Origin of the sequence: Pseudomonas sp. CHM02, from assembly GCF_000612585.1 — a bacterium.
Lineage (GTDB): Bacteria > Pseudomonadota > Gammaproteobacteria > Pseudomonadales > Pseudomonadaceae > Aquipseudomonas.
The window spans coordinates 57,293-104,298 of the sequence record NZ_JFCA01000025.1 but is presented as its reverse complement, the minus strand read 5'-3'; the positions used below and the strand labels follow the sequence as shown (position 1 = coordinate 104,298).

At 60.6% G+C, this 47,006-nt stretch carries 46 protein-coding genes and 1 pseudogene (1 of these 47 cut by a window edge); 21 read left to right on the top strand and 26 right to left on the bottom strand.

Annotated elements, in window-relative coordinates; genetic code table 11:
• Positions 1-116: pseudogene (locus tag BM70_RS33640) on the top strand (IS110 family transposase); the annotation flags it as partial.
• Between the two features lie 428 nt (positions 117-544).
• Positions 545-778 (top strand): hypothetical protein, encoded by a 234-nt coding sequence (locus tag BM70_RS0116245; RefSeq protein WP_010212068.1) that lies wholly within the window; start codon positions 545-547, stop codon positions 776-778.
• A 332-nt stretch (positions 779-1,110) separates the two neighbouring features.
• Here BM70_RS0116245 and sulA read toward each other — a convergent pair whose 3' ends face one another.
• Positions 1,111-1,584 carry an SOS-induced cell division inhibitor SulA gene (sulA, locus tag BM70_RS0116240; protein ID WP_025856991.1) on the bottom strand — a complete coding sequence of 158 codons (474 nt, stop codon included), beginning with the start codon at positions 1,582-1,584 and terminating at the stop codon, positions 1,111-1,113.
• Between the two features lie 10 nt (positions 1,585-1,594).
• On the bottom strand, positions 1,595-2,203 hold the full coding sequence (gene lexA / locus BM70_RS0116235) for a transcriptional repressor LexA (RefSeq protein WP_003172575.1): 609 nt from the start codon (positions 2,201-2,203) through the stop codon (positions 1,595-1,597).
• A gap of 263 nt (positions 2,204-2,466) precedes the next feature.
• Here lexA and BM70_RS0116230 point away from each other — a divergent pair, with 263 nt between their 5' ends.
• On the top strand, positions 2,467-3,174 hold the full coding sequence (locus BM70_RS0116230) for a TetR/AcrR family transcriptional regulator (RefSeq protein ID WP_025856990.1): 708 nt from the start codon (positions 2,467-2,469) through the stop codon (positions 3,172-3,174).
• 134 nt (positions 3,175-3,308) lie between these two features.
• Positions 3,309-4,319 (top strand): beta-N-acetylhexosaminidase, encoded by a 1,011-nt coding sequence (gene nagZ, locus BM70_RS0116225; protein WP_025856989.1) that lies wholly within the window; start codon positions 3,309-3,311, stop codon positions 4,317-4,319.
• A 111-nt stretch (positions 4,320-4,430) separates the two neighbouring features.
• Here nagZ and BM70_RS0116220 read toward each other — a convergent pair whose 3' ends face one another.
• Genes BM70_RS0116220 through mfd form a run of 3 tightly spaced genes read right to left on the bottom strand, consistent with a single transcriptional unit; the run spans position 4,431 to position 11,161 of the window.
• Positions 4,431-7,124 (bottom strand): DEAD/DEAH box helicase, encoded by a 2,694-nt coding sequence (locus BM70_RS0116220; protein ID WP_025856988.1) that lies wholly within the window; start codon positions 7,122-7,124, stop codon positions 4,431-4,433.
• 9 nt (positions 7,125-7,133) lie between these two features.
• A complete protein-coding gene (locus tag BM70_RS0116215; protein ID WP_025856987.1) occupies positions 7,134-7,700 on the bottom strand; it encodes a CsiV family protein in 567 nt (188 codons plus the stop codon).
• A gap of 11 nt (positions 7,701-7,711) precedes the next feature.
• Complete coding sequence (gene mfd / locus BM70_RS0116210) at positions 7,712-11,161, bottom strand: transcription-repair coupling factor (protein ID WP_025856986.1); 3,450 nt, start codon at positions 11,159-11,161, stop codon at positions 7,712-7,714.
• Positions 11,162-11,501: 340 nt separating this feature from the next.
• Between mfd and BM70_RS0116205 the strand changes: the two genes are divergently transcribed.
• Complete coding sequence (locus BM70_RS0116205) at positions 11,502-12,965, top strand: glyceraldehyde-3-phosphate dehydrogenase (protein WP_025856985.1); 1,464 nt, start codon at positions 11,502-11,504, stop codon at positions 12,963-12,965.
• A gap of 155 nt (positions 12,966-13,120) precedes the next feature.
• Here BM70_RS0116205 and BM70_RS0116200 read toward each other — a convergent pair whose 3' ends face one another.
• On the bottom strand, positions 13,121-13,654 hold the full coding sequence (locus BM70_RS0116200) for a chalcone isomerase family protein (RefSeq protein WP_025856984.1): 534 nt from the start codon (positions 13,652-13,654) through the stop codon (positions 13,121-13,123).
• Between the two features lie 260 nt (positions 13,655-13,914).
• Between BM70_RS0116200 and sthA the strand changes: the two genes are divergently transcribed.
• Positions 13,915-15,309 carry a Si-specific NAD(P)(+) transhydrogenase gene (gene sthA, locus BM70_RS0116195; protein ID WP_010212052.1) on the top strand — a complete coding sequence of 465 codons (1,395 nt, stop codon included), beginning with the start codon at positions 13,915-13,917 and terminating at the stop codon, positions 15,307-15,309.
• A 42-nt stretch (positions 15,310-15,351) separates the two neighbouring features.
• Here the strand turns inward: sthA and BM70_RS0116190 are convergent, their stop codons facing one another.
• The gene (locus tag BM70_RS0116190; protein ID WP_025856983.1) at positions 15,352-16,074 is read right to left on the bottom strand and encodes a glycerophosphodiester phosphodiesterase; all 723 of its coding nucleotides are present in this window, start codon (positions 16,072-16,074) and stop codon (positions 15,352-15,354) included.
• Positions 16,075-16,118: 44 nt separating this feature from the next.
• Entirely contained in the window at positions 16,119-16,703 is a 585-nt protein-coding gene (locus BM70_RS0116185; protein ID WP_025856982.1) for a PilZ domain-containing protein, read from the bottom strand.
• Between the two features lie 94 nt (positions 16,704-16,797).
• Between BM70_RS0116185 and BM70_RS0116180 the strand changes: the two genes are divergently transcribed.
• The 3 genes from BM70_RS0116180 to BM70_RS0116170 all read left to right on the top strand — a co-directional run bounded on the left by BM70_RS0116180 (position 16,798) and on the right by BM70_RS0116170 (position 20,045).
• Positions 16,798-18,048 (top strand): lipoprotein-releasing ABC transporter permease subunit, encoded by a 1,251-nt coding sequence (locus BM70_RS0116180; RefSeq protein ID WP_025856981.1) that lies wholly within the window; start codon positions 16,798-16,800, stop codon positions 18,046-18,048.
• A 7-nt stretch (positions 18,049-18,055) separates the two neighbouring features.
• Entirely contained in the window at positions 18,056-18,739 is a 684-nt protein-coding gene (lolD, locus tag BM70_RS0116175; protein ID WP_003218941.1) for a lipoprotein-releasing ABC transporter ATP-binding protein LolD, read from the top strand.
• Positions 18,740-18,800: 61 nt separating this feature from the next.
• Positions 18,801-20,045 (top strand): lipoprotein-releasing ABC transporter permease subunit, encoded by a 1,245-nt coding sequence (locus tag BM70_RS0116170; RefSeq protein ID WP_025856980.1) that lies wholly within the window; start codon positions 18,801-18,803, stop codon positions 20,043-20,045.
• A gap of 106 nt (positions 20,046-20,151) precedes the next feature.
• On the opposite strand, the gene BM70_RS0116165 is transcribed toward BM70_RS0116170, so the two are convergent.
• Both BM70_RS0116165 and BM70_RS0116160 read right to left on the bottom strand, forming a co-directional pair.
• A complete protein-coding gene (locus BM70_RS0116165; RefSeq protein ID WP_025856979.1) occupies positions 20,152-21,498 on the bottom strand; it encodes a heavy metal sensor histidine kinase in 1,347 nt (448 codons plus the stop codon).
• A complete protein-coding gene (locus tag BM70_RS0116160) occupies positions 21,495-22,175 on the bottom strand; it encodes a heavy metal response regulator transcription factor (RefSeq protein ID WP_025856978.1) in 681 nt (226 codons plus the stop codon). Before BM70_RS0116160 ends, BM70_RS0116165 begins: the two co-directional genes overlap by 4 nt.
• Positions 22,176-22,331: 156 nt before the next feature.
• On the opposite strand from BM70_RS0116160, the gene BM70_RS0116155 reads away from it, so the two are divergent.
• Complete coding sequence (locus BM70_RS0116155; protein WP_025856977.1) at positions 22,332-22,844, top strand: plastocyanin/azurin family copper-binding protein; 513 nt, start codon at positions 22,332-22,334, stop codon at positions 22,842-22,844.
• A gap of 69 nt (positions 22,845-22,913) precedes the next feature.
• Positions 22,914-23,744, top strand: a complete 831-nt coding sequence (gene queF / locus BM70_RS0116150) for an NADPH-dependent 7-cyano-7-deazaguanine reductase QueF (protein WP_025856976.1) — start codon at positions 22,914-22,916, stop codon at positions 23,742-23,744.
• Between the two features lie 143 nt (positions 23,745-23,887).
• Here the strand turns inward: queF and BM70_RS0116145 are convergent, their stop codons facing one another.
• A complete protein-coding gene (locus tag BM70_RS0116145; RefSeq protein WP_025856975.1) occupies positions 23,888-24,154 on the bottom strand; it encodes a DUF4404 family protein in 267 nt (88 codons plus the stop codon).
• A gap of 110 nt (positions 24,155-24,264) precedes the next feature.
• Entirely contained in the window at positions 24,265-24,873 is a 609-nt protein-coding gene (locus BM70_RS0116140) for a hypothetical protein (protein WP_025856974.1), read from the bottom strand.
• A 195-nt stretch (positions 24,874-25,068) separates the two neighbouring features.
• On the opposite strand from BM70_RS0116140, the gene BM70_RS0116135 reads away from it, so the two are divergent.
• Entirely contained in the window at positions 25,069-25,758 is a 690-nt protein-coding gene (locus BM70_RS0116135) for a VacJ family lipoprotein (RefSeq protein ID WP_025856973.1), read from the top strand.
• A gap of 62 nt (positions 25,759-25,820) precedes the next feature.
• On the opposite strand, the gene BM70_RS0116130 is transcribed toward BM70_RS0116135, so the two are convergent.
• The gene (locus BM70_RS0116130) at positions 25,821-26,117 is read right to left on the bottom strand and encodes a PilZ domain-containing protein (RefSeq protein WP_025856972.1); all 297 of its coding nucleotides are present in this window, start codon (positions 26,115-26,117) and stop codon (positions 25,821-25,823) included.
• A gap of 276 nt (positions 26,118-26,393) precedes the next feature.
• On the opposite strand from BM70_RS0116130, the gene rssB reads away from it, so the two are divergent.
• Both rssB and rssC read left to right on the top strand, forming a co-directional pair.
• Positions 26,394-27,575, top strand: a complete 1,182-nt coding sequence (rssB, locus tag BM70_RS0116125) for a two-component system response regulator RssB (protein WP_025856971.1) — start codon at positions 26,394-26,396, stop codon at positions 27,573-27,575.
• The gene (gene rssC, locus BM70_RS0116120) at positions 27,575-28,057 is read left to right on the top strand and encodes an anti-sigma factor antagonist RssC (RefSeq protein WP_003172602.1); all 483 of its coding nucleotides are present in this window, start codon (positions 27,575-27,577) and stop codon (positions 28,055-28,057) included. Before rssB ends, rssC begins: the two co-directional genes overlap by 1 nt.
• A 111-nt stretch (positions 28,058-28,168) precedes the next feature.
• Here rssC and tal read toward each other — a convergent pair whose 3' ends face one another.
• The 4 genes from tal to BM70_RS0116100 all read right to left on the bottom strand — a co-directional run bounded on the left by tal (position 28,169) and on the right by BM70_RS0116100 (position 32,852).
• Entirely contained in the window at positions 28,169-29,095 is a 927-nt protein-coding gene (gene tal / locus BM70_RS0116115) for a transaldolase (RefSeq protein WP_025856970.1), read from the bottom strand.
• A gap of 378 nt (positions 29,096-29,473) precedes the next feature.
• Positions 29,474-30,469: a tRNA dihydrouridine(20/20a) synthase DusA gene (gene dusA, locus BM70_RS0116110; protein WP_025856969.1), complete on the bottom strand. Its 996-nt coding sequence runs from the start codon at positions 30,467-30,469 to the stop codon at positions 29,474-29,476.
• A 335-nt stretch (positions 30,470-30,804) separates the two neighbouring features.
• Positions 30,805-31,467 (bottom strand): Wzz/FepE/Etk N-terminal domain-containing protein, encoded by a 663-nt coding sequence (locus BM70_RS0116105; RefSeq protein WP_025856968.1) that lies wholly within the window; start codon positions 31,465-31,467, stop codon positions 30,805-30,807.
• 197 nt (positions 31,468-31,664) lie between these two features.
• The gene (locus BM70_RS0116100) at positions 31,665-32,852 is read right to left on the bottom strand and encodes an MFS transporter (protein WP_025856967.1); all 1,188 of its coding nucleotides are present in this window, start codon (positions 32,850-32,852) and stop codon (positions 31,665-31,667) included.
• A 482-nt stretch (positions 32,853-33,334) separates the two neighbouring features.
• On the opposite strand from BM70_RS0116100, the gene mqo reads away from it, so the two are divergent.
• Positions 33,335-34,981 (top strand): malate dehydrogenase (quinone), encoded by a 1,647-nt coding sequence (gene mqo, locus BM70_RS0116095; protein ID WP_025856966.1) that lies wholly within the window; start codon positions 33,335-33,337, stop codon positions 34,979-34,981.
• Positions 34,982-35,051: 70 nt separating this feature from the next.
• Here the strand turns inward: mqo and BM70_RS0116090 are convergent, their stop codons facing one another.
• The gene (locus tag BM70_RS0116090; RefSeq protein WP_025856965.1) at positions 35,052-35,723 is read right to left on the bottom strand and encodes an NADPH-dependent F420 reductase; all 672 of its coding nucleotides are present in this window, start codon (positions 35,721-35,723) and stop codon (positions 35,052-35,054) included.
• Between the two features lie 120 nt (positions 35,724-35,843).
• Between BM70_RS0116090 and BM70_RS0116085 the strand changes: the two genes are divergently transcribed.
• The gene (locus BM70_RS0116085; RefSeq protein ID WP_025856964.1) at positions 35,844-36,719 is read left to right on the top strand and encodes a LysR family transcriptional regulator; all 876 of its coding nucleotides are present in this window, start codon (positions 35,844-35,846) and stop codon (positions 36,717-36,719) included.
• 4 nt (positions 36,720-36,723) lie between these two features.
• Here the strand turns inward: BM70_RS0116085 and BM70_RS0116080 are convergent, their stop codons facing one another.
• On the bottom strand, positions 36,724-37,572 hold the full coding sequence (locus BM70_RS0116080) for a LysR substrate-binding domain-containing protein (RefSeq protein ID WP_025856963.1): 849 nt from the start codon (positions 37,570-37,572) through the stop codon (positions 36,724-36,726).
• A gap of 99 nt (positions 37,573-37,671) precedes the next feature.
• On the opposite strand from BM70_RS0116080, the gene BM70_RS0116075 reads away from it, so the two are divergent.
• Positions 37,672-38,571, top strand: coding sequence for a DMT family transporter (locus BM70_RS0116075; protein ID WP_025856962.1), 900 nt, complete (start codon positions 37,672-37,674; stop codon positions 38,569-38,571).
• A 129-nt stretch (positions 38,572-38,700) separates the two neighbouring features.
• Entirely contained in the window at positions 38,701-39,030 is a 330-nt protein-coding gene (locus tag BM70_RS0116070) for a YXWGXW repeat-containing protein (protein WP_043274284.1), read from the top strand.
• 46 nt (positions 39,031-39,076) lie between these two features.
• Here BM70_RS0116070 and BM70_RS0116065 read toward each other — a convergent pair whose 3' ends face one another.
• From BM70_RS0116065 to BM70_RS0116055, 3 genes are all read right to left on the bottom strand, one after another.
• On the bottom strand, positions 39,077-39,445 hold the full coding sequence (locus BM70_RS0116065; RefSeq protein WP_051556770.1) for a hypothetical protein: 369 nt from the start codon (positions 39,443-39,445) through the stop codon (positions 39,077-39,079).
• A gap of 80 nt (positions 39,446-39,525) precedes the next feature.
• On the bottom strand, positions 39,526-39,921 hold the full coding sequence (locus BM70_RS0116060; protein ID WP_025856959.1) for a PIN domain-containing protein: 396 nt from the start codon (positions 39,919-39,921) through the stop codon (positions 39,526-39,528).
• On the bottom strand, positions 39,918-40,175 hold the full coding sequence (locus BM70_RS0116055) for an AbrB/MazE/SpoVT family DNA-binding domain-containing protein (protein ID WP_025856958.1): 258 nt from the start codon (positions 40,173-40,175) through the stop codon (positions 39,918-39,920). Before BM70_RS0116055 ends, BM70_RS0116060 begins: the two co-directional genes overlap by 4 nt.
• A 145-nt stretch (positions 40,176-40,320) precedes the next feature.
• Between BM70_RS0116055 and BM70_RS0116050 the strand changes: the two genes are divergently transcribed.
• On the top strand, positions 40,321-40,713 hold the full coding sequence (locus tag BM70_RS0116050; protein WP_025856957.1) for a RidA family protein: 393 nt from the start codon (positions 40,321-40,323) through the stop codon (positions 40,711-40,713).
• 1 nt (position 40,714) lies between these two features.
• Here the strand turns inward: BM70_RS0116050 and ppnN are convergent, their stop codons facing one another.
• Together ppnN and BM70_RS0116040 are read right to left on the bottom strand one after the other, a co-directional pair.
• Positions 40,715-42,088 (bottom strand): nucleotide 5'-monophosphate nucleosidase PpnN, encoded by a 1,374-nt coding sequence (gene ppnN / locus BM70_RS0116045; RefSeq protein ID WP_025856956.1) that lies wholly within the window; start codon positions 42,086-42,088, stop codon positions 40,715-40,717.
• A 150-nt stretch (positions 42,089-42,238) separates the two neighbouring features.
• Positions 42,239-43,063, bottom strand: a complete 825-nt coding sequence (locus tag BM70_RS0116040; RefSeq protein WP_025856955.1) for an aspartyl/asparaginyl beta-hydroxylase domain-containing protein — start codon at positions 43,061-43,063, stop codon at positions 42,239-42,241.
• Positions 43,064-43,373: 310 nt separating this feature from the next.
• Between BM70_RS0116040 and fabV the strand changes: the two genes are divergently transcribed.
• Entirely contained in the window at positions 43,374-44,567 is a 1,194-nt protein-coding gene (fabV, locus tag BM70_RS0116035; RefSeq protein ID WP_025856954.1) for an enoyl-ACP reductase FabV, read from the top strand.
• 68 nt (positions 44,568-44,635) lie between these two features.
• Here the strand turns inward: fabV and BM70_RS0116030 are convergent, their stop codons facing one another.
• Entirely contained in the window at positions 44,636-45,541 is a 906-nt protein-coding gene (locus BM70_RS0116030) for a LysR family transcriptional regulator (RefSeq protein WP_025856953.1), read from the bottom strand.
• A 102-nt stretch (positions 45,542-45,643) separates the two neighbouring features.
• Between BM70_RS0116030 and BM70_RS0116025 the strand changes: the two genes are divergently transcribed.
• Entirely contained in the window at positions 45,644-46,813 is a 1,170-nt protein-coding gene (locus tag BM70_RS0116025) for an aspartate aminotransferase family protein (protein WP_025856952.1), read from the top strand.
• Positions 46,814-46,933: 120 nt separating this feature from the next.
• Here BM70_RS0116025 and punR read toward each other — a convergent pair whose 3' ends face one another.
• Positions 46,934-47,006 carry the 3' end of a DNA-binding transcriptional activator PunR gene (punR, locus tag BM70_RS0116020; protein ID WP_025856951.1) on the bottom strand. It continues 842 nt past the right edge of the window, so the window shows 73 of its 915 coding nt (coding positions 843-915); its start codon lies off the right edge, out of view; its stop codon occupies positions 46,934-46,936.

The following is a 47,006-nucleotide window of genomic DNA, read 5'->3' as shown; positions in this document are numbered from 1 at the left end:
AGGCGGCGGTGAGATTGGCCAACCGCAACCTGCGTATCCTCTGGGTACTCCTACAAAACGATCAGGTTTATCGTCGCCAGTCGGGCAAGAGCCAAGAGGCAATGATGAGTTACTGAGCTAAAGCGTTCTGCCATCGGGGCGTAAAACCGCTCCAACCCATGCTAAAGAACATTGACCCCAGGTCAGACCGTCGCGGATAGATGCCTTGGCTCCTACCGGCCCTCGAGGCCTTACTGTAATAGGCATACCGCGAGCTTACCCAATGTTGGCCAGAAGCCGCCCAGGCTTCCTCGAATAGGCCTGATACATAGATGCAACCGGGTAGCAGTGTTCAAAAGCGGGTTGACAGTGGGGGCGAGTCCATACATAGGAGCCGGTTTGCCGGCTTGGAGTGTCAGGTACACCGTGTTGATGCCATCGCCGGCAAGCCGGCTCCTGCAGACCGGCGACCATTCATCAAGCTGTCAACAAACCAGGCCAGATCCTCAGCGAAACGTAGCGGATGACTGATATAATCCCGGCCTTTCGTGGAGAACAGACTTTTATGCCGACGTCCTTTCTGGAAATTGTTGAGTTGCCTGACGGCCGAATCGAGCTGCGCCGGGCTGAGGACGAGGGTTCTCTGGTCATTCTGGATTTTTCCGAGGACGCCAAAGTCTTCCTGCAGGGCCAGCACGTGGAAGTGGCTAAAGCCATGTTGAGCGTGGGTGTGCAGATGGCAGGTCGTCTGGCCGAAGGCGAGCCGGAGAAAGAAGACGGACCGCGGGTTCTTCACTGAGTTCTGCGAGAAGCGTACAGGTTGTGGTCAGCGGACTTGTTTATGCTCACCGGGCTTGTTTTGGTGAGCTGGGCTGTTGTGGTGAGCGGGCTTGTGTGGTGAGCGGGCTTGCCCCGCGCTGGGCTGCGAAGCGGCCCCTGAACCAAGCACCGTGGAATACCTGACATACCGCATTAAATCGATTTAGGGCTGCTTCGCAGCCCAGCGCGGGGCAAGCCCGCTCACCACACAAGCCCGCTCACCACACAAGCCTGTTCACCACAACAGCCCGCTCACCACAACAAGCCCGTTTAGTACGACAAGCCTGCTCATCCCACAAGCCCGGTCAGCACTTATCCCAATCGAATATTCAAGCTCTGGGCATCGCCCGTACGCGCGGCGCTGATCAGTTGCTGCTTGGCCGTAGCATTCAGCGGGTTCAACCAACTCACCACGGTATGGCTACGGCCAAGGCGCAGCGCTTCGCAGGTCAACTGCTGGGCACTTTGCGCGCCACGCGGTTGCAGTAACAGGATGCGCTCGCGGTTGAGGCCGGCGTCCCGTAGCCAGGCCTGGGTCAGGCTGGCGGGCGGGGCGATCAGCGTCAGCCAGCGGGCGTCCTGCTCTTCGCTCAATTCGCGAAGGATCGGCGCCAGCAGGCTCAGGCAGCTCCCAGCTGCACCGCGCAACGACAATTCACTGAACGCCTCAGGCTCGGCGCTCCAGGGCGCTTCGATCGTTTCCTTGAGAATGGGCGCAAGGGGTTGGGCCATGAAGGCCTCGAACAGCGACAGTTGTGTGTGTTGTGGGGTGTGCACGAGCTGCATGATGCCTCCTTTAGCGGCGAATGACGCCGACGCTCAAGCCTTCGATCACCAGGTCCTGATCTTTCAGGTTCACTTCAATCGGGGCGAACTCAGGGTTCTCGGCCAGGAGCCAGACCTTGCTGCCTTCGCGCTTGAAGCGTTTGACGGTGACTTCGTCGCCGATACGGGCAACGACGATCTGGCCATTACGGGCTTCGCGGGTGGTGTGGACGGCCAGCAGGTCGCCGTCGAAGATGCCCACGTCCTTCATGCTCATGCCATGGACCCGCAACAGGTAGTCGGCGCGAGGATGGAAGAAGGTCGGGTTGATGTTGCAGGATTCCTCGACGTGCTGCTGCGCCAGGATCGGCGCACCGGCGGCGACGCGGCCGATGATCGGCAGGGTCGATTCGTCGGCCTTGGCTTCGAAGCCAGGGATGCGAATACCGCGCGAGGCACCGGGGGTCATCTCGATCGCGCCTTTGCGAGCGAGGGCCTTGAGGTGTTCTTCGGCGGCGTTGGGGGACTTGAACCCCAGTTCCAGCGCAATTTCCGCCCGTGTCGGCGGGTAGCCGTTGTCATCGAGGCAGCGCTTGATAAAAGCCAGAATCTCAGCTTGGCGTGGCGTCAGTTTTAGCATGTTGATCGCTCTGTCTTTTTATACAGTGACTGGGATTATATACAGTGAACTGCGCTTGGCAATCATCCTTTTCTACCGCTCCGCTGGACGGTCATCCGACCTGCTTCCCACGAGGCCGAGATAGCGCTGCCTACAGACCGGCAAGGATGTGATTAAATAGCGATGAAATACATGACTGCCCGGCCGGAAAGCGAACCCGCAGGCTTGACAAGACACAACCTGAAACGTATGTTTCAAACAAGTGTTTGTCAGGCGGAGTAGCCATGGCCCAGTCGGAAACCGTTGAACGCATTCTCGATGCTGCCGAGCAGTTGTTCGCGGAAAAAGGATTTGCTGAAACTTCACTGCGGCTGATCACCAGCAAGGCTGGCGTCAACCTGGCCGCGGTGAACTACCATTTCGGTTCGAAAAAAGCCCTCATCCAGGCCGTGTTCTCGCGCTTCCTGGGGCCGTTCTGCGCCAGCCTCGATCGCGAACTCGAGCGTCGCCAGGCCAAGGCCGACCACAAGCCGACTCTGGAAGACCTGCTGGAAATCCTTGTTGAACAGGCTTTGGTGGTTCAACCCCGCAGCGGCAACGACCTGTCGATCTTCATGCGCCTTTTGGGCCTGGCGTTCAGCCAGAGCCAGGGCCACCTGCGGCGTTACCTGGAAGACATGTACGGCAAGGTATTCCGCCGCTACATGTTGCTGGTCAATGAGGCCGCCCCGCGTATTCCGCCGATCGAGCTGTTCTGGCGTGTGCACTTCATGCTCGGTGCCGCGGCGTTCAGCATGTCGGGGATCAAGGCATTGCGGGCGATTGCCGAAACCGATTTCGGTGTGAATACCTCCATCGAGCAGGTGATGCGCCTGATGGTGCCGTTCCTCGCCGCCGGCATGCGTGCCGAAACCGGCGTGACCGACCCGGCCATGGCCGCCGCTCAATTGCGCCCACGCAGTAAATCCGCGCCAGCCCCCGCCAAGGTTTGACCTCCGGGTGTGCGCAGCCGCTTGCATCCGCTAAGCTAGCGGCCCATGCCGAATTCAGCTATTTACTCACAACCCGTTGTTCTCACTGTGCCTGGTGAGAGCAACGGGTTGTGTGCGTTATTTAAGGAAGGTTTATGACTGCTGCCCTGCAAGGTTCTTTGATGGTTGACGTTGCCGGTACCTGGCTGACGGCCGAGGATCGTCATCTGTTGCGCCAGCCTGAAGTGGGCGGCCTGATCATTTTTGCGCGCAATATCGAGCATCCTCGGCAGGTGCGGGAGTTGAGTGCGGCAATTCGTGCCGTGCGCCCAGACCTGCTGTTGGCGGTCGATCAAGAGGGCGGTCGTGTACAGCGCCTGCGCCAGGGCTTTGTACGCCTGCCGGCCATGCGTGCGTTGGCGGATAACCCCAACGCCGAATATCTGGCCGAGCAGTGCGGTTGGATCATGGCGACTGAAGTGCTGGCCGTGGGGCTGGACCTGAGCTTCGCCCCGGTGCTGGACCTGGACTACCAGCGCAGTGCCGTGGTCGGCACCCGTTCCTTCGAAGGTGATCCCGAGCGCGCCGCCGTGCTCGCTGGCGCGTTCATCCGCGGCATGAACAGCGCGGGCATGGCGGCTACCGGTAAACACTTCCCGGGCCATGGTTGGGCCGAGGCGGATTCCCACGTCGCGATTCCCAATGACGAGCGTAGCCTGGAACAGATTCGCGCCAATGACCTGGTGCCTTTCGCACGCCTGAGCCGGCAGTTGGCGGCAGTCATGCCGGCCCACGTCATCTACCCGCAAGTCGACGCCCAGCCTGCCGGCTTCTCGCGCCGCTGGTTGCAGGACATCCTGCGCGGCGAGTTGCAGTTCGATGGGGTGATTTTCAGCGATGACCTGTCCATGGCAGGGGCTCATGTGGTCGGTGATGCGGCCAGCCGTATCGAGGCCGCGCTGACGGCGGGTTGTGACATGGGCCTGGTGTGCAATGATCGCGCGGCGGCTGAGTTGGCGTTGAGTGCGGCGCAGCGGATGAAGGTCACACCGTCGGCGCGCATCGCGCGGATGCGTGGGCGGGCGATGGCTTCGACGGAATACAAGCAGGATCCGCGTTGGTTGGCGGCGCTGACGGCGTTGCGGGATGCTCAACTGATTGGCTGAAAACCGCGGCGTGGCCTTCGCGAGCAAGCCCGCTCCCACATTCGACCGAGTTCCAACTTTGGAATGCAGTCAAATGTGTGTGCGGGCTTGCTCGCGAAAGCGGTCTGGAAGTCAGCGCTTTTCTTGCTTATTCGGCAACGGTGCAAACAACGCCTCGATATCCTCATTGCCCAACTGCCAATCCCCGGTCGTGCGCCCATCCAGCACACCCGCCGCCAAGTCGGACTTTTCCTTCTGCAGGTGCTGGATTTTCTCCTCCACCGTGCCTCGGGCAATCATCTTGTAGACGAACACCGGCTTCTCTTGCCCGATGCGATACGCACGGTCGGTGGCTTGGTTTTCCGTGGCCGGGTTCCACCACGGGTCGTAGTGGATCACCGTGTCGGCTTCGGTCAGGTTCAGGCCTACGCCCCCGGCCTTCAGGCTGATCAGAAAAATCTGCAGCTTGCCGCTCTGGAAGTCCTTCACCGGCGTGCGCCGATCCCGGGTCTGACCTGTCAGCAGGGCGTAGGCGACACCGCGCTTTTCAAGCTCGACTTCGATCAGGCTGAGCATCGAGGTGAACTGGGAAAACAACAGGATCCGCCGACCTTCTTCAAACAGCTCTTCGAGCATTTCCATCAGGCTGTCGAGCTTGCCCGAGCTGCTGCCACGGGCGGGCAGGGTGGCGTCGTTGACCAGGCGCAAGTCGCAGCACACCTGGCGCAGTTTCAGCAGCGCCTCAAGAATGATGATCTGGCTGCGTGCCACGCCCTTGCGGGTAATCTCGTCACGCACCTTCTTGTCCATGGCCAGGCGCATGGTTTCGTACACGTCGCGCTGGGCCTCATTGAGGTCGACCCAATGGATGATTTCGGTCTTGGGCGGCAACTCCGTGGCGACCTGTTCTTTGGTACGACGCAGCAGGAAGGGTTTTATCCGACCGTTGAGGTGCTGCAAGCGCACATCACTGGCGCGCTTTTCGATGGGGACGCGGTAATCGCGGTTGAAGCTTTTCACGTCACCCAGCCAGCCTGGCAGCAGGAAGTGGAACAACGACCACAGCTCGCCCAAGTGGTTTTCCAACGGCGTGCCGCTCAGGCACAAACGCTGCCGGGCATTCAGCTCGCGTGCCGCCTGGGCCGCCTTGCTGGACGGGTTCTTGATGTACTGGGCTTCATCGAGGATCAGCACATGCAGGGGCAGGTCCTTGAGCAGGTCGATGTCCTTGGGCAGTAGTGCGTAGGTGGTCAGCAGCAGGTCGTAGTCCTGCAGGTTAGTGAAATGTTTCTTGCGGGCTGCGCCATACAGCGCCAACACCTTGAGTTGCGGCGTGAAGTGCGCCGCTTCATCCAGCCAGTTAGGAATCAGGCTGGTGGGCATCACCACCATGCAGGGGCGATCCAGGCGACCGGCGTTTTTTTCACTGAGAATATGCGCCAGGGTCTGCAGGGTTTTGCCCAGGCCCATGTCATCCGCAAGTATCCCGCCGACATCAAGCTGGCGCAGCGACTGCATCCAGCTCAAGCCTTCCAGTTGGTACGGACGCAAGGTCGCGTTCAACCCTTCTGGCGCCACGCAGGTGAAGTCCTTGATGTCCCGCAGGCGCTGGGCGAAGTTGCGGATCTTCTCGCCGCCTTCCCATTGCAGCGGCAGGTCTTCCAGCGGGTTCAACCGAATCGCATCGGCCTTGGCCAGGCGCAATGTAGTGGTGCCGGCGTCCTGCAAGTAGAACTCGCCGAGGGTAGCCAGCACCGGTTTCAGGCGGCCGTAGGGCAGGGCGACTTGCAGCGGGCCATGGCCGCCGTTGGGCAGGCCGGGGATGTTCACCAGGATCAGTTCATCATCGCGGCGGCGTGCGAGTTTTTCCGGGTTGAGGATTTCGGTGTGGGAGCGCATCAGGTTCAGCAGGATCGGCAGCAGGCTCAGCCGTTCACCGTTGACGATAATGCCCAGCTCCAGGTCGAACCAATCGCGCTCCGGGCCTTCATCGACGGTGGCGTACCAGTCGTCGACGGCGCTCAAGTCGAAGCCGAAATCCTCATCGATCTGCAGCTCCCAGCCCTCGGCGCGCAAGGTCGGTGATGCGTTGAGGGTGAAGTTCAGCCAGGCGCTGTCATTGACCATCTCGAACAGCTCGCCGGCGCTTTCAGGCAGCGCCTTGCTCTGGCGCGTGGCGATCTTGAAACCCAACAGGCGCAGCTGTTCACGGTACGGCTGCTCAAGCTCCGGATGGCGCTTGATGCGCAGGCTCTGGGTTTCCTGACGCACGATGATGTCGGCGTTTTTTTGCCCGCTGACGTAGTTGCCCAAGTAGTTGAACGACAACGCCGCACGGTGCTGGATGTAACGTTGCATCTTGCCGTTGCGTGGCTCAAATGCACTGAACTCGACACTGGCCAGCCACAAACGCGGCACGGGCACGACATCCTCCATCACCACCTGCGGCACCGCCACGCGGTTTTCCAGTACGGCCTGGAGTTTTTCCAGCAGCTCGGCATCCTGTGCGGCGGCCGGATAGGCCAGGGTTTCCTGGACCTTGAGCAGCACCGCCGCGATGTGTTTGCAGTTGGTGTGCACCGGGCAGGTACAGCGGCTGTCCACCAGGATCAGCGTGCCCTTGGCCGACTCCCGCAGCGAAATAGTCTGCCGGTAGACGTTACCGCCCGAGCCTTCGCAACTGGCGATGATGGTGCTGTCGCCGGACTCGACGATGCGCACGCGGTTCTCCAGGGCATAACGTCGCCCGCGCTCCAGGCTTTGCTCTTTGAAGCGATTGGCCCACGAAGGGGCCAGGGGTTTGGTCAGCGACGACGTCAGGGGCATGGCGCTGGATCAGTCCTGAATGTCGGGCGGTGGTGCGCTGGGGGGCTTGGCGGTCAGCGAGGTGATCTTGATCAGCAGCGCCAGGTGGCCGCCGTCCAGGTAATTGAGCTGGTTGTTCTTGGTGCGCACATCGGTCTGGCTCAAGTGTTCACTGGCGATCACGCTGCCGTTGGCGTCGAACTGGTTGATCCAGAAGTTCGCGTCGATATCGGTAAAGCGCCCCAGTTGCAGGCTCAACACGCCCTCGATGGGAAACTGACCGAACTGCTCTTGGCCGTCGGTGATGGCGACTTTGACCGGTTGCTCGCCAAGGTTCTGCTCCCAGGCCTTGTGTGCCAGCACGGTGTAGCTTGAGTCGGCACGCAGCTTGTCGACGATATTGCTCAGGCGCGGCGGGCTCAACTTATCACCCAGGCGCACGGCGCCAGCATCCCAGTTTTCCGGCGCGGCGCGGCTGTTGATCACCGGCTCCGCGTTCTGGCGCACCAGGATCATTTCCACCTGGTACGGGCTATCGGCGAACGCCGCAGGTGCCACTACCACCAACAACAGGCTCAAAATGCGGAACAGGCGCATTGGGGCGTCCTTCAAGCAGATTTCGGGATGAGGCGTTCGAACAACGCCTCCAACGTATTAAAGCGTTCTTCGGCACGTTCCATCGGCACCATGAACTTGAACAGCGTAGCCCCTTCGAACTTGTAGCGGTTGGGCTGGCCCTGGATCAGCTTGATCAGTACCAAGGGGTCCACCGGCGTCTGCGCTTCGAACTCGATGCGTCCGCCTTGCGGCCCGGCATCGACCTTCTTGATGCCCAACTGCTCGGCCTGCAATTTGAGCAGGGTCAGGCGCACCAGGTTCTTGGTCGGCTCCGGCAGCAGGCCGAAGCGGTCGATCATCTCCACCTGCAGGTCCTTGAGGCCTTCTTCGTCGGTGGCCGAGGCGATGCGTTTGTACAGGATCAGCCGCGCATGCACGTCCGGCAGGTAGTCTTCGGGAATCAGCGCCGGCAAACGCAGGTTGATCTCCGGACCGCCGCCCAGCGGTTGATCGAGATTCGGTTGCTCGCCTTTGCGGATGGCTTTTACCGCGCGCTCAAGCATCTCCATATACAGGGTGAAACCGACCGCCTGGATCTGCCCGCTCTGGCCGTCGCCCAGCAGTTCGCCGGCACCACGGATTTCCAGGTCGTTGGTGGCCAGTACAAAGCCGGCGCCCAGGTCCTGTGTATTGGCAATGGCCTCCAGGCGTTTTTCCGCATCGCCGGTGATTTGCTGGCGCGGTGGTGTCAGCAGATAGGCATAGGCCTGGTGATGACTGCGCCCGACGCGGCCGCGTAATTGGTGAAGCTGCGCCAGGCCGAACTTGTCGGCGCGCTCGATGATGATGGTGTTGGCGCTCGGCACGTCGATGCCGGTCTCGATGATGGTCGAGGCGATCAGCACGTTGAAGCGCTTGTGGTAGAAGTCGCTCATCACCTGTTCGAGTTCACGCTCGCGCATCTGCCCGTGGCCGATGGCGATACGCGCCTCCGGCACCAGTTCGGCGAGGTCGGCGGCGCATTTCTCGATGGTCTTCACGTCGTTGTGCAGGTAGTAAACCTGCCCGCCGCGCAGCAGTTCGCGCAGCAGCGCTTCCTTGACCGTGCTTTTGTTCTGCTCCATCACAAACGTGCGCACCGACAAACGACGTGCCGGCGGCGTGGCGATGATCGACAGGTCGCGCATGCCCGACACCGCCATGTTCAACGTGCGCGGAATCGGCGTGGCGGTGAGGGTGAGGATGTCGACTTCGCTGCGCAGGGCCTTGAGCTGTTCTTTCTGGCGCACACCAAAGCGGTGTTCTTCGTCGATGATCACCAGGCCCAGGTTCTTGATCTTCACATCATCCGACAGCAGTTTGTGCGTGCCGATGACGATATCGATCTTGCCTTCCGCCAGATCGGCGACGGCCGCATTCACTTCCTTGGCCGATTTGAAGCGGCTCATCACTTCCACGGTCACCGGCCAGTCGGCGAAGCGGTCGCGGAAGCTGTTGTAGTGCTGCTGGGCGAGCAAGGTGGTGGGAACCAGGATCGCTACTTGCTTGCCGCCATGCACTGCAATAAAGGCGGCGCGCATCGCCACTTCGGTCTTGCCGAAGCCCACGTCACCGCACACCAGGCGGTCCATCGGCTTGGGCGCGAGCATGTCGGCGCGTACGGCTTCGATGGTGGTTTGCTGGTCTGGGGTTTCTTCGAAGGCGAAGCCGGCGCTGAAGGTGGCATAGTCGGCTTTCGGGTCGGCGAAGGCGTAACCCTCTCGGGCGGCGCGACGTGCATAGATGTCGAGCAGTTCGGCGGCGACATCGCGCACCTGCTCGGCCGCTTTGCGCTTGGCTTTCTGCCAGGTCTCGGAGCCCAGGCGGTGCAACGGCGCCAGGGCATCGTCGCTGCCGGTGTAGCGCGCGATCAGGTGCAGGCTGGCCACCGGCACGTAGAGCTTGGCGCCCTCGGCGTATTCCATGGTGAGGAATTCGGCGGCCTGGTTGTCGATCTCCAGGGTCTGCAGGCCCAGGTAGCGGCCGACGCCGTGATCGATATGCACCACCGGCGCGCCTTCGCGCAGTTCTGTGAGGTTCTTGATCACTGCGTCATTGTTGGCGTCGGCGCGTTTTTCACGGCGACGCCGCTGCATCACGCGCTGGCCGAACAGCGGGCTTTCGGCGATCAGCGCCAGGGCTGGGTCGTCCAGCAACAGGCCTTCATCCAGCGGCGCAATGGTGATCGCCAGGGGTTCTTTGCTGGCGACAAAATCCGGCCAGCTGTCGACGGTTTTCGGGCGCAGCTTCAGGCGTTCCAGCAGCTCCAGCAACACCTCGCGACGGCCCGCAGACTCGGCGGTAAACAGCACGCGGCCGGGGAAGTCGCCGAGGAAGTTGGACAGCGCCTCCAGCGGTTGCGTGGTTTTGGCCTGGATCGCCAGGTCGGGCAACGTGCCCGCGGGGAAGCGCTCGCGGCCGACGCCGGTGTCGACATCCTGCTGGCTGGCGACCACGCGCGGCCAGTTTTTCAGGCGTGCGAAGCAGTCTTCCACCGGCAGGAACAGTTCGGCGGGCGGCAATAAAGGACGGGAGGGGTCGACGCGGCGCTCTTCGTAGCGGTTACGCACGTCGTTCCAGAAGTTTTCCGCCGCCTGCTCGATACCCGGCAGCGAGAACACTTGGGTGTCCTGGGGCAGGTAATCGAACAGGGTGGAGGTTTCGTCGAAGAACAGCGGCAGGTAGTACTCGATACCGGCCGGTGTGATCCCGCTGCTCAGGTCCTGAAAGATCGGGCAGCGGCGGAAGTCCACGTCGAAGCGTTCACGAAAGCGCGCCTTGAAGCGGGTGACCGCGTCTTTTTGCAGTGGGAATTCCCGTGCCGGCAGCAGCTTGACCGAGTCGACCTTGTCGATGGAACGCTGGTTTTCCGGATCGAAGGTACGCAGCGTCTCGATTTCGTCATCGAACAGGTCGATGCGATAGGGCAGTTTGCTGCCCATCGGGAACAGGTCGATCAACGCACCGCGCACCGCAAACTCACCGTGCTCGTACACCGTGTCGACGCAGCGGTAGCCGCTGGCTTCCAGACGTGTGCGCATCTGCTCTACGTTGAGCTTCTGGCCGATGTCCAGGACCAGGCTGCTGCCGAGCAGGAATTTGGTCGGCGCCAGGCGATGCAGGGCCGTGGTGATCGGCACCACCAGCACGCCGTGGGCCAGTTCCGGCAGGCGGTACAGGCTGGCGATGCGCTGGGAGATGATGTCCTGGTGCGGCGAGAACAGGTCATAGGGCAGGGTTTCCCAGTCGGGAAAATGCAGCACCGGCAAATCGGGGGCGAAGAAGCTCAGCTCCTGCTCCAGCCGTTCGGCGCTCTGGCTGTCGGCAGTGAGCAGCAGGGTAAAGCGCTTGGCTGCGCTGGCAGCCTCGGCGATGGCCAGGCTCAGGGCGGCACCGGGCAGGTTGCCCCAGTGCTGTTTACCTGCCGCGGCAGGGAGAAGCGGTAGACGCAGAACGGGCACGGAAGGTTGAGCTCCAAGCGTTGCGACAAAGTCGGTAATTGTAACGGCCCAAGGTGCCGCCTGTCAGTTTCTGACTGAGCCTATTACGGTTTGTAGGAAATGTAGTGGCTAAGACAAACAATGGCGTGTTTTGACTCAATATGTAGTGCCGAAATACGCGATTGTTTAGGAGGGTTACGGACAAGTCGGCACGCTTTCCCAACTGGTGGCCTTCTGGAACCCGCGTATTTACTGGGCTGTAGCGGGGCGGTATTTTTTGGCAAGGGGTTTTTGTTGTAGGACGCGCATTGCTCCGAGGGCGGTCGGGCGGCATAATGTAGCCCCTTTTTTCAGCCCCTACATGTGGAAGGTTCCCGTGACTCAGAAGCCCGACCAGTGTCTTGGTGAATGGATCGACCGTGAAGCACTCGCAGAAGCGATGATCCCGCTTATCGGTCAGCTGTACCGCAATAACAATGTGGTGAGCTCGATCTATGGCCGCAGCCTGATCAACCAGTCCGTCATCGCGATTCTCAAAGCCCACCGCTTTGCACGCCATCGCTCTGCCGACGACAGCGAACTCTCCGTCCACGAAACATTCCCACTGCTCAAGGCCATGAGCGAGCTCAAGCTCGGCGCGGCGTCGGTAGACCTGGGCAAACTGGCCTACAAATTCCGTAAAGAAGGCAATGGCCGCAGCGCCGAGCAGTTCGTACGCGAAGAAATGGCCGAAGTGGTTGGCCAGCAAAACGCCGCGGCCCGCAAGGGCACCGACGTTGTCCTGTACGGCTTTGGCCGTATCGGTCGCCTGCTGGCACGTATCCTGATCGAAAAAACCGGTGGCGGCGACGGCCTGCGCCTGCGTGCCATCGTGGTGCGCAAAGGCGCCGAGAATGACCTGACCAAGCGCGCCAGCCTGCTGCGTCGCGATTCGGTACACGGTCCGTTCAACGGCACCATCGTCATCGACGAAGAAAACAACACCATCACCGCCAACGGTAACCTGATCCAGGTGATCTACGCGAAGAACCCGTCCGAGGTGGACTACACCCAGTACGGCATCAAGGACGCCCTGCTGGTGGACAACACCGGTGTATGGCGTGATGCCGAAGGCCTGGGTCAGCACCTGGCCTGCCCGGGTGTCGACCGTGTTGTTCTCACCGCGCCTGGCAAGGGCAAGCTGAAGAACATCGTTCACGGCATCAACCACACTGAAATCACCGCTGACGACAAGATCGTGTCCGCCGCTTCCTGCACCACCAACGCCATCGTGCCGGTGCTGAAGGCAGTGAATGACAAGTTCGGTATCGTCAACGGCCACGTCGAGACCGTTCACTCGTACACCAACGACCAGAACCTGATCGACAACTTCCACAAGGGCGATCGCCGTGGTCGCAGCGCCGCGTTGAACATGGTGATCACCGAGACCGGTGCTGCCACCGCCGCTGCCAAGGCCCTGCCTGAGCTGGCCGGCAAGCTGACCGGTAACGCGATCCGTGTTCCGACGCCAAACGTGTCGATGGCCATCCTCAACCTGAACCTTGAGAAAGCCGCCACCCGCGAAGAGATGAACGAGTACCTGCGCTACATGGCGCTGCACTCCGATCTGCACAAGCAAATCGACTTCGTCAATTCCCAGGAAGTGGTCTCCACCGACTTCGTTGGCTCGCGCCACGCCGGTGTGGTGGACGCGGAAGCGACCATTAGCCAGGACAACCGCGTTGTGCTGTACGTCTGGTACGACAACGAGTTCGGCTACAGCTGCCAGGTTGTGCGTGTGATGGAAGACATGGCCGGGGTCAACCCGCCTGCGTTCCCGCGTTAAGCGTTTGCGTTGAATGAAAAAGCCCCGACTGGTTCGGGGCTTTTTCATGCCTGGGAGTTTTTGGTGTTTGGGCGGGCCTCATCGCCGGCAAGCCGGCTCCTTGGGGGGGCATTCCATTGTAGGAGCCGGCTTGCCGGCGATTGCGGTCTAACAGGCTACCTGAGCAATTTGTCACGCAAACTATCCGACAACCCATTAGGCGCCAGCCAAATGCCCAGGTAAGCCCTCGCTAGCTCCTCATCGCGACTGCTGAACACCACTTGCCCATTGATCTCCAGGTTCAAACCACGTCCCGGATGAAAATCCAGGGCATACCGATCGCCGCTGCGGATATCGCGAAAACTGGCGTGCAGTTTGTCTATTTCGGACTTCAGTCGGGCGCTGGCCTGCTGGCGCTGCAGCGTGGCAGTGGCGGCTTTGATCACATCATTGCGGTCGATGTCACGGAAGTAGTACAGCGTCAGGCGCAACGCTTTTTGTTGCGCCCAAGCCTGCTTGGCGCTCAGGTCGGACGGGGCGTACAGCGCAGCCGCGTAGACATCCGCCCAGAGGTAGGTGAGCACTGCCTGGTTTTTCAGCGCCAACGCCTGGGCCTGTGCCGGGAAGTCAGCCTGCTTGAGCCGATCCGCCTCATTGGCGTTTGCCGTGATCGACAGCATCAGCAATAAACAGAAAACTAAATGCCGCATAATGGCCCGTCCTGAAAAGATGCGTGGCTACAGGTTAATTCATTTTCCGGCAGCGGCAGGGTTCAGGGATAATCTGCGCTGTGTAGTAAAGGCAAGACTGGCCTACGACGCGACCAAGGGTTAATGTTCGCGGCGTTGAGCCTTATATAGACTGTGCCCCGGTTCACACACTTGAGCCAAATTGTCCTTCATGACCGCTGGCCGCGGCATGATTTAGCCCGGCGTCCAACCGTACGCCTGGCCTGTTCTGAGGAGTACGCATGGCTGTCTACAACTACGACGTGGTGGTACTGGGTTCCGGCCCGGCTGGAGAAGGTGCGGCGATGAACGCCGCCAAAGCTGGGCGCAAGGTGGCGATGGTCGATAGCCGTCGCCAGGTCGGCGGTAACTGCACCCACCTGGGCACCATCCCGTCCAAGGCCTTGCGTCACTCGGTGCGCCAGATCATGCAGTTCAACACCAACCCGATGTTCCGGGCCATTGGTGAGCCGCGCTGGTTCTCGTTCCCGGACGTGCTCAAAAGCGCCGAGAAAGTCATCTCCAAGCAGGTTGCTTCGCGTACCGGCTACTACGCCCGTAACCGTGTCGACCTGTTCTTCGGCACCGGCAGCTTCGCCGACGAGCAAACCATCGAGGTGGTCTGCCCCAACGGCGTGGTCGAGAAACTGGTGGCCAAGCACATCATCATCGCCACCGGTTCGCGCCCGTATCGCCCGGCGGACATCGATTTCCACCACCCGCGTATCTACGATAGCGACACCATCCTGAGCCTGGGCCACACCCCGCGCAAACTGATCATCTACGGCGCCGGTGTGATCGGCTGTGAATACGCCTCGATCTTCAGCGGCCTCGGTGTATTGGTCGAGCTGGTGGACAACCGCGACCAGTTGCTGAGCTTCCTCGACTCGGAAATCTCCCAGGCGTTGAGCTATCACTTCAGCAACAACAACATCACCGTGCGCCACAACGAAGAGTACGAGCGCGTCGAAGGCCTGGACAACGGGGTGATCCTGCACCTCAAATCCGGCAAGAAGATCAAGGCCGACGCCTTGCTGTGGTGCAACGGTCGTACCGGCAACACCGACAAGCTGGGCATGGAAAACATCGGGGTCAAGGTCAACAGCCGTGGCCAGATCGAGGTGGACGAGAACTACCGTACCTGCGTGACCAACATCTACGGTGCCGGTGACGTGATCGGCTGGCCGAGCCTGGCCAGTGCCGCCCATGACCAGGGCCGTTCGGCCGCTGGCAGCATCGTCGACAACGGCAGCTGGCGCTACGTCAACGACGTGCCGACCGGGATCTACACCATTCCCGAGATCAGCTCGATCGGCAAGAACGAGCACGAACTGACCAAGGCCAAGGTGCCTTACGAAGTGGGCAAGGCGTTCTTCAAGAGCATGGCGCGTGCGCAGATCGCCGGTGAGCCGCAAGGCATGCTGAAGATCCTGTTCCACCGCGAAACCCTTGAGGTACTCGGCGTGCATTGCTTCGGCTACCAGGCGTCGGAGATCGTGCACATCGGCCAGGCGATCATGAACCAGCCGGGTGAGCTCAATACCCTCAAGTATTTCGTCAACACCACGTTCAACTACCCGACCATGGCGGAAGCCTATCGGGTAGCGGCCTACGACGGCCTCAACCGGCTTTTTTGAGCGGCTCCGGCCGGTGGCCTGAGCCGGCCGGGGAGACCGATTTCAGTAATTCCCGAGAGTGGCAGTGGCCAAACCGGGAAAGTCTGTAATCAGGCTATCTACGCCGAAGTCGGCGAGCCTGCGCATCAGCGCAGGTTCGTTGACTGTCCACACGGACACGTGCAAGCCCTGGCGCTGGGCTTTTTCCAGGCGCTCAGGGGTGCACAACGTCCAGTTCAACGCCAGAATCTCACAGCCATAGTTCTGCGCGACTTTCAAAGGGTCGAGCCAGGCGTATTCGGCGACCAGGCCGCGTGACAGGTCGGGGGTGAGTTCAACCGCTGCTTTCAACACTTCCCGCGAACTTGAGGTGACGGTGACTTTGTCCATCAGGCCAAAGCGCACGGCCATTTCGCGGATCGCCAGCACGGTGGTGGCGGCGCGGGTGCGCGACGCGCTTTTGACTTCCAATTGCCAGTGATCGAAATCGCACGTTTCGAACAGCTCTTCCAGGCGTGGGATCGGGCAGGGCTTGACCCAGCCCGGGCCGCCTTTGCGTGCGTCCATTTTCACCAGGTCCGCCGCCGAATACTCGACGACTTTGCCGCGCCGGTCGGCGGTGCGCTTGAGGGTCGGGTCGTGGATGACCATCAGCTCGCCGTCCATGGACAGGTGCAAATCCAGTTCGCAGCGGCGTACACCGTGCTTGAGGCACTCCTGGAAGCTGGTCAGGGTGTTTTCCGGTGCTTCGCCTTTGGCACCGCGGTGGCCGTAGATCAGGGTCACAATTGCTCCTTTGCGCCAGGTGTCCTGGCTGTGTGAATACGAACTCAGGTGTCTTGGGCGTCGCTCTGTTCCCGTGCCAGGCGCCGTTCCTGGGCCTGTTTCTGCAGGATGTAGCGCGCCAGCAGTTGGCGTTGGGCATCGGTCATCGATTCGAATTCAGTGCCCACATCAAAGCCTGTGCCCTTGGGGTCGCAATGGGTGACGCGGGCGCGCAGCAGCAGGCCGAGCGCCTGGGGCATCAGCACCAGCTTGACCGCCAGGTGTGCGCCCGCCGGCAGGGGCGTGGGGTGCTGGAAGTCGATGCCCCCTTCGGAAATGATCACCGGCTGCGGGGCGCCGACTTCATCCAGCAGGCCGCGCGCCATGATCTGGCTGAGCAGGTCCACGCGTTTGTTCTGCACGCGCAGGAAGGCGGCGAGGGTGCGATCCTTCTCGCTGAGCTGACGGAGCAGGTGCTGGGCTTCGAACTCACTCAGGTGCAGTTCGCTGAGCAGATTGAACAGCGGCGAATCATCCAGCAACACTTCCTTGCTCGCCGCTTCGGGGGCCGACAGGCTTTTGATTTGAAGTGCGATCATGTCGTCGATACGGTAGTATTCGCGGCGTTCTTCTTCATCTAATGTCGACATGGCGAACCCCAGGTAACGGTAATGGTCTGAGTGTAAAGCTGCTTACCAGACCCCGCCACCGGGACGTCTTCTTTTCCTCCGAACAAGCCCCGACATGTTCAGACCTCTCTTCGTATTTATCGGCACGCGTTATACCCGTGCAAAGCGCCGCAATCATTTTGTGTCGTTCATTTCCCTCACCTCGATGATCGGGCTCGCCTTGGGCGTGGTCGTGATGATCGTGGTGCTGTCGGTCATGAATGGCTTCGATCATGAGATGCGCACTCGCGTGCTGGGCATGGTGCCCCACGCTACCATCGAGGGCGATGCGCCCATCAGCGACTGGCAGAGCCTGGCCGACAAGGTCAAGCAGAACCCCAAGGTGCTGGCGGTTGCGCCCTTCACCCAGATGCAGGGGTTGCTGACCAATGACGGCAAGGTGCAGAAGATCCTGCTCAATGCCATCGACCCGGCCCAGGAACGCAACGTCTCGATCATCGACAAGTTCATGCTGCAGGGCAAACTCGACGACCTGGCGCCCGGCAGTTTCGGCATCGTCATCGGCGACAAGGCTGCGGCCAAGCTCGGTGTGGGCGTCGGCGACAAGCTGACCTTCGTCGCGCCGGAAGTCACCGTGACCCCGGCCGGCATGTTCCCGCGCATGAAGCGCTTCACCGTGGTGGGCACCTTCCACGTGGGCGCCGGCGAGATCGACGGCTACCTCGGCCTGACCAACCTCACCGACCTGGCCCGCCTGCATCGCTGGCAGCCGGATCAGGTGCAGGGCCTGCGCCTGAAGTTCAACGACCTGTTCGACGCACCGCGCGGCGCCTGGGAAATCGCCCAGCACTTGGGCGAGTCCCAGTACTATGCGCGCGACTGGACCCGTACCCACGGCAACCTGTACCAGGCCATTCGCATGGAAAAAGCCATGATCGGCCTGCTGTTGCTGCTGATCGTCGCCGTCGCCGCCTTCAACATCATCTCCACGCTGGTGATGGTGGTGAACGACAAGAAGGGCGATATCGCCATCCTGCGTACCCTCGGCGCGACACCGGGACAGATCATGGCGATCTTCATGGTGCAGGGCACCGTGATCGGCGTGGTCGGCACCTTGATCGGCACGGCCGTCGGCATCCTGGCTGCGTTGAACGTGAGTGCCGCCATCGCCGGCCTCGAAACCCTGATCGGCCACAAGTTTCTCAACGCCGACGTCTACTTCATCGACTACTTGCCGTCCCAGGTTCAGGCCCAGGACGTGTTGATGGTGGGCGGCGCTGCGTTGGTCCTGAGTTTCCTTGCCACCCTGTATCCAGCCTGGCGCGCGGCACGTACCCAGCCAGCACAGGCCTTACGTTATGAGTGAATCGGGCATGAGTGAAAAAGCAATCCTGAGCTGCCGCAACCTGGGCAAATCCTACGAGGAAGGCCCGGAATCGGTGGTGGTGCTGTCCAACCTGCAGCTTGAACTGCATCCAGGCGAACGCGTGGCGATCGTCGGCAGTTCCGGTTCCGGTAAAAGTACCTTGCTGAACCTGCTGGGCGGCCTTGATACGCCGTCCCAGGGCAGCGTGTGGCTGGCCGGTGAAGAACTGTCGGCCCTGGGTGAAAAGGCCCGTGGCCAACTGCGCAACCGTTCGCTGGGCTTTGTGTACCAGTTCCACCACCTGTTGCCGGAGTTCACCGCCCTGGAGAACGTGTGCATGCCGCTGCTGATCGGCAAGACCGCGATCCCGGAAGCCCGCCAGCGCGCCCAGGCCCTGCTGGAGCGTGTTGGCCTCGGCCATCGCCTGGAGCACAAGCCGGCGGAACTGTCCGGTGGCGAGCGCCAGCGTGTGGCGATTGCCCGTGCCCTGGTGAACAACCCAGGGCTGGTGATGCTCGACGAGCCCACCGGCAACCTCGACTCCCACACCGCCCAGGGCATCAAGGACTTGATGCTGGAACTGAGCACCCAGATGCGCACCGCGTTCCTGGTGGTGACCCATGACATGAGCATGGCCCGCCAGATGGACCGCGTGCTGCACTTGCAGGAAGGTCATCTGGTCGCCATCTGACCCGTTTCAAGCCCGGTGCTGCAAGCGCCGGGTTTTTTCATTTTTTCAACGGTGCCCGCGAATGTTCAGACCGTTATCGATTTTCATCGGCACGCGCTATACCCGCGCCAAGCGCCGTAACCGTTTTGTTTCGTTTATCTCGATGACTTCGATGATCGGCCTCGCCCTGGGCGTGCTGGCGATGATCGTGGTGTTGTCGGTCATGAACGGCTTCCAGCGCGAAATGAGCTCGCGCATCCTTGGCATGGTGCCCCACGCGACCATCGTTGGCGTGAACCCGATCGACGACTGGCAGCCCGTGGCCGCCGCCGCGATGAAGAATCCGCAGGTGACGGCCGCCGTCCCTTTCACGCAGATGGACGGCATGTTCTCCTACAAGGGCGCGATGCAGCCGATCGAGATCAGCGGTATCGATCCTGAGCAGGAAGGCAAGGTGTCGATCGTGGCCCAGCACATCGTGCGCGGCAAACTGGATGACCTGAAGCCTGGCGAGTTCGGCGTGGTGGTCGGCGAAATCACCGCCCGACGCTTCCGCTTGAACGTGGGCGACAAGCTGACCCTGATCGTGCCGGAAATCAGCACCGCGCCGGGTGGCATCACCCCGCGCATGCAGCGCTTGAACGTGGTGGGCATCTTCAAGGTCGGCGCCGAACTGGATGGCTCCATGGCCATGATCCACATGGCCGACGCCGCAGAGATCCAGCATTGGCAGCCGAACCAGGTGCAAAGCGTGCGCCTGGCGGTGAAAGACCTGTACGCGGCACCCAAGGTCTCGTCAGACATCGCCGCCAGCCTGGGCACCGGCTACAAGCCCGATGACTGGACCCACACCCAGGGCAGCCTGTTCAGCGCGATGAAGATGGAAAAGACCATGATCGGCCTGCTGTTGCTGATGATCGTCGCCGTGGCGGCATTCAACATCATCGCCACCTTGATCATGGTGGTGAACGACAAAGGCGCGGACATCGCGATCCTGCGTACCATCGGCGCCACGCCACGGCAGATCATGGCGATCTTCATGGTGCAGGGCACGGTGATCGGTGTCGTCGGCACCTTGATCGGCGGCATATTGGGCGTGATCGCGGCGCTGAACGTGAGTGAGCTGGTGGGCTGGGTAGAGCGGGTCACCGGGCAGCATATCTTCAGTTCGGATGTGTATTTTGTCAGCAACCTGCCTTCGGAGCTGCAGGGCGGGGATGTGCTGCTGATCTGCACAGCCGGGTTTGTGTTGAGCTTTTTGGCGACGATTTACCCGGCGTATCGGGCGGCGAAGATTGAACCGGCGCATGCCCTGAGATATTCGTAATATTCAAGACCGCTATCGGGGGCAAGCCCCCTCCCACATTTCGAATGTATTCACAAATCACCCTGTGGGAGGGGGCTTGCCCCCGATAGGGCCGGTACAGCTTGCATCAATCTCCAGCAGGCAACTCAATCACAAACCGCGTCCACCCCGTCCCGGATTCACAATAAATCCTCCCTCCATGCGCCCGCACAATCGACTGGGTAATCGCCAGCCCCAACCCTGCATGCTCGCTGCTGCCTTCGTGCCGTGCCGGATCGGCCCGGTAGAAGCGGTCAAACAACCGGGGCAGCAACTCGGTTGGAATGCCATCCCCGGTGTTCTCGACTGAAAGCCTCACCCCATCCTCGATTTGTACACGCACTTCGCCGCCTGGCGGGGTAAATCGCAGCGCGTTATCCAGCAGATTCGACAGTGCCCGCCGCAACATCCCACGGTCGCCCGTCGTAATGGCCGTGCCCTCGCGCACCAGGCTGATCTGCCCGTCTTCCGCCAACAACGCAAAAAACTCCAGCAACGCATCGACTTCATCGGCCAGCGCCAAAGGCTCGCGCTTGGGCATCAGCAGCCCATGATCCGCCTTGGCCAGATAGAGCATGTCATTGACCAACTGCGCCATCCATTGCAGTTCCTCCAGGTTGCTGTGCAGCGCCTCGCGGTAATCCTCCAGCGGGCGTGGCTGGGTGAGAATGACCTGGGTCTGGGTCAGCAGGTTTGACAGCGGTGTGCGCAGTTCGTGGGCGATGTCGGCGGAGAACGCCGAGAGGCGCTGGAACGCATTGTCCAGGCGGCCGAGCATGGCGTTGAAGGCCTGGGCCAGTTCGGCCAGTTCCACCGGCATGTGTTGCTGGGGCAGGCGCTGGGTCAAGGAATGCGCCGACACGCCAGCGGCCACTTCACTCATGCGCCGCAACGGCCGCAATCCACTGCGGGCGGCCCACGCGCCGAGCAGGGCGGTCGCCAGGGCAGACAGGCCGACGGTGAGCCAGATCAGGTGCTGCATGCGCTGCAGGAAGTGCTGGTGGTGGGTGATATCGAGCATCAGGCTCAGTTGCGGCGAGTCGGGTTGGTCGGCCTTCAACGGCGCGTTGTAGACCCGGTAGTCGGTGCCGGCGTTTTGCAGGCTGTGCAGGCCGGGGGCGTCGGGCAAGCTGACGTTTGGCGCATCGTCCAGCCAGCGTTGGCCGGCCGCGGTGATACGCAGGGTCAGGTCGGGCTGGCGACTGAGCTCGACGCGCAATTGCGCCTTACGTTGGGCGAATGCATCCGCTGAGTCGACACCCTGCAAGGTGCTGCGCAGTGCGACCAACTTGCTGTCGAGCTGTTGCTGGTCCAGCTCAATGAAGTGCGCTTCGCTGGCGCGGTCGAACAGTACGCCGGCGATCAGCGACACCACGGCCGTGCACGCGGCAAACAGCAGCGCCAGACGGCTGGTCAGGGACAGGCGCTTGATCAATTGAAGCGCTCCTCGAGCACATAACCCATGCCGCGCACGGTGTGGATCAGCTTATTCGGGAAGTTATCGTCGACTTTCAGGCGCAGGCGACGGATCGCCACTTCAATAATGTTGGTATCGCTGTCGAAGTTCATGTCCCACACTTGGGAAGCGATCAGCGATTTGGGCAGCACTTCGCCCTGGCGGCGCAGCAGCAGTTCGAGCAAGGAAAATTCCTTGGCCGTCAGGTCGATGCGCTGGCCGTCCCGTTCGACGCGGCGGCGGATCAGGTCCAGGCGCAGGTCGGCCAGTTGCAGCGCGGTTTCCTGCGGCGTGCTGCTGCCACGGCGCAACAGGCTGCGCACCCGCGCCAGCAGTTCGGAAAAGGCGAAGGGTTTGACCAGGTAGTCGTCGGCGCCCAGTTCCAGGCCATGCACGCGGTCTTCGACGGCGTCGCGGGCGGTGAGGAACAGCACCGGAATGTCCAGGCCTGCGCTGCGCACGGCCTGGAGGATCTGCCAACCATCACGGCCTGGCAGCATCACATCGAGGATCAACAGGTCGTAGTCGCCGGTCAGTGCCAGGTGCTGGCCGCTGGTGCCGTCGGCCACCAGTTCGGTAATAAAACCCGCTTCCGTCAGGCCCTGGCGCAGATATTGGCCGGTTTTGAGTTGGTCTTCGACGATCAGCAGTTTCATGGGCGGCTCTTGGCAACGGGTGACGACGGCTTTATACCTTGGGTGCCAAGGCAGGGGGGCAACCTGACAAAGTTGTAATCTAGCAGTCAGCTGGCTGGCAGCGGCGCACTCTTAGAGTGTGCCCAGGTGAGTCAGGTATATTTTTGGAGAAGAGAGATGGCATTGCGTACACCCCTGTTGTTGGCGGGTTGCCTGCTGGTGTTGAGTTTTGATGCGATGGCCGATGCCGCCCACGCCTATGCGTTCGGCGAGGCGGCGCCTGCGAGCAAGGCCACGCGGACCGTGGAAGTGAACCTGCAGGACATTTCCTTTTCGCCCAAGTCCATTGACGTAAAAGCCGGTGAGACAGTGCGCTTTGTGTTGGTCAACAAGGGCCAGTTGCTGCACGAATTCAACCTGGGCGACGCGGCGATGCATGCCGAGCACCAGAAGGAAATGCTGCAGATGCAGGCCAGTGGCATGCTCACTGCCACGGGTATGGGCAAGATGGACCACAGCGCCATGGGCCATGGCGCGATGAAACACGACGATCCCAACAGCGTGTTGGTCGAGCCGGGCAAAACCGCCGAGCTGACCTGGACGTTCACCAAGGCCACGGGCCTGGAGTTTGCCTGCAACCTTCCGGGGCATTACCAGGCGGGCATGGTCGGCAAGCTCAATGTCGATTGATCCGCTGGCGCTTAGGCGCGGGGGCAAAGGCTGGTAGACTGGCGCGGTTTATTTAGCCAGGTTTCCGCCATGCATCCCGCAGCCGAACATTCGCCGCTGGGCAAGTCCAGTGAATACATCTCCACCTACACACCTTCGTTGCTGTTCCCGATCCCGCGTGCCGCCAAATGGGCCGAGCTGGGCCTGAGCGCCGAGACCCTGCCTTACAAAGGCGTGGATTTCTGGAACTGCTTCGAACTGTCCTGGCTGCTGCCGTCGGGCAAGCCAGTGGTGGCCATCGGTGAATTCAGCATCCCGGCCGACTCGCCGAACATCATCGAGTCCAAGTCGTTCAAGCTGTACCTCAACTCGCTGAACCAGACCGCGTTTGCCGACACGGCAAGTCTTGAAGCGACCCTGCGCACCGACCTCAGTGCCGCTGCCGGCAAACCGGTGAGCGTACGCATCCGCAGCCTGGCCGAGATCGAAGCCGAAGGCGTGATGGCATTGCCGGGCGTGTGCATCGACGACCTGGATATCCGTGTCAGCAACTACGAGCACCCGCGCCCGGAACTGCTGCGTTGCGATGACTCGCGCGTTGTCGAGGAGAGCGTGCACAGCCACCTGCTCAAGTCCAACTGCCCGGTGACCAGCCAGCCGGACTGGGGCAGTGTGGTGGTGGAGTACCGGGGCCACGCGTTGGATCACGCCAGCCTGCTGGAGTACATCGTGAGCTTTCGCCAGCACTCGGACTTCCATGAGCAGTGCGTGGAGCGCATCTTCCTGGACCTGCAGCGCTTGCTGAAGCCGGAGACGTTGACGGTGTATGCGCGGTATGTGCGACGTGGCGGGTTGGATATCAACCCGTATCGCAGTACAGAAGAAGTGGCGTTCCAGAACGTGCGCCTGGCCCGTCAGTAGCCTTCACTCAGAACCCAATGTGGGAGCGGGCTTGCTCGCGAATGCGGAGTATCAGTCAAAGATGTTGTGACTGATCTACTGCATTCGCGAGCAAGCCCGCTCCCACATTTTGACTTTGTGTTGGGTTTGGGTTTGGGTTTGCGTCAGATCCCGATATTGCCCAGGGTGATCACGATATTGCGCAATGTCCCGGCAATGCCCGGATGGTCCAGTTCAAAACCCTCCACCGCCCGGTTCACATCGTCAGCGATGCTGGGCGTCTGAGTAGCGGGTTCCAGTTGAAGTTGCACTTCAAACTTGGCGATCAACTCTTCCAGCGCTTCACGTTTTTCTGCGGGCAGTTCTGGATGATTCTCCAATTGCTCACGCACAATATCGGCCTGCTGTTGTAACTTTTCGCGATCAGGCATGACGTGTTTCCTTTTATCGATAGGCACTGGCATAGACCGCGGCACGCCGAGAAAGGTCTACGGACTGACCTGTAGATTAATCCACTGGCGCCGACTGTGCATGATCCGTGTCAGGGCTTCTCGCCTTTGAGCTGGCGCAGGCTGATGTCGGCCAGGCAGGTGCCGAGTTCGCCCAGGTGATCGATCACCGAGTGCACGCCCAGCCCGTACAAGGCGAGAGTGGCCTTGCCGCGCTTTAGCTCGCGCTCCTGTTCGCTCAGCGCGAGCCATTGTTCGGGGGCCATGCCACAGAGTGAGCCGCAGGAAGCCAGGCCGATGGTCCACAACCCGGCATTAAGGCCTGATTGCAGCAGGCGCGGTTCGCCGCTGACCAGCACGCAGCCTTCAAGGCGTTCGATGTTCAGCTCCATCAAGGCTTGCCAGCAGGCGTGGGGGGCGGGCCATCGGATCGACGAGGGGGATGTCGTCTTGACCCAATCGGGCAGCGTGGCGGCCAGAGGCGTGGTGACGGAGGGGGGAAGCTCATCCAGCCAGGCGCAGGGAACGCCTTGCTCCTTGAGGCTGCGCAGGATCTTCAGCGCGCCGGGTGTGGCTTGGGAGTCGGGGGAGGGCGAGTCGGTGCGTGCCCTGGAACCGAAGTCCACCAGGCAGCCACTCAGGCCAAACAGAACGGCAGTCAAGGCGGGGGTGCTGGCGATGGCTATCTCGGCGTGAGGCATGTCGACATCCCTGAAATAGCGCTAACGCTATCGAGTCGGGATGACAAGTCGATGACAGGATTGTTAATTGTAGGAATTTTGTCCATTTTTGGTCAGACGTTTCCTAGTTACTGCCTAATTGGGGACTTCCGTCATATACTGACGGCCTTATTCAGGGCATAGCGCCCATGACAGACCATTCAAGGAGCAAAAGCTATGCGCTGGAGCCACTACTTCGCTCAGCTGTCAGTGTGTGCCACTGTCCTGCTGGCCCCGTTTGCCGCACACGCAGCGTCGGAAGACGATCCGTGGGAAAGCGTCAACCGCCCGATCTTCACCTTCAACGATACGGTTGATACCTACGCCCTCAAGCCATTGGCCCAGGGCTATCAGTTCGTGACCCCGCAATTCGTCCAGGATGGCGTGCACAACTTCTTCCGCAACATCGGCGATGTCGGCAACCTGGCCAACAACGTGCTGCAGCTCAAGCCCCACAATGCCGGTGTCGACACCGCCCGTTTGCTGGTCAACACCACCTTCGGCGTGCTGGGCTTCATTGATGTAGGCACCAAAATGGGGCTGCAACGCAGCGACGAAGACTTCGGCCAGACCCTCGGCTACTGGGGGGTGGGCAGCGGTCCTTACGTGATGCTGCCACTGCTGGGTCCAAGCACTTTGCGTGACGCGCCGTCCAAGTACGTGGACAGCTACACCCAACCGTACCGCTACATGAACGATATCGGCTGGCGCAACAGCACCTTCGGCCTGAACATCGTCGACACCCGTGCCAGCCTGCTCGACAGCGAGAAGTTGATCACCGGTGACAAGTACACCTTTATTCGCAACGCCTACCTGCAGAACCGCGAGTTCAAGGTCAAGGACGGCAAGGTCGTCGACGACTTTTAAGCCGTGACGTTTTGAAATGAAAAAAGGCGACCCTCAGCGGTCGCTTTTTTTGTGCGCGGTTTTCAGCGCATTTTCAGGATCTTAAGGCCCAGGTGCTGATCGTCACCGGTGGCTTTGGCCCAGACCACTTCGGTGTCCGCCTCCAGGCCCTTGAGGGCGGCGTGCTCCGAATCGATGCGTACGGTCAACAGGTCGCCTACGTTGAACTGGCGCGGCGCCTGCACCTGCATGCCGGAGCTGGACAGGTCCACGCAAACCCCAGCGATCTCCTGGCCTGCATGGATCAAAGACACATCGGCATCCACACGCATGCGGATGAAATCGCGTTTTTCGGCGTAGTCGCGCTCGTGTTCGCTCATGGGCTTCATCCTTACTTTGTGTTGTGGTCGTGCCTGTTCTTATAACTCCCGGTGATTTGCGGTGTAAAGACGCCCGGCGACCATCGGCATGAGCTTGAAACCCCTCACGGATGGGAGTACCGTCTGCGCCTTAGAAGGGCACCTCTGCTTTACCTTTGTGCATGGGCAAAATCCCATTGCTTTGTAGGACAGAGAGGCTAGAAAGCGAATCCAGTACGTGAGCCCGGCCATTGCCGAGCCGCCTACGCCAACCTAATTCTGGCGCCGTTTGCCCACATGCAAAAAACCAGTGCCACGCTGCTGATAATCGATGACGACGAAGTAGTGCGCGCGAGCCTTGCGGCCTATTTGGAAGACAGTGGCTTCAGCGTCCTGCAGGCCAGCAATGGCCAACAGGGTCTCCAGGTGTTCGAGCGCGACCAGCCCGACCTAGTGATCTGCGACCTGCGCATGCCCCAGATGGGCGGCCTGGAGCTGATTCGCCAGGTGACCGAGCGTGCCCCACAGACGCCGGTGATTGTCGTGTCCGGTGCCGGCGTGATGAACGATGCCGTCGAGGCTTTGCGCCTGGGCGCTGCCGACTACCTGATCAAGCCCCTGGAAGACTTGGCCGTGCTGGAGCATTCGGTGCGTCGTGCGCTGGACCGTGCCCGCCTGCTGGTCGAAAACCAGCGCTACCGCGAAAAGCTCGAAACCGCCAACCGCGAACTCGAAGCCAGCTTGAACCTGCTCCAGGAAGACCAGAACGCCGGTCGCCAGGTGCAGATGAACATGCTGCCGGTCAGCCCGTGGACCATCGACGAATTCAAGTTTGCGCACCAGATCATCCCGTCGCTGTACCTGTCGGGTGACTTTGTCGACTACTTCCGCGTTGACGAGCGGCGTGTCGCGTTCTACCTGGCCGATGTTTCCGGCCACGGTGCTTCCTCTGCTTTTGTCACCGTGTTGTTGAAGTTCATGACCACACGGTTGTTGTTCGAATCCAAGCGCAACGGCACCTTGCCGGAGTTCACTCCCTCCGAGGTGCTGGGCCACATCAACCGAGGCCTGATCAGCTGCAAGCTGGGCAAGCACGTGACGATGGTCGGCGGCGTTATCGATGAAGAAACCGGTCTTTTGACCTACAGCATCGGCGGTCACTTGCCGATGCCGGTTTTATACACTCCAGACAGTGTGCGTTACCTGGAAGGGCGTGGTCTGCCGGTGGGTTTGTTCAATGAAGCCACCTACGAAGACCACATCCTGGAGCTGCCGCCGACCTTCAGCCTGACGCTGATGTCCGACGGCATCCTGGACCTTCTTCCAGAGCCTACACTCAAAGAGAAAGAAGCCGCCTTGCCCCAAAAGGTCAAGTCGGCGGGCGGCAGCCTGGATGGCCTGCGGCAGGTTTTTGGATTGGCCACGCTGGGGGAGATGCCGGATGATATCGCCCTATTGGTGTTGAGCAGGAATCTTTGATGAGTACCGGAAGAATCCAATTCGCCGAGCAAGACGGGACCTTCGTCCTGAAGTTTGTCGGTGAAGTGCGCCTGACCTTGTGTTCGGCGCTGGATGCGACGATTGAGCGGATCTTCACAGCGCTGAACTTCTCGGCGATCGTGATCGATCTGACCGAAACCCGCAGCATCGATAGCACCACATTGGGCCTTTTGGCCAAGTTGTCCATTCTGTCTCGGCAGAAGGTTGGCCTGTTGCCGACTGTCGTCACCACCCACGAAGACATCACCCGTCTGTTGCAGTCCATGGGCTTCGACCAGGTGTTCAACATCGTTGACCGCCCGATCCCGTGCCCGGAGTGCCTGACCGACCTGCCTTCGCAAGACCAGTCCGAAGAAGTGGTGCGGGTCAAGGTACTGGAAGCGCACAAGATCCTGATGGGCCTCAACGAGTCCAACCGCGAAGCCTTCCACGACCTCGTCAACGCCCTCGAACGCCACTGACGAAACGCTACCGCTATGTAGGAGCTGGCTTGCCAGCGATGGCGTCAGTCCAGGCAGCATAAAAAAGGGCGGAACCCTCACAGGTTCCGCCCTTTTTGCAGTCGCTGCCTTTTACAGCTTGGCCGACAGCAGCGCCTCCAGCTTCTCCTGGTCGCGAGCAAACTGACGAATACCTTCCGCCAGTTTCTCAGTCGCCATCGCATCCTCGTTGGACTCCCAGCGGAACTGCGCTTCAGTCAGATGCACACGGGCTTCGCCTGCATGGCCCGGCGACAGCTTGCGCTCCAGCTTGCCTTCATCCGCCGCCAGCTTCTCCAGCAGGTCCGGGCTGATGGTCAGGCGATCACACCCAGCCAGCTCTTCGATCTGGCTCAGGTTGCGGAAGCTCGCACCCATCACCACGGTCTTGTAGCCGTTGGCCTTGTAGTAGTTGTAGATGCGCGTTACCGACTGCACGCCCGGGTCTTCAGCACCGGTGTAGTCGTTGCCGTTGGCTTTCTTGTACCAATCGTAGATACGGCCCACGAATGGTGAGATCAGGAACACGCCGGCTTCGGCGCAGGCAACGGCCTGGGCAAAGGAGAACAGCAGGGTCAGGTTGGTCTGGATGCCTTCTTTTTCCAGCTGTTCAGCGGCGCGAATGCCTTCCCACGTGGAAGCGATCTTGATCAGCACGCGGTCACGGCCAACGCCGGCTTTGTCGTACAGGTCGATCAGACGGTGCGCGCGCTTGAGTACGGCGTCAGTGTCGAACGACAGGCGGGCATCCACTTCGGTGGAAATACGGCCCGGCACCACTTTGAGAATTTCTTGACCTACTGCCACCGCAAAGCGGTCGCTGGCCAGGCCCACGTCGCCGTTGCAGTCCTTCACGGCCTCATCCAGCAACTGGGCATAGGCTGGGATCGAAGCGGCCTTGAGCAGCAGGGAAGGGTTGGTGGTGGCGTCTTGCGGCTTGAGCTTGGCGAGGGTGGAGAAATCGCCGGTATCGGCTACGACGGTGGTGAATTGCTTGAGTTGTTCCAGCTTGGAAGTCATGGGCGTGCTCTGTCCTGTGGGTCTGATGACATTACCCGAGCGCCGGCAGGCGCTCAAGGGCGCAAATGCGTTCGATCGTTTGCGAGGGCAACAACCTGAAAACGGCCGTTTGAAAGACCGGCCTTGGTGTTAAATAGGAGGCCAAAACCGCCAGCAGGTTCAACCCAAGTTCCCCTAACCAACGCGGCCCCCTGTAGGCGCTGGCTTCTTGTGGTGAGCAGGCTTGCCCTGCGTTGGGCTGCGAAGCGGCCCCAGTAAGGCGATGAGGTTTTTCAGTGAGAACGCCGTCGTAGTTATTAGGGCCGCTGCGCGCCCCAACGCAGGGCAAGCCTGCTCGCCACAACAGCCCGGCCACCGACCGCCCCCTGACACCCAACCTCAGCGCCCCTCCAACAACTCTCCCGCCTGATCCAGCAACGCCAACGGATCACTCGCCTTGTGAATATCCACCGACAACAACTGCCTGAACTTGCGCGCTCCCGGAAAACCGGTGCCCAGCCCCAGAATATGCCGAGTGACATGGTGCATCGAACCGCCGGTCGCCAAATGCTGCGCAATATAAGGCCGCAACTGCACCAACGCCTCCGCCCGACTGATCACCGGCGCCTCACTGCCAAACAACTGCTGATCCACCTCCGCCAGCAAATACGGATTGTGATAAGCCTCGCGACCCAGCATCACTCCATCAAACGTCTGCAAATGCGCATGGCACTGCTCCAGCGTCTTGATGCCGCCGTTGAGAATGAACTCCAGCCCGGGGAAATCCCGCTTCAACTGTGCCGCCACGTCATAACGCAACGGCGGAATGTCGCGATTCTCCTTCGGCGACAACCCTTCCAGAATCGCAATCCGCGCATGCACCGTAAAACTGGTGCATCCCGCGTCCTTCACCGTCCCGACGAAATCACACAACTCGGCATAACTGTCCCGCCCATTGATCCCGATGCGATGCTTCACCGTCACCGGAATCGACACCGCATCGCGCATCGCCTTCACGCAATCCGCCACCAGGGCAGGGTGAGCCATCAGGATCGCGCCGATCATGTTGTTCTGCACCCGGTCGCTGGGGCAGCCGACGTTCAGGTTCACCTCGTCATAACCGGCGGCCTCGGCCATGCGCGCGCAGGCGGCCAGATCGGCGGGAACACTGCCGCCCAGTTGTAAGGCAAGCGGGTGCTCGGCTTCGTTATGGCGCAGGAAACGGTCGTGGTCACCGTGGAGGATGGCGCCGGTGGTGACCATCTCGGTGTAGAGCAGAGCGTGCTTGGAGAGCAGACGCAGGAAGAACCGGCAGTGGCGGTCGGTCCAATCCATCATCGGGGCGACCGAGAAGCGGCGGGAGAGAGGTTGCTGTGAAGCGCTGATCAGGGGCATTGGACAATCTGAGTGGGCAAGGCAGAGGGCGCAAGTTTATCAGGAATAAAGACACAGGATTCATGCTCAGCCACCCTCCGCTGATGAGACGACTTCAATCTCGACTTTCGGCGTTGACAAACCCGGCGGTGAAGGGCACGTGCGTGTTGTGTTCAGCAAAGAATTACCGTGAAAAAAGGCGGACATGGTGCAATAATGGCTCTAGGCCATTATTTTGCTTTATAAAAGTATTCTTGATGAAAACAACATTTTCCGCGAAATTGTTTATTGTTTTTATTGCTTCCCTGCTGGTCTGCGCTATTTATCTACTGATTGAAGAACTGCTATAGCGGCGCTCACGCTCCATTCGACTGTTTGTATTGTCGAATAAAAAACCTGCCGAGCACAAAGGCACTTCCTAGAATAAGCCCCATAAAAGCCCCTAGAAATGCAAACTTCTTGGCGCTCTTGATGGTGGACGTTTTTACTTCATCCAACGTGTTAAATGCTTTTAATGTATTGCCTGCTGCCAATGCCGGAAGGTTAAGTTCGATGGCTTTGGTGTTGGCGGTTTCCATTGCGGACTTCAGCGCAGAGGAAGCCAATGCTGCCGTGGTCGCAGTGGTAGAGGCGATATAAAGGACGGGCTCATTTGCACTTTGTTTGGGGGGGGGTTCTTTCAACGTAACGGATTGGGCAGCCATGACGCCCATGGCGGAATAGAAAATATCGTTTTGGATCGTTCTGTACAGCTTGGTCTCCAGCGACAGTGGGCTGGCCGTGGCTGGTGCGTCTTTTTCATTGACCTCTTTATATAGACTGTACAGTGACGGTTTAGTGATGTATGTGCTGGCGGTCCACTGTTCAGGCGTCGACACGTAGAGGGCCAACGAAGCGACTGTGCCCACGATGGCTGTTGCGATAATCGTTATCTTACTTTTCCACAACGCTTGAACAAGAGGAATCAAATCAATTTCATCATCGGTGGAACGGGCTTTAGTGTTTGTTGGACTGCTCACAAAAAAATCCTTTATTTGCGTTCTCGAATTGTAGAGAAAAAAACACAATACGCCCACGCAATAGTGCGATGGGCGTTAAATGCGAATGGTTCTTGTCCGTCAGATTCGGAGCTTCTATATAACCTAGCGTTTCCAGATATCCACACCCTGCGAACATAGGATCAGCTCTACTACACAATCGTTCAAACGCCTGCGGCTTAATGCCCTCCCTGCATCCGTCTCGCCACGAGATAAATACCCAGACCGACCAACGCCGTAACCGCGCCGATATACCCAGTGCTGGTCCAGCCATACCCGGCTGTAATCGCCATCCCGCCAAACCACGGCCCCAGCGCGTTCGCCAGGTTGAACGCGGCGTGGTTGGACGCCGCCGCCAAACTCGGTGCTTCATGGGCAATGTCCATCAGGCGGATCTGCAACGGCGCAGCCAAGGCCACCATGGTGCCGACCAAGCCCATGCTCAGCAGCACGCCCCACAGTGAAGGCGCTGCGAAGGGGAAGAACAGCAACACGGCCATCGACCACACCAATATCAGGCCAACCGCGCGGAACTGCATACGATCAAACAACTTGCCGCCGGCGATGTTGCCGATGATGCCGCCCACACCAAACGCCGCGAGGCCGAAGGGAATCCACTGCGGCGATACTTTGGTCACTTCGAGCATGGTCGGCGCCAGGTAGCTGAATACGCAGAACATTCCGGCAAAACCAATCGCGCCAATGGACAGCGCCATCCACACCTGCGGCTTGGTGAAGGCGCGCAGTTCCTTGCGCGGGTCGCTGCGTTGTTCGTCGTGGCGATGGGGCACGAATTGCCAGACCAGTGCGATTGTGCACAGGGCAATCACGCTGACCAGTGCAAACGCCGAGCGCCAGCCCAGGTGTTGGCCGAGGAAGGTGGCGATGGGGTTGCCGAGCAGCATGGCCAGGGTCAGGCCCATCATCACTCGCGCTACGGCGCCGGCGCGTTTGTCGTTGGGCACCATGCTGGACGCGACGACAGCGGCGATGCCGAAATAGGCGCCATGGGGCAGGCCGCTGATGAAGCGGAAGGCGACCAGTGAGCCAAACGTCGGGGTGAAGGCGGTGGCGAGGTTGCCCAGGGCATACAGCCCCATCAGCAACAGCAGCATGTGTTTGCGCAGCAACTTGGCGCCGAGGATGGCCAGCAGCGGGGCGCCGACCATCACGCCCAACGCGTAGGCGCTGATCGCGTGGCCGACCTGGGGTTCGCTTAACCCCAGGTTCTGGGCGATGTCGGGCATCAGGCCCATGATGGCGAATTCGCCGGTGCCGATCGCGAAAGCGCCCACGGCCATGGCAGCTTCCATTTTGGCGGCGCTGCGCGCGGGCAGTACATGCCCGGGTGTTTGGTGGATAGACATGGATCGCTCTGTGTTGAAGGGTGGTACGAAGGAGAGCCGCCGATGCTACGCAAGCAGCGGCGAAGCTGTCTAGAACAGCCTTTTGCCTGAGAGTTCCTGGCCTGTGACCCCACGTCGCGCCTGCCACGCTTGACATCGAAGCGTTAAAACCCGCGATTTAGAGCTGTCAATTGGCCAAACGGCGCATAAACGCCGTTTGCCGTGATATTCTGCGCGCCGTCTTGGTCTAGTCTTTCTCTGGCGCGTACATCCGTATACGTCCCAGCGATTGGCTCTCGCCCAGGTAGCTGAAGCCAATAATGATAAGAAGTCAGCGCAGAAGGGACATAAAAGTGAGGTCGATACATCGGCCTTGTGTGCCCACCCTGCGGTCCTCGAGTGAATGTGCGAACCCCGCGGTGCGTTGCCTGGCGCAGCGTGATGGAGGGTTGCCCATGATCAGGGGCGGTAGGGCGGATGGCGTTTTATCATAGGTGCTACTGATGTTTAAAAAAGTAAACACTGCCCTGCTGGGGCTGGCTTTGTCGCTGGGGATCAGCTCCGCTCACGCGGAAGAGGCAAAGAAAGTCGATGTGCTGCTGATCGGCGGCGGCATCATGAGTGCGACCCTGGGTGTCTGGCTCAATGAGCTGGAGCCGGGCTGGTCGATGGAGATGGTCGAGCGCCTCGATGGCGTGGCCGAAGAAAGCTCCAACGGCTGGAACAACGCCGGTACCGGTCACTCGGCCCTGGCTGAGCTGAACTACACCCCGGAAGACAAGAACGGCAACGTTGAGATCCCGAAAGCGGTCGAGATCAACGAAGCGTTCCAGATCTCCCGTCAGTTCTGGTCCTGGCAGGTCCAGCAGGGCGTGCTGAAGAACCCGCGTTCGTTCATCAACTCCACACCGCACATGAGCTTTGTGTGGGGCGATGACAACATCAAGTTCCTGAAGAAACGCTACGAAGCCCTGCAAGCGAGCCCGCTGTTCGCCGGCATGCAGTACTCCGAAGACCCGGCGCAAATCGCCAAGTGGGTTCCGCTGATGATGGAAGGGCGTGACCCGAACCAGAAAATCGCGGCCACCTGGACCCCGATCGGCACCGACGTGAACTTCGGCGAGATCACCCGTCAGTTCGTCGCTCACCTGCAAACGACGCCTAAGTTCGACCTGAAACTGTCGAGCGAAGTGCAGGACATCACCAAGAACGCCGACGGTTCGTGGCGTGTGAGCTACAAAAACCTGAAAGACGGCACCAAGACTGAAACCGACGCCAAGTTCGTGTTCATCGGCGCCGGTGGCGGTGCACTGCACCTGCTGCAAAAGTCGGGCATTCCTGAAGCCAAGGAATACGCTGGCTTCCCGGTAGGTGGTTCGTTCCTGGTGACCGATAACCCGACCATCGCCGAACAGCACCTGGCCAAGGCCTACGGTAAAGCTTCGGTTGGCGCCCCGCCGATGTCGGTTCCGCACCTGGACACCCGCGTGCTGGATGGCAAGCGCGTGATCCTGTTTGGCCCGTTCGCCACCTTCTCGACCAAGTTCCTGAAAGAAGGCTCGTACCTGGACCTGCTGACCAGCACCACCACCCACAACATCTGGCCAATGACCAAAGTCGGTATTCGTGAATACCCACTGGTCGAGTACCTCGCCGGCCAACTGATGCTGTCGGACGACGATCGCTTCAAGGCGCTGCAAGAGTACTTCCCGAACGCCAAGCAATCCGACTGGCGCCTGTGGCAAGCCGGTCAGCGCGTGCAGATCATCAAGCGTGACGAAGAGCAGGGCGGCGTCCTGAAACTCGGTACCGAAGTGGTCAGCTCCGCCGACAACACCATCGCTGGCCTGCTGGGTGCATCGCCAGGCGCGTCCACCGCGGCTCCAATCATGCTGACCGTGCTGCAGAAAGTGTTCAAGGACAAAGTGGCGACCCCTGAGTGGCAGACCAAGCTGCACCAGATCGTACCGAGCTACGGCACCAAGCTGAACGACAGCCCTGAAGCTGTTGCCAAGGAATGGGCCTACACCGCCGGTATCCTGCAACTGACGCCGCCACCTGCGATCCCGCAAGTGACTGCGCCAAAGGCAACCGAGGCTGCCAAGCCTGCGGCTGAACCGAGCAAGCCGGCTTCCGACCTGGCGCTGTAAGCCCAGTATCGAGCCGATGTGAAAAGCCCGCTGAACCGGTGACGGTCAGCGGGCTTTTTTTGGCTGGTGTTTAAGCGCAGGTGTGCTCGCGGTCGACCGGAGGCAGCTCGACCGTGCGCTCGGCTGCTTGCAGGGCAGCCTTCAGCCGAGGCTGGTCCAGTGCCACGCAATACGCTGGCTTGGCCCGCTCGAACCGCCAGCTTTCATCCAGGCTGCCGGCATCTACGGCGTCGAAGCCCAGCTCGTCGAGCAGGCCGATCACCTGCGCCTTGGCGACCGCATCGTCGCCGGCCACCGGTAATGCGCGGCGGTCAGGTGCGCCGTGGGGGCGGGCATCATCGGTCAGGTCGGTGGCGAAAATCGCGTTGAACACCTTGACCACCGTTGAATGGGCGAAATGTTCGGCGAGCAGTCGGCTGGTGGTGGTTTCAAAACGATCCAGCACGGGGAAATGCCCGTCGCGCTCCGGGTAATAGTTGTTGGCATCCAGCACGGTCTTGCCTGCCAGCCACTGCGCCGGGACGCTGCGGTAATGTTCAAACGGAATCGCCACCAGCACCACGTCACCAAACTGCGCAGCGTCTTCTGCGCTGCCCACTTTGACGCCGCGTATGCCGCTGACCACGCTGCTCATGGTCTGCGGGCCACGGGAGTTGCTCAACATCACTTCATGCCCGGCCGCCAGCGCCAACTGTGCGACGGCACGCCCGATGAAACCTGCTCCAATCACGCCGATCTTCATGGCCTTGCTCCTGGGAAGTCATAGAGCCGTTATGATGATTGGCAACCAATTGGTGATAAATGAGCATTCCGGCATGGGTGTTGTTACTGGGAGTAGGGAGTGATGGATCGTCTTTCAAGCATGAGCGCCTTCGTGATGGCCGCCGAGTTGGGCTCATATGCGCGCGCCGCCGAGCGCTTGAACATGTCGGCGCAAATGGTCGCCAAGCATGTTGCCGCGCTGGAGCAACGCCTCGGCGCTCGTTTGCTTAACCGCACCACACGTCGGCAGAGCCTGACGGAGTTAGGGAGCGCGTACTACGAGCGTTGCAAGCACATCCTGACAGAGGCCGAGGCTGCTGATTCGCTCGCCCAGATCATGAATGACACGCCGCGTGGCAAGCTGAAAGTCACGGCCCCGGTGACCTTCGGTTCCTACAGCCTGATGCCGCTGATTACCGCATTTTTGCGCGACAACCCGGATGTGGAAATCGACCTGCACCTGACGGATCGTTTTGTCGACCTGGTGGAAGAAGGCTATGAAGCAGCCTTCCGGATCGGCCCCTTGGCAACCACCGGCTTTACCGCCCGGCCCTTGGCGCCTTATCGCCTGGTGGTCTGCGCGTCACCTGCGTACCTGGCGGCGCGGGGCACGCCGCATCTGCCGGCAGACCTCGAGCAGCATGAATGCCTGGGCTATGCCTTCTGGTCACGCCCGGCGGATCGCGAATGGGTCTTCCATCAAGGTGCGTCCGCTCACAAAGTGCAGGTCGCCAGCCGTCTTCAGATCAACGAAAGCAGGGCGCTTATGTCGGCTGCACTGGATGGGTTCGGCATCGTTCTCGGTCCCGAAGACTTCCTGCGCACGGCGTTGGCCAGCGGCGAGTTGGTGCGGGTGCTCCCGGCGTTTGACGCGCCGAGCCGGCCGATGCATCTGGTCTACACCGCAAATCGGCAACGCACCGCCAAGCTGCGACGCTTTGTGGAAGCGGTGCTGATGCGCTTCGGCCCTGCTTGAGCGCTCAGATGTGGAAGCCCTGTTTAACTTGTTCATACAGGTGCAGGGCCAGGGCGTTGCTGCTGTCGCACAGCAGGTAAAGATGATGCACCGGCAGCGGGGGAAGCTCGACCCCCGCTATCACCTGTGTCAGCCCTGTGCCCATGCGACTTTCCTCAATCAATCCCACCGCCACACCGCTGCGGATGCACGCTTCGACAGCTGTTGAGTTGGGACTTTCCAACAGTACCCGGTGGTAAATCCCGTGCTCTTTCAGCACTTGCAAGGCCGCCGCGCGGTAAGAGCAGCCGGCGATGGGCACGGTGATGGGCAATGGCGCATTCGGCGGGAAGCTGAAGCCCTCGGCTGCGACCCACAGCGGCTGCACTGGCCCCAGACGTTCGCCCTGTGCCAGCGGATGCGCGCTGACGGTGATTGCCAGGTCCAACTGATTCGCCATGAACAGGTTCAGCAGTTCACCACTGGTGCGCGCTTCCACTTCGAATTCCAGCAGCGGATTGTCGGCGATCAGTCGGGGCAGGAATTCCTGGATGAAGGCGGGCGCATAGGTGTCCGGCACGCCCAGGCGGATCTTGCCCTGCATGCGTTGGGGCATCAGTGAAATCAGAAGGCGGTCATGGCTCTTGAGAAACTCGGTGGTTTCGCCCAGCAGTTTCTTGCCGTAGAGCGTCAACTCCACGCCCTGGTTGCTGCGGCTGAACAGGCGTTGGCCGATCTGGTCTTCGAGCTTCTGTATGTGCGTCGTCACGGTGGACGCGCTGCGGTGCACATGCTCGGCCGCTTCGTTGAAGCGCCCGAAGCGCGCCACGGCGTGGAAGGTGCGTAACAGGTCGATATTCAGTTGTCTGGCCATGATTCCACTATTGCGAATTGATGGTGCGGCTTATTCAAATATACAGAATCATGTGCGGCCCGTAGCCTTTCAGTCAACTTGGACCGACGGGCAGGCATCATGACGCGATCAACTTTAAAACGGCTGCTGTTACAGGCAGCGTTTGTGCTGTCATGGAGCTCTGGCTATATCGGCGCCAAATTGGGGACGCAGGGGGGTGATGCTTTTAACCTGCTGTTCTGGCGCTTCCTGCTGGTCTCGGTGTGCCTGGGACTGTTCTTGAACATCAGGCTGTCGAAGGTGTCATGGGCGCAGGTTCGCCATTACGCCGTCATCGGGTTTCTCTCGCAGTTCCTGTACCTGAGTTGTCTCTACGTCGCGATCCAGAATGGCTTGCCGCCCGGTATTGCAGCGATCATCGCGGCGCTGCAACCGTTGATGACGGCCGCGCTGTCGACCGGCAGCACGACTGAGCGCAGTGGCGGCTGGCAGTGGGGCGGGCTGATGATCAGCTTCGTTGGCGTTTCTATCGTGATTGCCGGGCAGTACGGCAGCGGCGGAGGTAGCGTCAGCCTGGTCATGTACCTGTTGCCATTGGCCGCGGCGCTGGGGCTGACACTGGCGACCCTGTACGAGCGTCGCACTGTGCAACGCGAGGATGCAGGCTTGGTGTTGCCGCTGTTCATCCAGTCACTGCTGACCCTGATCGGCTTTACCGGCGCGGTGCTCTACACCGACACACTGAGTATTCCCCATGACCCTGACCTGTTGATCTCGATTGTCTGGCTCACGGTGTTCTCGACCTTCGTCGCCTATTTGAGCCTCTGGATGCTGCTGCGCGTGATGACTGCGACCCATGTGGCGGCGCTGGTCTACCTGGAGCCGCCAGTCACCCTGGTGTGGGCGGCGCTGATGTTTGGCGATGTGATTCATGCCTCGACCTACGCCGGCATTGGCGTGGTGGTTGCCGGGCTGCTGCTGGTACGCCTGAAGCGACCGACCGTCGCGTGCACGTCGTGAGGGCTGCGGGTTCAGCAAGCTGACAGACACCACCTGTTAAAAATACCCACAGCCAAGCAGGAGCGAGGCTGCAACAAGGGGGCATTTTTAGCGGTGCAGGTACTGGGCGTCAGCGTCCGAGGGTTTTTTATGTTGCTACGTTATGCAGCATTGGCGGCCATGGTCGTCGCGGCATCCGGGTGTGTGCAAGAGCGCGTCGTGCATGAGCGCAGGCCGGTGCAACGTGAGTATGTCGAGGTCGTGGCGCCACAACCGCCACCGGTGCAAGTGATCGAAGTCGAGCCGCCGGTGCGCTACGGCTATATATGGTCACGCGGGTACTGGCGCTGGGAAGGCGGTCGCTATGTCGCGGTCCACGGCCATTGGGAGCCGGTGCGCGAGGGCTATCGCTATGTGCATCCGCATTGGGTGCAGCGTAATGATGGGTACCACTGGCAGGGGGGCGGCTGGGTTCGCTGAGCCAGGCAGCGCTGCTGTAGGAGCAAGCTCGCTCCTGCATAAAGTGTCAGATCGGCTTCTGGGTGCCTAGCAGCCGAACCTCGCGCAGCAGCGCCGCACCGAGTTGATCGGTGTTCAATTCCCTGTAGCCCACCGCCTTGATCTCGCCGTTCTCCTCCGCCTGGATGAGGATCACCGGGGTTTCCTTGCCCGTGGTTTCGTCGACGTGCATGGCGTATTGGGGAATATCCAGCTTGATCGGTGTGCCCGCCGCCTGACCTTTCACATTGATCAGGAATGCCGCGCAACCGGTATCCACATCTGCACTGGTGGCGGAGCGGCCGCTGACGAAGCAGGTTTTCGGCAGGTCTGGCCAGGTGATGGTGTCGGCCAGGGCGGGTGTGGAGGCCGTGGCCAGGGCTGCGAGTAGAAACATGCGCACGTCAGTCTTTCTCTCGATCAAGAAGGTTGGAAGCGTTTTTTACCAAAGCCCGTCCGCTGTCGCAACGCAGCGGTTCAGGCCAGCCGCTTCATGCCCGTTGTCTTGATCGCGTTGAGGTCGAAGGTGGCCGTGTACTTGCAGCCGGCGGCATGTGCGCAGCGCTCGATCAGGCAGTCTGCGAAGTCAGCCTTGTTCGCCATGAACTTGCGCAGCGCCTGCCAGATAAGCTCGGCATGCTCCAGGGTCAGTTCGCGGGTGCGTAGCAGGGTTTCCAGCACCGTCACCACATCGCTCTTGGCCGACTGGTAGCAACTCTGCAGCACCCAGACCAACTCCACGATGGAAACCATGCTGACAAAGCCTGGCGAGGCGGTGGTCAGCGATTCGATCAGCTCGGACGCCTTGGCTGATTGAACCGGATCATCCTGGGTGACGTAGCGCACCAGCACATTGGTATCCAGTCCGATCATCCTGCTTTTACTCCTCGCGCTGCGATGGCCAGGTTCATCTCCTCGATGGAGACAGCCTCGGCAGGTTGGCGGATCAGCCCCTTGAGGTCATGCACTGTTTTGCTGGCGGCAATGATGGAAAACTGTCCATCTTCCATTTCTACGAACTCAACCCGGTCGCCTGTTTCCAGGCCAAGGGCTGTCCTGACTTGGACAGGAATGGTTATTTGACCTTTCGAGGTCAGAGTGGCGGTCGCCATAGTGAAGATCTCCATCGGGATATTCCTTACCTTAGGGTAAGGAATGACAGAGGACAATATCCGTTGGTCCATAGGTCACTCATCTGGTCTGGGTTAGTCGGAACAGGTAAAACACTCGTCCGAACTGTCCTCGCCCGCAGGGTTTAAAGAGATACAAACCATGACCGACCGCCACCTCATCATCCCTCCCGCCATGCACCCCATCGTCGAGCGCGCCGGCTACGTGCCCGCGGTCAAAGTCGGCAAGACTCTATATTGCGCAGGGCAGGTCGGGCGTACGCCTGGATTGGCTGTTATCGAGGACCCCGAGGCGCAATTCGTCGCGGCCTGGGAGAATCTGCGGCAGGTCCTGGAAGAGGGCGGCTGCACCTTCGATGACGTAGTGGACATGACCACCTACCACGTCAATATGAGCCAGCACATGGCGGTTTTCCGCGAAGTGAAAAACCGCCTGTTTCCACGCGGGCATTGCGCCTGGACCACGATCGGGGTGTCTGAACTGGCACACCCCGGCCTGCTGGTGGAAATCAAATGTGTGGCGGTACAACGCTAATTCATTGCACCACGCGGTAGCACGGCACATAGGCCGCGCCGCCCGGCAATTTCATGCGGTGCTGGGCGACGAAGGCCTGCAGCAGTTCGTCCAGCGGTTTCATGATGGCCGGGTCGCCGTGGATCTCATACGGGCCGTTCTGCTCGATCAGGCGGATGCCCTTGTCCTTGACGTTACCCGCCACGATCCCCGAGAACGCACGGCGCAAGTTGGCGGCGAGTTCGTGGGGCGGCAGCGCGTGGCTCAATTGCAGGCTGGCCATGTTTTCGTGGGTCGGGTCGAACGGGCGCTGGAAGCCCTCGTCGATCTTCAGCAGCCAGTTGAAGTGGAACGCGTCGTTGCGCTCGCGGCGGAACTGCTTCACTGCCTTGAGGCCCGCGGTCATCTGGCGCGCCACTTCGGCCGGGTCGTCGATGATGATCTGGTAATGCGCCTGCGCCGCTTCACCCAGGGTGGCACCGACGAACGCGTGCAGTTGCTGCAGGTACGGCGCGGCGTGTTTCGGCCCGGTAAGGATGACCGGGAAGGGCAGGTCGCGGTTGTCCGGATGCATCAGGATGCCCAGCAGGTACAGGAACTCCTCTGCCGTGCCGGCACCGCCCGGGAAGATGATGATGCCGTGGCCGACGCGCACGAACGCTTCCAGGCGCTTTTCGATGTCCGGCAAGATCACCAGCTCGTTGACGATCGGGTTCGGCGCTTCGGCCGCGATGATGCCCGGCTCGGTCAGGCCCAGGTAGCGCCCGCCGGTGATGCGTTGCTTGGCGTGGGAAATGGTCGCGCCTTTCATCGGACCTTTCATCACACCAGGGCCACAGCCAGTGCACACGTCGAGGCTGCGCAGGCCCAGCTCGTGGCCGACTTTCTTGGTGTATTTGTATTCTTCGGTATTGATCGAGTGCCCGCCCCAGCACACCACGATTTTCGGCTCGACGCCCGGACGCAGCGTACGGGCGTTGCGCAGCAGGTGGAACACGTAGTCGGTGATGCCCTGGGAGTTGCTCAGGTCGATGCGCTGGCTGTCGAGTTCGTTCTCGGTGTAGACGATGTCGCGCAGGGCGCTGAACAGCATTTCGCGGGTGCTGGCGATCATTTCGCCATCGACGAAGGCGTCGGCCGGGGCGTTCAGCAGTTCGAGGCGCACGCCGCGGTCCTGCTGGTGGATGCGCACTTCAAAGTCTTTGTAGGCGTCGAGGATGGTCTTGGCGTTGTCGATGTGCGCGCCGGTGTTGAGGATCGCCAGGGCGCACTGGCGGAACAGGGTGTAGATGCTGCCGGTACCGGCTTCGCTCAGTTGCTGGACTTCACGTTGGGACAGGGTTTCGAGGCTGCCCTTGGGGCTGACGGAGGCGTTGATGACTTGACGTTGGGGCATTCTGATTCCTTGAAAGCACAGCCACCGCGCCCTCAGGGGGCCGCGATGGCTTGAGAATGGTGGGCGCCGAATTCGGTCGCACGAGACGGTTGTTTACCTCAGGCGCAACGCCGAGCGCAAACACCGTCCAGCACCATCATGCCGCAGAACTCACTGAATCAGCTTCCAGTTTTTGTAGAAAACCCGACGCAGGGTAAAGACCAGGCCGGCAAACCCGGCGATCACGGCATTGAGCACCAGGGGCACCGGGGTCGGCCGCACGATGTCGATGAACAGGCAGTAACGCTTTGCATCGTTTTTATTGAAGGACGCATGCATCAGCGTGTCATCGAAGATAAACAGCGGGTCGTCGTGCCAGTAGTGCTTGTGCTTGCCTACCTGGATGTACACGCCTTCGTGATGGGGCGCCGGAGCCATGTTGTAGAGCACGCGGAACATCATGCGCAGGGGGCCGAAGTGAAATGATGTCGAGCGGTTTTCATTGAACACCGACACGCCAATGGTCTTCACGAAAGGCAGTTTTTCGCGCAGCTTCGGAATGTCCAGGGCGGTCTCGATGGGCCGGCCGTACCATTGGAAGAACAGCATGCCGCGCTTCTTCTCGGCCATGCGTTCGTCCAGGTAACCGATGATTTCCTCCTTGTGGGCCATGGCGTCATTGATCACCTGTTGCAGGTCTTCGCGCCAGGCCGGTGGCAGGTCGCGCATCGTATACACGTGGCGATTACGCGAGCTCAACAAATCGAACAGGGTATTGAACGGCGCCAGCAGCCAGGTGTTGCGGCCACTGCCGATAAAGTATTTCTTGATGGTCGGCGTGTCATACAGGCCGTTTCGCAGGAAGTCGTAGACACCGCAGACCACGACCAGGCCGAGAAACACCAGCGTGGTCTCGGGGAACACATCAATGATCAGCAGTACACCGAGTACCCAGGCGACCGATACCGCTTTTTTGCGCAAAGCAGGCTTATTCATGTAACTCAGCTCCAGCAGGACGCCATTCGACAGGTCCGGATCCGTGGCTGCGAGTGGTGGGGGTTTTGAAACATGTTGAAACAACTGCGTCATGATAAGGCGTTCTGCGCGGCATAGGCGTTTTAAATATTGCGAAATTGTGAAGGCTTTACACAGTTTTTAACCCTGGCTTCGCGGTGTGGATTGGATTTTGTAAACGGAAGATTTGCGACTATCGTGACGCTTCGGTTTTTTGGACGTCATAGACCGGTACGATTGAAGTTGAATGGCCACCACTGGCCTTCGGCACCTTGGAAGAGGCAGAAATTTTATGATCATCAAACCGCGGGTTCGTGGCTTTATCTGTGTGACCGCTCACCCTGTTGGCTGTGAAGCGAACGTCAAGGAGCAGATCGACTACGTAACTGAGCACGGCGCCATCGAAGGCGGCCCGAAAAAGGTGCTGGTCCTCGGCGCTTCCACAGGCTATGGCCTGGCCGCGCGCATCAGTGCTGCGTTTGGCTGCGGCGCCGACACCCTGGGCGTGTTTTTTGAGAAAGAAGGCGAAGAAGGCAAGCTGAGCTCCGCCGGCTGGTACAACAGCGCTGCGTTCGAGAAGTTTGCCGTCGAAAAAGGCCTGTACGCCAAGAGCATCAACGGCGACGCGTTCTCCGACGAGATCAAGCGCCTGACCATCGAAACCATCAAGAAAGACCTGGGCAAGATCGACCTGGTTGTCTACAGCCTGGCCGCGCCACGCCGTACCGACCCGCAAGGCGTGGTGCACAACTCCACCCTCAAGCCGATCGGCAAGGCTGTGACCCTGCGCGGTATCAACACCGACAAAGGCGTTGTGGTCGACACCACCCTTGAGCCTGCTACCCAGGAAGAAATCGACGGCACCGTGAAAGTCATGGGCGGCGAAGACTGGCAGCTGTGGATCGATGCCCTGCGTGACGCCGACGTGCTGGCCGAAGGCGCCAAGACCACCGCGTTCACCTACCTCGGCGAGAAGCTGACCCAGGACATCTACTGGAACGGCTCCATCGGCGAAGCCAAGAAAGACTTGGACAAGAAAGTCCTGACCCTGCGCGACAACCTCGCGGCGCTCAAGGGCGACGCCCGTGTGTCGGTGCTCAAGGCCGTGGTCACCCAGGCCAGCTCGGCCATCCCGATCATGCCGCTGTACCTGTCGCTGCTGTTCAAGGTGATGAAAGAGCAGGGCACCCACGAAGGTTGCATCGAGCAAGTCTATGGCCTGTTCAAGGACAGCCTGTACGGCAGCCAGCCTAAACTCGACGCTGACGGCCGCCTGCGTGCCGACCTGGCCGAGCTGGAACCGAAGGTCCAGGACGCCGTGGCAGCCCTGTGGAACCAGGTCACCGACGACAACGTCAACGAGATCAGCGATTTCGCCGGCTACAAGGCTGAGTTCCTGCGTCTGTTCGGCTTTGAAATCGACGGCGTGGACTACGAGGCTGATGTGAATCCGACCGTGAAGATCAACGGTCTGATCCAGGCCTGAGTCATCCGGTTTGAGAAAGCGGCCCTTCGGGGCCGTTTTTTATTGCCTGTGAGTTGGGCGTGGGGCTTCTAGCGCGCCCACTTTTCCATGGCGAAATCTACAAAGGCGCGTAGCTTGGGCAGGCGATAACGATCCTGGCCGTAGAGCAGGTGCATGGGGCGGCTGGGCAGTCGATAGGCGGTTAACAAGGCCACCAGCTTGCCGCTCTCCAGGTCCGGCTGCACCAGGGCATCGGCGAGCATGATGATGCCCATGCCGTTCACCGCCGCCTGGCGCAAGCCTTGCGAGCTGTTGATGGTCAATGAACCGGACACCGGCACCTCCTGCTCGCCGCCATCGCCGGTCATGCGCCAGAGTTTTTCGGAGTCGCGCCAGTTGTCACTCGCCGGGTAGGCAAACGCCAGGCAGTCGTGCTGCTGCAGGTCGTCGGGTGTCTGCGGCGTGCCGCGTCGCGCCAGGTAGGCCGGTGACGCGCACAGGGTCAGCGTGTAGTCCTGCATTGGCCTGGCGATCAGGCTGGACGTTTCCAGTTCGCCGAGCCGGATCGCCACGTCGAAGCCGCTGTCGACCAAGTCCATCCGCTCATTGCTCAGCACCACGTACAGGTTGATCAGCGGGTAGCGCCGGGAAAACTCGCTCAAGGCCGGCGTAAGGCGTTCGGTGCCGAACACGGGGGGCGCGGTGATGCGCAGGGTGCCCTTGGGGACATCGCTGTGGGCTTGTTCAGCCAGTTGCTCGGAGTCGGCCACCAACCCCAACACCTCCAGGCAGCGCTGGTAATACTGCCCGCCAAACTCCGTGAGGCTTTGCTTGCGCGTGGTGCGCTTGAGCAGGCTGACGCCCAGGCGCTGCTCCAGAGCGCGCAGGTGGTTGCCGACCATGGTGGTCGACATCCCACAGGCTTGGGCCGCCGCCGTCATGCTGCCGGTCTCGACCACTTTCACGTACACCGACATTGCCTGGAACAGGTCCATTATCAAGTCCTGGTTTAAAGTCATTGGAGGTATGCGCAGTTTATCCAGCCCGGGTGGCTAACGATACTGCAGCCATCACTACGATGCACTGGAGCCCGCACCATGACCGCCGCCTGCCTGATGACCACCTACCAACCCTTGGCCCTGAGCTTCACCCGCGGCCTGGGCACGCGCCTGTGGGACCAGCAGGGCCGCGAATACCTGGACGCGGTGGCCGGTGTGGCGGTGACCAATGTCGGTCACTCGCATCCCCGGTTGGTGACGGCGATCAGCGAGCAGGCTGGCTTGCTGTTACATACCTCCAACCTCTACAGCATCGACTGGCAGCAACGGCTGGCCCAGCGCCTCACCCAGCTGTCTGGCCTGGACCGCGCCTTCTTCAACAATTCCGGTGCCGAAGCCAACGAAACCGCGCTGAAGCTGGCACGGCTGCAGGGCTGGAAAAAGGGCATTGAAGAACCGTTGGTGGTGGTGATGGAAAACGCTTTTCATGGCCGCACACTGGGCACGATGGCCGCCAGCGACGGGCCCTCGGTGCGCCTGGGCTTCCAACGTTTGCCGGGGGATTTTCTCAAGGTGGGTTTCGGCGATATCGCCGCGATCGAAGCCATCACGAAGGCATTCGGCTCGCGCATCGCGGCGGTCCTGCTGGAGCCGGTCCAAGGGGAAAGTGGCGTGCTGCCAGCGCCGCCGGGCTACCTGCAAGCGCTGCGTGATCATTGCACGCGCCACGGCTGGCTGATGATGCTGGATGAAATCCAGACCGGCATCGGCCGCACCGGCGCCTGGTTCGCCTTCCAGCATGAAGGCATTGTCCCGGACGTGATGACCCTGGCCAAAGGCCTCGGCAATGGCGTGCCGATTGGCGCCTGCCTGGCCCGGAGCGCGGTGGCCCAGTTGTTCACGCCGGGCAGTCACGGCAGCACCTTCGGCGGCAACCCCTTGGCGTGTCGGGTCGGGTGCACCGTGCTGGAGATCATCGAAGAGCAAGGCTTGCTGCAGAACGCGGCGCAGCAGGGTGAGCGCTTGCTGGCGCGGTTGCGGGTGGCGTTGAGTGAGCACCCGCAGGTACGGGCGATTCGCGGGCGGGGGTTGATGATAGGTATTGAGCTGACCCACCCTTACCGGGACCTGGCCCAGCGTGCCGCTCAGGAGCATGGGTTGTTGATCAACGTGACGCGCGGCAAGGTCATCCGCCTGTTGCCGCCACTGACCCTGGATGCCAAGGAGGTCGAGATGATCGTGCGAGCCATTACCCGTCTATTGGATTGAAATACACTCAAACTATGGGAGCGGGCTTGCCCGCGATAGCGGTGTATCAGTCGAAATATTGGCAAACTGACACGCCGCCATCGCGGGCAAGCCCGCTCCCACAGGGGATCTCCATGATTGTCAGGGATCGTTTCCGTTCAGCCACTCCTGGTTCATCGTCTCGGTATCCCCTAAATACTCCAACAGCCACGCC

What these genes read in the sequence shown, in the direction of transcription:
- lolD (WP_003218941.1), top strand. Translation starts at nt 18,056, where the DNA reads ATGAGTGAAAAAGCAATCCTGAGCTGCCGCAACCTGGGCAAATCCTAC.
- lexA (WP_003172575.1), bottom strand. Translation starts at nt 2,203, where the DNA reads ATGCTAAAACTGACGCCACGCCAAGCTGAGATTCTGGCTTTTATCAAG.
- BM70_RS0116140 (WP_025856974.1), bottom strand. Translation starts at nt 24,873, where the DNA reads ATGCCTCACGCCGAGATAGCCATCGCCAGCACCCCCGCCTTGACTGCC.
- BM70_RS0116100 (WP_025856967.1), bottom strand. Translation starts at nt 32,852, where the DNA reads ATGTCTATCCACCAAACACCCGGGCATGTACTGCCCGCGCGCAGCGCC.
- BM70_RS0116170 (WP_025856980.1), top strand. Translation starts at nt 18,801, where the DNA reads ATGTTCAGACCGTTATCGATTTTCATCGGCACGCGCTATACCCGCGCC.
- sthA (WP_010212052.1), top strand. Translation starts at nt 13,915, where the DNA reads ATGGCTGTCTACAACTACGACGTGGTGGTACTGGGTTCCGGCCCGGCT.
- BM70_RS0116155 (WP_025856977.1), top strand. Translation starts at nt 22,332, where the DNA reads ATGGCATTGCGTACACCCCTGTTGTTGGCGGGTTGCCTGCTGGTGTTG.
- BM70_RS0116080 (WP_025856963.1), bottom strand. Translation starts at nt 37,572, where the DNA reads ATGGCCAGACAACTGAATATCGACCTGTTACGCACCTTCCACGCCGTG.
- BM70_RS0116160 (WP_025856978.1), bottom strand. Translation starts at nt 22,175, where the DNA reads ATGAAACTGCTGATCGTCGAAGACCAACTCAAAACCGGCCAATATCTG.
- rssC (WP_003172602.1), top strand. Translation starts at nt 27,575, where the DNA reads ATGAGTACCGGAAGAATCCAATTCGCCGAGCAAGACGGGACCTTCGTC.
- BM70_RS0116075 (WP_025856962.1), top strand. Translation starts at nt 37,672, where the DNA reads ATGACGCGATCAACTTTAAAACGGCTGCTGTTACAGGCAGCGTTTGTG.
- BM70_RS0116230 (WP_025856990.1), top strand. Translation starts at nt 2,467, where the DNA reads ATGGCCCAGTCGGAAACCGTTGAACGCATTCTCGATGCTGCCGAGCAG.
- BM70_RS0116050 (WP_025856957.1), top strand. Translation starts at nt 40,321, where the DNA reads ATGACCGACCGCCACCTCATCATCCCTCCCGCCATGCACCCCATCGTC.
- BM70_RS0116220 (WP_025856988.1), bottom strand. Translation starts at nt 7,124, where the DNA reads ATGCCCCTGACGTCGTCGCTGACCAAACCCCTGGCCCCTTCGTGGGCC.
- BM70_RS0116090 (WP_025856965.1), bottom strand. Translation starts at nt 35,723, where the DNA reads ATGAAGATCGGCGTGATTGGAGCAGGTTTCATCGGGCGTGCCGTCGCA.
- dusA (WP_025856969.1), bottom strand. Translation starts at nt 30,469, where the DNA reads ATGCCCCTGATCAGCGCTTCACAGCAACCTCTCTCCCGCCGCTTCTCG.
- mqo (WP_025856966.1), top strand. Translation starts at nt 33,335, where the DNA reads ATGTTTAAAAAAGTAAACACTGCCCTGCTGGGGCTGGCTTTGTCGCTG.
- BM70_RS0116040 (WP_025856955.1), bottom strand. Translation starts at nt 43,063, where the DNA reads ATGAATAAGCCTGCTTTGCGCAAAAAAGCGGTATCGGTCGCCTGGGTA.
- BM70_RS0116135 (WP_025856973.1), top strand. Translation starts at nt 25,069, where the DNA reads ATGCGCTGGAGCCACTACTTCGCTCAGCTGTCAGTGTGTGCCACTGTC.
- BM70_RS0116060 (WP_025856959.1), bottom strand. Translation starts at nt 39,921, where the DNA reads ATGATCGGACTGGATACCAATGTGCTGGTGCGCTACGTCACCCAGGAT.
- BM70_RS0116180 (WP_025856981.1), top strand. Translation starts at nt 16,798, where the DNA reads ATGTTCAGACCTCTCTTCGTATTTATCGGCACGCGTTATACCCGTGCA.
- sulA (WP_025856991.1), bottom strand. Translation starts at nt 1,584, where the DNA reads ATGCAGCTCGTGCACACCCCACAACACACACAACTGTCGCTGTTCGAG.
- BM70_RS0116200 (WP_025856984.1), bottom strand. Translation starts at nt 13,654, where the DNA reads ATGCGGCATTTAGTTTTCTGTTTATTGCTGATGCTGTCGATCACGGCA.
- fabV (WP_025856954.1), top strand. Translation starts at nt 43,374, where the DNA reads ATGATCATCAAACCGCGGGTTCGTGGCTTTATCTGTGTGACCGCTCAC.
- ppnN (WP_025856956.1), bottom strand. Translation starts at nt 42,088, where the DNA reads ATGCCCCAACGTCAAGTCATCAACGCCTCCGTCAGCCCCAAGGGCAGC.
- BM70_RS0116025 (WP_025856952.1), top strand. Translation starts at nt 45,644, where the DNA reads ATGACCGCCGCCTGCCTGATGACCACCTACCAACCCTTGGCCCTGAGC.
- tal (WP_025856970.1), bottom strand. Translation starts at nt 29,095, where the DNA reads ATGACTTCCAAGCTGGAACAACTCAAGCAATTCACCACCGTCGTAGCC.
- BM70_RS0116065 (WP_051556770.1), bottom strand. Translation starts at nt 39,445, where the DNA reads ATGTTTCTACTCGCAGCCCTGGCCACGGCCTCCACACCCGCCCTGGCC.
- BM70_RS0116055 (WP_025856958.1), bottom strand. Translation starts at nt 40,175, where the DNA reads ATGGAGATCTTCACTATGGCGACCGCCACTCTGACCTCGAAAGGTCAA.
- rssB (WP_025856971.1), top strand. Translation starts at nt 26,394, where the DNA reads ATGCAAAAAACCAGTGCCACGCTGCTGATAATCGATGACGACGAAGTA.
- BM70_RS0116070 (WP_043274284.1), top strand. Translation starts at nt 38,701, where the DNA reads ATGTTGCTACGTTATGCAGCATTGGCGGCCATGGTCGTCGCGGCATCC.
- BM70_RS0116030 (WP_025856953.1), bottom strand. Translation starts at nt 45,541, where the DNA reads ATGGACCTGTTCCAGGCAATGTCGGTGTACGTGAAAGTGGTCGAGACC.
- nagZ (WP_025856989.1), top strand. Translation starts at nt 3,309, where the DNA reads ATGACTGCTGCCCTGCAAGGTTCTTTGATGGTTGACGTTGCCGGTACC.
- BM70_RS0116085 (WP_025856964.1), top strand. Translation starts at nt 35,844, where the DNA reads ATGAGCGCCTTCGTGATGGCCGCCGAGTTGGGCTCATATGCGCGCGCC.
- BM70_RS0116245 (WP_010212068.1), top strand. Translation starts at nt 545, where the DNA reads ATGCCGACGTCCTTTCTGGAAATTGTTGAGTTGCCTGACGGCCGAATC.
- BM70_RS0116145 (WP_025856975.1), bottom strand. Translation starts at nt 24,154, where the DNA reads ATGCCTGATCGCGAAAAGTTACAACAGCAGGCCGATATTGTGCGTGAG.
- BM70_RS0116185 (WP_025856982.1), bottom strand. Translation starts at nt 16,703, where the DNA reads ATGTCGACATTAGATGAAGAAGAACGCCGCGAATACTACCGTATCGAC.
- queF (WP_025856976.1), top strand. Translation starts at nt 22,914, where the DNA reads ATGCATCCCGCAGCCGAACATTCGCCGCTGGGCAAGTCCAGTGAATAC.
- BM70_RS0116130 (WP_025856972.1), bottom strand. Translation starts at nt 26,117, where the DNA reads ATGAGCGAACACGAGCGCGACTACGCCGAAAAACGCGATTTCATCCGC.
- BM70_RS0116215 (WP_025856987.1), bottom strand. Translation starts at nt 7,700, where the DNA reads ATGCGCCTGTTCCGCATTTTGAGCCTGTTGTTGGTGGTAGTGGCACCT.
- BM70_RS0116205 (WP_025856985.1), top strand. Translation starts at nt 11,502, where the DNA reads ATGTGGAAGGTTCCCGTGACTCAGAAGCCCGACCAGTGTCTTGGTGAA.